Origin of the sequence: Pseudomonas atagonensis, from assembly GCF_011369485.1 — a bacterium.
GTDB lineage: Bacteria > Pseudomonadota > Gammaproteobacteria > Pseudomonadales > Pseudomonadaceae > Aquipseudomonas > Aquipseudomonas atagonensis.
Window position 1 is genome coordinate 57,672 of the sequence record NZ_VXCA01000040.1, and the last position, 42,625, is coordinate 100,296.

Annotated in this window: 39 protein-coding genes (1 of these 39 running past the window's edge); 25 read left to right on the forward strand and 14 right to left on the reverse strand. The window is 59.1% G+C overall.

The genetic code is table 11. The features are described 5' to 3' along the window. Together F2P67_RS25090 and mfd are read right to left on the reverse strand one after the other, a co-directional pair. On the reverse strand, positions 1-361 hold the 5' portion of the coding sequence (locus F2P67_RS25090; protein WP_166225161.1) for a CsiV family protein. Its footprint begins 206 nt before the window's first position; only the first 361 of its 567 coding nucleotides appear in the window; its start codon is at positions 359-361; its stop codon lies off the left edge, out of view. A 10-nt stretch (positions 362-371) separates the two neighbouring features. Continuing rightward, positions 372-3,821, reverse strand: coding sequence for a transcription-repair coupling factor (gene mfd / locus F2P67_RS25095; RefSeq protein ID WP_166225164.1), 3,450 nt, complete (start codon positions 3,819-3,821; stop codon positions 372-374). A 354-nt stretch (positions 3,822-4,175) separates the two neighbouring features. Between mfd and F2P67_RS25100 the strand changes: the two genes are divergently transcribed. Beyond that, complete coding sequence (locus F2P67_RS25100; protein WP_166225167.1) at positions 4,176-5,639, forward strand: glyceraldehyde-3-phosphate dehydrogenase; 1,464 nt, start codon at positions 4,176-4,178, stop codon at positions 5,637-5,639. A gap of 184 nt (positions 5,640-5,823) precedes the next feature. Here the strand turns inward: F2P67_RS25100 and tcuC are convergent, their stop codons facing one another. Beyond that, the gene (gene tcuC / locus F2P67_RS25105; RefSeq protein WP_166225170.1) at positions 5,824-7,125 is read right to left on the reverse strand and encodes an MFS transporter; all 1,302 of its coding nucleotides are present in this window, start codon (positions 7,123-7,125) and stop codon (positions 5,824-5,826) included. 135 nt (positions 7,126-7,260) lie between these two features. Here tcuC and F2P67_RS25110 point away from each other — a divergent pair, with 135 nt between their 5' ends. Both F2P67_RS25110 and sthA read left to right on the forward strand, forming a co-directional pair. Continuing rightward, positions 7,261-8,247: an FAD:protein FMN transferase gene (locus F2P67_RS25110; protein ID WP_178120957.1), complete on the forward strand. Its 987-nt coding sequence runs from the start codon at positions 7,261-7,263 to the stop codon at positions 8,245-8,247. Positions 8,248-8,444: 197 nt separating this feature from the next. Further along, the gene (gene sthA, locus F2P67_RS25115) at positions 8,445-9,839 is read left to right on the forward strand and encodes a Si-specific NAD(P)(+) transhydrogenase (RefSeq protein WP_127929145.1); all 1,395 of its coding nucleotides are present in this window, start codon (positions 8,445-8,447) and stop codon (positions 9,837-9,839) included. Between the two features lie 42 nt (positions 9,840-9,881). Here the strand turns inward: sthA and F2P67_RS25120 are convergent, their stop codons facing one another. Together F2P67_RS25120 and F2P67_RS25125 are read right to left on the reverse strand one after the other, a co-directional pair. Next, positions 9,882-10,604, reverse strand: coding sequence for a glycerophosphodiester phosphodiesterase family protein (locus F2P67_RS25120; protein ID WP_166225176.1), 723 nt, complete (start codon positions 10,602-10,604; stop codon positions 9,882-9,884). 13 nt (positions 10,605-10,617) lie between these two features. Beyond that, positions 10,618-11,199, reverse strand: a complete 582-nt coding sequence (locus tag F2P67_RS25125) for a PilZ domain-containing protein (RefSeq protein ID WP_166225179.1) — start codon at positions 11,197-11,199, stop codon at positions 10,618-10,620. A 94-nt stretch (positions 11,200-11,293) separates the two neighbouring features. Here F2P67_RS25125 and F2P67_RS25130 point away from each other — a divergent pair, with 94 nt between their 5' ends. The 3 genes from F2P67_RS25130 to F2P67_RS25140 all read left to right on the forward strand — a co-directional run bounded on the left by F2P67_RS25130 (position 11,294) and on the right by F2P67_RS25140 (position 14,543). Continuing rightward, positions 11,294-12,544 (forward strand): lipoprotein-releasing ABC transporter permease subunit, encoded by a 1,251-nt coding sequence (locus F2P67_RS25130; RefSeq protein WP_166225182.1) that lies wholly within the window; start codon positions 11,294-11,296, stop codon positions 12,542-12,544. Beyond that, positions 12,537-13,235 (forward strand): lipoprotein-releasing ABC transporter ATP-binding protein LolD, encoded by a 699-nt coding sequence (gene lolD / locus F2P67_RS25135; RefSeq protein ID WP_093099885.1) that lies wholly within the window; start codon positions 12,537-12,539, stop codon positions 13,233-13,235. Before F2P67_RS25130 ends, lolD begins: the two co-directional genes overlap by 8 nt. 63 nt (positions 13,236-13,298) lie before the next feature. Next, entirely contained in the window at positions 13,299-14,543 is a 1,245-nt protein-coding gene (locus F2P67_RS25140) for a lipoprotein-releasing ABC transporter permease subunit (RefSeq protein WP_166225188.1), read from the forward strand. 119 nt (positions 14,544-14,662) lie between these two features. Here F2P67_RS25140 and F2P67_RS25145 read toward each other — a convergent pair whose 3' ends face one another. Continuing rightward, a complete protein-coding gene (locus tag F2P67_RS25145) occupies positions 14,663-16,000 on the reverse strand; it encodes a heavy metal sensor histidine kinase (protein WP_166225191.1) in 1,338 nt (445 codons plus the stop codon). Beyond that, positions 16,000-16,680 (reverse strand): heavy metal response regulator transcription factor, encoded by a 681-nt coding sequence (locus F2P67_RS25150; RefSeq protein WP_166225194.1) that lies wholly within the window; start codon positions 16,678-16,680, stop codon positions 16,000-16,002. The genes F2P67_RS25145 and F2P67_RS25150 overlap by 1 nt, the downstream gene beginning before the upstream one ends. A gap of 159 nt (positions 16,681-16,839) precedes the next feature. Between F2P67_RS25150 and copI the strand changes: the two genes are divergently transcribed. Beyond that, entirely contained in the window at positions 16,840-17,373 is a 534-nt protein-coding gene (gene copI, locus F2P67_RS25155; protein ID WP_166225197.1) for a copper-resistant cuproprotein CopI, read from the forward strand. Between the two features lie 61 nt (positions 17,374-17,434). Continuing rightward, positions 17,435-18,265 carry an NADPH-dependent 7-cyano-7-deazaguanine reductase QueF gene (gene queF, locus F2P67_RS25160; RefSeq protein ID WP_166225200.1) on the forward strand — a complete coding sequence of 277 codons (831 nt, stop codon included), beginning with the start codon at positions 17,435-17,437 and terminating at the stop codon, positions 18,263-18,265. A 173-nt stretch (positions 18,266-18,438) separates the two neighbouring features. On the opposite strand, the gene F2P67_RS25165 is transcribed toward queF, so the two are convergent. After that, positions 18,439-18,702, reverse strand: a complete 264-nt coding sequence (locus tag F2P67_RS25165) for a DUF4404 family protein (RefSeq protein ID WP_166225203.1) — start codon at positions 18,700-18,702, stop codon at positions 18,439-18,441. A gap of 109 nt (positions 18,703-18,811) precedes the next feature. Then, positions 18,812-19,432, reverse strand: a complete 621-nt coding sequence (pcrP, locus tag F2P67_RS25170; RefSeq protein WP_166225206.1) for an HAD superfamily inactivated hydrolase PcrP — start codon at positions 19,430-19,432, stop codon at positions 18,812-18,814. Positions 19,433-19,629: 197 nt separating this feature from the next. On the opposite strand from pcrP, the gene F2P67_RS25175 reads away from it, so the two are divergent. Next, positions 19,630-20,319 carry an MlaA family lipoprotein gene (locus F2P67_RS25175; RefSeq protein ID WP_166225209.1) on the forward strand — a complete coding sequence of 230 codons (690 nt, stop codon included), beginning with the start codon at positions 19,630-19,632 and terminating at the stop codon, positions 20,317-20,319. Positions 20,320-20,372: 53 nt separating this feature from the next. Here the strand turns inward: F2P67_RS25175 and F2P67_RS25180 are convergent, their stop codons facing one another. Continuing rightward, positions 20,373-20,672: a PilZ domain-containing protein gene (locus tag F2P67_RS25180; RefSeq protein WP_166225212.1), complete on the reverse strand. Its 300-nt coding sequence runs from the start codon at positions 20,670-20,672 to the stop codon at positions 20,373-20,375. 275 nt (positions 20,673-20,947) lie between these two features. On the opposite strand from F2P67_RS25180, the gene rssB reads away from it, so the two are divergent. Then, entirely contained in the window at positions 20,948-22,129 is a 1,182-nt protein-coding gene (gene rssB, locus F2P67_RS25185; protein ID WP_166225269.1) for a two-component system response regulator RssB, read from the forward strand. Then, positions 22,129-22,611 carry an anti-sigma factor antagonist RssC gene (rssC, locus tag F2P67_RS25190; protein WP_042560140.1) on the forward strand — a complete coding sequence of 161 codons (483 nt, stop codon included), beginning with the start codon at positions 22,129-22,131 and terminating at the stop codon, positions 22,609-22,611. The genes rssB and rssC overlap by 1 nt, the downstream gene beginning before the upstream one ends. A gap of 72 nt (positions 22,612-22,683) precedes the next feature. Here rssC and tal read toward each other — a convergent pair whose 3' ends face one another. Then, entirely contained in the window at positions 22,684-23,610 is a 927-nt protein-coding gene (tal, locus tag F2P67_RS25195; protein WP_166225215.1) for a transaldolase, read from the reverse strand. A 202-nt stretch (positions 23,611-23,812) separates the two neighbouring features. Then, positions 23,813-24,766, reverse strand: coding sequence for a cellulase family glycosylhydrolase (locus tag F2P67_RS25200; protein WP_166225218.1), 954 nt, complete (start codon positions 24,764-24,766; stop codon positions 23,813-23,815). Positions 24,767-25,057: 291 nt separating this feature from the next. On the opposite strand from F2P67_RS25200, the gene F2P67_RS25205 reads away from it, so the two are divergent. The 8 genes from F2P67_RS25205 (at position 25,058) to F2P67_RS25240 (ending at position 34,632) form a co-directional block, all read left to right on the forward strand. Next, positions 25,058-25,498: a low molecular weight protein-tyrosine-phosphatase gene (locus F2P67_RS25205; protein WP_166225221.1), complete on the forward strand. Its 441-nt coding sequence runs from the start codon at positions 25,058-25,060 to the stop codon at positions 25,496-25,498. Positions 25,499-25,537: 39 nt separating this feature from the next. Beyond that, positions 25,538-27,766, forward strand: a complete 2,229-nt coding sequence (locus tag F2P67_RS25210; protein ID WP_166225224.1) for a polysaccharide biosynthesis tyrosine autokinase — start codon at positions 25,538-25,540, stop codon at positions 27,764-27,766. A gap of 40 nt (positions 27,767-27,806) precedes the next feature. Beyond that, positions 27,807-28,889, forward strand: coding sequence for a glycosyltransferase (locus tag F2P67_RS25215; protein ID WP_166225227.1), 1,083 nt, complete (start codon positions 27,807-27,809; stop codon positions 28,887-28,889). A 15-nt stretch (positions 28,890-28,904) separates the two neighbouring features. Continuing rightward, complete coding sequence (locus F2P67_RS25220) at positions 28,905-30,017, forward strand: polysaccharide pyruvyl transferase family protein (RefSeq protein ID WP_166225231.1); 1,113 nt, start codon at positions 28,905-28,907, stop codon at positions 30,015-30,017. Continuing rightward, complete coding sequence (locus F2P67_RS25225; protein WP_166225234.1) at positions 30,014-31,246, forward strand: oligosaccharide flippase family protein; 1,233 nt, start codon at positions 30,014-30,016, stop codon at positions 31,244-31,246. The genes F2P67_RS25220 and F2P67_RS25225 overlap by 4 nt, the downstream gene beginning before the upstream one ends. Then, on the forward strand, positions 31,237-32,340 hold the full coding sequence (locus F2P67_RS25230; protein ID WP_166225237.1) for a hypothetical protein: 1,104 nt from the start codon (positions 31,237-31,239) through the stop codon (positions 32,338-32,340). Before F2P67_RS25225 ends, F2P67_RS25230 begins: the two co-directional genes overlap by 10 nt. A 12-nt stretch (positions 32,341-32,352) precedes the next feature. Then, the gene (locus F2P67_RS25235; RefSeq protein WP_166225242.1) at positions 32,353-33,396 is read left to right on the forward strand and encodes an acyltransferase family protein; all 1,044 of its coding nucleotides are present in this window, start codon (positions 32,353-32,355) and stop codon (positions 33,394-33,396) included. Between the two features lie 108 nt (positions 33,397-33,504). Further along, entirely contained in the window at positions 33,505-34,632 is a 1,128-nt protein-coding gene (locus F2P67_RS25240) for an SGNH/GDSL hydrolase family protein (protein WP_166225245.1), read from the forward strand. Between the two features lie 3 nt (positions 34,633-34,635). Here F2P67_RS25240 and F2P67_RS25245 read toward each other — a convergent pair whose 3' ends face one another. Together F2P67_RS25245 and galU are read right to left on the reverse strand one after the other, a co-directional pair. Then, positions 34,636-35,049: a phosphohexomutase domain-containing protein gene (locus F2P67_RS25245; protein WP_166225248.1), complete on the reverse strand. Its 414-nt coding sequence runs from the start codon at positions 35,047-35,049 to the stop codon at positions 34,636-34,638. Positions 35,050-35,078: 29 nt separating this feature from the next. Beyond that, on the reverse strand, positions 35,079-35,912 hold the full coding sequence (gene galU, locus F2P67_RS25250; RefSeq protein WP_007910549.1) for a UTP--glucose-1-phosphate uridylyltransferase GalU: 834 nt from the start codon (positions 35,910-35,912) through the stop codon (positions 35,079-35,081). Between the two features lie 388 nt (positions 35,913-36,300). On the opposite strand from galU, the gene galE reads away from it, so the two are divergent. From galE to F2P67_RS25280, 6 genes are all read left to right on the forward strand, one after another. Then, positions 36,301-37,317: a UDP-glucose 4-epimerase GalE gene (gene galE, locus F2P67_RS25255; RefSeq protein WP_166225251.1), complete on the forward strand. Its 1,017-nt coding sequence runs from the start codon at positions 36,301-36,303 to the stop codon at positions 37,315-37,317. A gap of 229 nt (positions 37,318-37,546) precedes the next feature. Further along, a complete protein-coding gene (locus tag F2P67_RS25260; protein WP_007910552.1) occupies positions 37,547-37,783 on the forward strand; it encodes a hypothetical protein in 237 nt (78 codons plus the stop codon). Between the two features lie 92 nt (positions 37,784-37,875). After that, entirely contained in the window at positions 37,876-38,991 is a 1,116-nt protein-coding gene (locus F2P67_RS25265; RefSeq protein ID WP_178120958.1) for a polysaccharide biosynthesis/export family protein, read from the forward strand. 11 nt (positions 38,992-39,002) lie between these two features. Continuing rightward, positions 39,003-39,668, forward strand: coding sequence for a YjbF family lipoprotein (locus F2P67_RS25270; RefSeq protein WP_166225257.1), 666 nt, complete (start codon positions 39,003-39,005; stop codon positions 39,666-39,668). Next, the gene (locus F2P67_RS25275; protein WP_166225260.1) at positions 39,665-40,426 is read left to right on the forward strand and encodes a capsule biosynthesis GfcC family protein; all 762 of its coding nucleotides are present in this window, start codon (positions 39,665-39,667) and stop codon (positions 40,424-40,426) included. The genes F2P67_RS25270 and F2P67_RS25275 overlap by 4 nt, the downstream gene beginning before the upstream one ends. Continuing rightward, positions 40,423-42,501, forward strand: coding sequence for a YjbH domain-containing protein (locus F2P67_RS25280; RefSeq protein ID WP_166225263.1), 2,079 nt, complete (start codon positions 40,423-40,425; stop codon positions 42,499-42,501). The genes F2P67_RS25275 and F2P67_RS25280 overlap by 4 nt, the downstream gene beginning before the upstream one ends. The last annotated feature ends 124 nt before the right edge of the window (positions 42,502-42,625 follow it).

Below are 42,625 nucleotides of genomic sequence, written 5' to 3' on the forward strand. Positions count from 1 at the left end.
GCCCGAGTTTCATTTCCACGGTGCCCTCGATCGGGAACTGGCCGAACTGTTCCTTGCCATCGCTGACGGCAACCTTGGTCGGCGCCTCGCCAAGGGTCTGTTGCCAGGCCTTGTGCAGCAACACGCTGTACTCGCCGCTGGCGGTGAGTTTGGTGGCAACGTCGTTCAGGGCCGGGGTGCGCTGACTGTCATCGGCCAGGCGCTGGGCGCCGGCGGCCCAGTCTTCCGGCGCAGCGCGGCTGACAATGGCCGGCACCGCGTTCTGGCGTACCAGAATCATTTCGACCTGATACAGGTCATCGGCAAACGCCATCGGTGCTACGAAAGTGAGTAGCAAAGTCAGTGAACGAAACAGGCGCATGCGGCGTCCTTCAAGCAGTTTTCGGGATGAGGCGCTCGAACAGCGCCTCCACAGTATTAAAGCGCTCTTCCGGGCGCTCCATCGGCACCTGGAACTTGAACATCGTGGCGCCTTCGAATTTGTAGCGTTTTGGCTGGCTCTGAATCAGTTTGATCAGGGTCATCGGATCGACCGGCGTCTGCGCGGCGAACTCGATACGGCCACCTTGCGGGCCGCCATCAACCTTTTTGATGCCCAACTGTTCAGCCTGCAACTTCAAGGCCGTGATGCGCACCAGATTCTTGGTCGGCTCGGGGAGCAGGCCGAAGCGGTCGATCATCTCCACTTGCAGATCCTTCAACCCTTCCTCGTCGGTGGCCGAAGCGATGCGCTTGTACAGGATCAGGCGCGCGTGGACGTCCGGCAGATAATCTTCCGGAATCAGCGCCGGCACCCGCAGGTTGACCTCCGGGCCGCCGCCGAGGGGTTGATCGAGGTTTGGCTGTTCGCCCTTGCGGATCGATTTCACCGCGCGCTCGAGCATTTCCATGTACAGCGTGAAACCCACGGCTTGAATCTGCCCGCTCTGACCGTCACCCAGCAGTTCGCCCGCGCCACGGATTTCCAGGTCGTTGGTGGCCAATACGAAGCCCGCGCCCAGATCCTGAGTATTGGCAATCGCTTCCAGACGTTTTTCCGCGTCCGACGTGATTTGCTGGCGCGGCGGAGTCAGCAGGTAGGCGTAAGCCTGGTGGTGACTGCGACCGACACGGCCACGCAACTGGTGCAACTGCGCCAGACCGAACTTGTCGGCGCGCTCGATGATGATGGTGTTGGCGCTCGGCACGTCGATGCCGGTCTCGATGATGGTCGAGGCAATCAGCACGTTGAAGCGCTTGTGGTAGAAGTCGCTCATCACCTGTTCAAGTTCGCGCTCGCGCATCTGCCCGTGGCCGATGCCGATTCGCGCTTCCGGCACCAGTTCGGCGAGGTCGGCGGCGCATTTCTCGATGGTCTTCACGTCGTTGTGCAGGTAATAAACCTGACCGCCACGCAGCAATTCACGCAGCAACGCCTCTTTAACTGTGCTCTTGTTCTGCTCCATGACGAAGGTGCGCACCGACAAGCGACGTGCCGGTGGCGTGGCGATGATCGACAGATCGCGCATGCCCGAAACCGCCATGTTCAGCGTGCGCGGAATCGGCGTGGCGGTCAGCGTAAGAATGTCGACTTCGCTGCGCAGGGCCTTGAGCTGTTCCTTCTGACGGACACCGAAACGGTGCTCTTCGTCGATGATCACTAGCCCGAGGTTTTTGATCTTCACGTCGTCAGACAGCAGCTTGTGCGTGCCAATGACGATGTCGATCTTGCCTTCCGCCAGATCGGCGATTGCCGCATTCACTTCCTTGGCCGACTTGAAGCGGCTCATCACTTCCACGGTCACCGGCCAGTCGGCGAAGCGGTCGCGGAAGCTGTTGTAATGCTGCTGGGCGAGCAGGGTGGTTGGCACCAGAATCGCCACCTGACGGCCACCGTGCACGGCAATGAACGCCGCGCGCATGGCCACTTCGGTCTTGCCGAAACCGACGTCGCCGCAGACCAGGCGATCCATCGGTTTCGGCGCGAGCATGTCTTCGCGCACGGCTTCGATGGTTGATTGTTGATCCGGAGTTTCTTCGAACGGGAAGCCGGCGCTGAAGGTCGCGTAATCGGCTTTCGGGTCGGCGAACGCGTAGCCTTCGCGCGCCGCACGACGGGCATAGATGTCGAGGAGTTCGGCGGCGACATCGCGTACTTGTTCAGCGGCTTTGCGCTTGGCTTTCTGCCAGGTCTCGGAGCCGAGACGGTGCAACGGGGCCAGCGCATCGTCGCTGCCGGTGTAGCGCGCGATCAAATGCAGGTTGGCGACGGGCACGTAGAGCTTGGCGTTCTCGGCGTATTCGAGGGTGAGGAATTCGGCAGCCTGATTGTCGATTTCCAGAATCGTCAGACCAAGGTAGCGACCGACACCGTGGTCGATGTGCACTACCGGCGCGCCTTCGCGCAGCTCGGTAAGGTTCTTGATCACCGCATCGTTGTTGGCGTCGGCGCGTTTTTCGCGACGGCGACGCTGCATCACGCGCTGACCGAACAGCGGGCTCTCGGCGACCAGCGCCAACGCCGGGTCGTCGAGCATCAGGCCTTCGTCGAGCGGGGCGATGGTGATCGCCAGGCGATCCTTGCTCGCGACGAAGTCCGGCCAACTGTCGACGGTTTTCGGTCGCAGCTTCAGGCGTTCGAGCAGTTCCAGCAGCACTTCGCGACGGCCCGCGGATTCGGCGGTGAACAGCACGCGGCCGGGGAACTCGTCGAGGAATGTCGATAGCGCGGCCAGCGGCTGGGTAGCCTTGGCTTCGATCGCCAGATTCGGCAGCGCCTGTGCCGGGAAGCGTTCGCGACCGACGCCGGTTTCCACGTCCTGCTGGCTGGCAACCACGCGCGGCCAGCTCTTGAGGCGGGCGAAACAGTCTTCGACCGGCAAGAACAGTTCGGCGGGCGGCAATAAAGGACGCGATGGATCGACGCGGCGCTCTTCATAACGATTGCGCACATCGTTCCAGAAGTTTTCCGCCGCTTGCTCGATGCCCGGCAGCGAGAACACTTGCGTGTCCTGGGGCAGGTAATCGAACAGGGTCGAGGTTTCGTCGAAGAACAATGGCAGGTAGTACTCGATACCGGCCGGCGTGATGCCGCTGCTCAGATCCTGAAAGATCGGGCACCGACGGAAGTCGACGTCGAAACGCTCGCGGAAACGCGCCTTGAAGCGGGTGACCGCATCTTTCTGCAGCGGGAACTCACGGGCCGGCAGCAGCTTGACCGATTCGACCTTGTCGATGGAACGCTGGTTTTCCGGGTCGAAGGTGCGCAATGTTTCGATTTCGTCATCGAACAGGTCGATGCGATACGGCAATTTGCTGCCCATCGGGAACAGGTCGATCAGCGCGCCACGCACGGTGAATTCGCCGTGTTCGTACACCGTGTCGACGTAGCGATAACCGCTGGCTTCGAGCCGCGTGCGCATCTGTTCGACGTCGAGCTTCTGCCCGACATCTAGCACCAGGCTGCTGCCGAGGAGGAATTTGGTCGGCGCCAGGCGATGCAGGGCTGTGGTGATCGGCACGACCAGCACGCCATGTTCCAGCTCCGGCAGTCTATAAAGGCTGGCGATGCGCTGGGAAATGATGTCCTGGTGCGGCGAAAACAGGTCGTAGGGCAGGGTTTCCCAGTCCGGGAAATGCAGCACCGGCAAATCCGGGGCGAAGAAACTCAGCTCCTGCTCCAGCCGTTCGGCACTCTGGCTGTCGGCGGTCAGTAGCAATGTGAAGCGCTTGGCAGCGCTGGCAGCCTCGGCAATGGCCAGGCTCAGGGCAGCACCGGGCAGATTGCCCCAATGCTGTTTACCTGCCGCGGCAGGGAGAAGCGGTAGACGCAGAACAGGCACGGAAGGTTGAGCTCCAGGCGTTGCGACAAAGTCGGTAATTGTAGCGGCGTCCGGTGCCGCCTGTCAGTTGCAGACTGCGTCTATCTGCGCTGTTTCGGTGAAATGTAGTGGTAACCATAAAAACGGGCGCTTTTTTAACGATTATGTAGTGCCGAAATGTAAGAGTGTTACGGAGGGTTACAGACATCGTCTAACAGTCGTCGAAAAACTGACTGCGCTGGAAGCCGCGATTTTACTGGGCTGGCGGAGGGCGTTATTTTTTTGAACGGAATTTTGTTACCGTTTGCGCGACAAGCGCGCATTGCTACGAGATGTTCTCGGCGGCATAATGTAGCCCCTTTTTTCTGCCCCTACATGTGGAAGGTTCCCGTGACTCAGAAGCCCGACCAGTGTCTTGGTGAATGGATCGACCGTGAAGCACTCGCAGAAGCGATGATTCCGCTTATCGGTCAGCTCTACCGCAATAACAACGTGGTGAGTTCGATCTATGGCCGCAGCCTGATCAACCAGTCTGTCATCGCGATTCTCAAAGCTCATCGCTTTGCTCGCCATCGTTCTTCCGACGATAGCGAACTCTCCGTCCACGAAACATTCCCACTGCTCAAAGCCATGAGCGAGCTCAAGCTCGGCGCGGCGTCGGTGGATCTGGGCAAGTTGGCGTTCAAATTCCGCAACGAAGGCAACGGCCGCACCGCCGAGCAGTTCGTTCGTGAAGAAATGGCTGACGTGGTTGGCCAGCAGAACGCTTCGGCCCGCAAAGGCACTGACGTTGTGCTGTACGGCTTCGGTCGTATCGGCCGTCTGCTGGCGCGCATCCTGATCGAAAAAACAGGTGGCGGCGACGGCCTGCGTCTGCGTGCCATCGTCGTGCGTAAAGGCGCCGAAAACGACCTGACCAAACGCGCCAGCCTGCTGCGTCGCGATTCGGTACACGGTTCGTTCAACGGTACCATCACCATCGACGAAGAAAACAACACCATCACCGCCAACGGCAACCTGATCCAGGTTATCTACGCGAAGAACCCTACCGAAGTGGATTACACCCAGTACGGCATCAAAGATGCGCTGCTGGTGGACAACACCGGTGTATGGCGTGATGCCGATGGCCTGGGCCAGCACTTGCAGTGCCCGGGTATCGACCGCGTTGTTCTGACCGCGCCTGGCAAGGGCAAGCTGAAGAACATCGTTCACGGTATCAACCACAACGAAATCACCGCTGACGACAAGATCGTGTCCGCTGCTTCCTGCACCACCAACGCCATCGTGCCGGTGCTGAAAGCGGTGAATGACAAGTTCGGCATCATCAACGGTCACGTCGAAACCGTTCACTCGTACACCAACGACCAGAACCTGATCGACAACTTCCACAAGGGTGATCGCCGTGGCCGTAGCGCTGCGCTGAACATGGTGATCACCGAGACCGGTGCTGCCACCGCTGCTGCCAAGGCCCTGCCTGAGCTGGCCGGCAAGCTGACCGGTAACGCGATCCGTGTTCCGACGCCGAACGTGTCGATGGCCATTCTCAACCTCAACCTTGAGAAAGCCGCTACCCGTGAAGAGATGAACGAGTACCTGCGCTACATGGCGCTGCACTCCGATCTGCACAAGCAAATCGACTTCGTCAATTCGCAGGAAGTGGTTTCGACTGACTTCGTTGGCTCGCGTCACGCCGGTGTGGTCGACGCTGAAGCGACCATCGTTCAGGACAACCGCGTTGTACTGTACGTCTGGTACGACAACGAGTTCGGTTACAGCTGCCAGGTGATCCGCGTAATGGAAGACATGGCTGATGTGAATCCGCCAGCGTTCCCGCGCTAAGCGTTAGCAGCACATGAAAACGCCCCGACTTTGGTCGGGGCGTTTTTGTTTGTGTGGCTGGTAAGTCTTTGTTGCCTTTACTGGCCTCTTCGGGAGCAAGCCCCTCCCACAGTTCCCAGAGTGTTCACAGATTTTCTGTTCGACACAAAACCCTGTGGGAGGGGGGCTTGCTCCCGAAGACGCCCTAGCGGGCGCCGCCGGGCACTGCTGCTTGCGCCGTGCGCAGCTCATGTTTATTGCCACGGAACAGCACCAGCGTCGCGATCAAGCCCAGCACCGCCGCGCCACTGAGCCAGATCCCCGGCGCAGCTTTGTTGTCCAGCACATGAATCAGATACGTACATGCCGCCGGCGTAAAGCCGCCGAAGGTCGCCGTCGCCAGGCTGTAGGCCAGCGAGAAGCCGGTCGTACGCACCTCCACTGGCATGATTTCGGTCAGCGCCACCACCATCGCGCCGTTGTACGAGCCGTACAGGAACGATAGCCACAGTTCGACGATCAGCAGATGGCTGAAGCTCGGATTCGCCACCAGCCACGACAGTGCCGGATACGCCGTCAGAATCGCGAGAATCGTCGCCGCCAGCAGTAGGGGTTTGCGACCGATCTTGTCGGATACCGAGCCCATCACCGGCAGCCAGAAGAAGTTCGACAGGCCAATACACACCGTCACCAGCAACGCATCGAAGTCCGAAAGGTGCAGTTCCGCCTTGCCGAAGGTCGGGGTGTACGCGGTGATCAGATAGAAGGACACCGTGGTCATCACCACTAGCGCCATGCCGGCGATGACGATGCCAAAGTTCTGACCGATCGAGCGGACAATTTCCCGCAGGGTAGGGCGATGCTTGCGTGCCTGGAATTCCGGGGTTTCTTCCAGCGAGCGGCGGATGACGAAAATCACTGGAACGATCATGCAGCCGATCAGGAATGGCACGCGCCAGCCCCAATCACCCATCTGTTCCGGGCTCAGCCAATGGTTGAGGCCAACGCCGAGCAGGCCGGCGAAGACCACCGCAGCTTGCTGGCTCGCAGACTGCCAGCTGACGAAGAAGCCTTTGCGCCCGGGTGTGGCGATTTCTGCCAGATACACCGACACGCCGCCCAGTTCGACCCCGGCCGAGAATCCTTGCAGCAATCGGCCGAACAGCACGATCAGTGGTGCGGCGACGCCGAGCGTGGCATATCCCGGAACGCAGGCGATCAGCACGGTGCCGGCAGCCATCAGGGCCAACGTGATAATCAGGCCCTGACGACGACCATGCCGGTCAATGTAGGCACCGAGAAAAATAGCCCCCAGCGGGCGCATCAGGAACCCGGCGCCAAAGGTCGCCAGTGAGAGCATCAGGGAAGCGAAGGCGCTGTCGGTCGGGAAGAAAGTCTTGGCGATGGCCGTGGCGTAAAAGCCGTAGACCATGAAGTCGAACATTTCGAGGAAGTTGCCGCTGACAACGCGAAAGATCGCTTTGCCTTTGCCCGTGGTGGTGGACATGTTCTGTTACTCATTATTGGATTTTATTAACGCGTAGCATCCGTTGGGAGCAAGCGGGCTCTTTAATCCATAATGGCCGCCGTGGTTTTGCAGGGAGATGAATAATTGTTCACTGGACGCTGGTTTGGACTTGTGATGTTGGCTGGCGTATTGGCCGGCTGCGGCAGTGGCGATTCCATGGAAAGCTTTGGCGGGCCGACGATGGGCAGCACGTATTCGATAAAGTACGTGCGTCACGCAGGCCTTGCCGACGCCGCGCAAGTTCGCAGCGAAGTGGAAGGGATCCTCGGTGAAATCGATCGGCAGATGTCCACCTATCGCAGTGATTCGGACATCGAGCGCTTCAACGACTTGCCGGCCGATAGCTGTCAGAAAATGCCCGCATCTGTGTTCGAGTTGGTCCGTGTTGGCGAAGAGCTGTCAGTACAAAGCGAAGGCTCCTACGACCTGACCGTCGAACCGCTGATGAATCTCTGGGGCTTCGGCCCGCAAGGTCGTGAGGAAAAAATCCCTGATCCTGCTGCACTGGCCGAGGTGATGCGGCGTGTCGGTCATCAGCATCTGCGCATCGAAGGCGATCAGTTGTGCAAGGACGCCGCCGTCGAAGTCGACTTCAACAGCATTGCCGCCGGGTATGCAGTCGATACGATTGCCGCGCGGCTTGAAGCATTGGGTATCCATGATTACCTGGCCGAGGTCACGGGTGAGCTGAAAGCCAAGGGCAAGAAGCTCGATGGCTCAGCCTGGCGCATTGCGCTGGAAGAGCCTCGCGATGACCGGCAAGTCGCCGAGCGCGTCATTAAAGTCGACGGCTACGGCGTGTCGACGTCCGGCGACTACCGCAACTATTTCCTGCAGGGCGGCCGGCGCTATTCCCACACCTTCGATGCGCGTAGTGGCGCACCTGTCCTACATGACCTGGCGTCAGTCACGGTGATTAATCCTTCAGCGTTGATGGCAGATGGACTATCGACGCTGTTGCTTATTCTCGGGCCAGAAAAGGCTTGGGACTATGTCGAGAAACACAACATTGCTGCATTCTTTGTGATTCGTGCCGATACAGGTTTCGTCATTCGCACCAGTCATGCGTTCGAACGGCTCAGTGGCGCAAAAATTGACTGAGAACAGTACGAAAGCTGGCGTTGTAGTGCAGGCAAAAGTAGCCTACGACGCGACCAAGGGTTAATGTGCGCGGCGTTGACGCTTCTATAGACTGTGTCCGGGTTCATTACTGGCCCCCAATTGTTCCTTCGCGCCGCCGTTCGGCGTGATTTAGCCGCCGGTGCTGCTGGCACCGCGGCCTGTTCTGAGGAGTACGCATGGCTGTCTACAACTACGACGTGGTGGTGCTGGGTTCCGGCCCGGCGGGAGAAGGCGCGGCAATGAACGCCGCCAAAGCAGGGCGCAAGGTCGCGATGGTCGACAGCCGTCGCCAGGTCGGCGGCAACTGCACCCACCTCGGCACCATCCCGTCCAAGGCACTGCGTCACTCGGTGCGGCAGATCATGCAGTTCAACACCAACCCGATGTTCCGGGCGATCGGCGAGCCACGCTGGTTCTCCTTCCCGGACGTGTTGAAAAGCGCCGAGAAAGTCATTTCCAAACAAGTCGCCTCGCGCACCGGCTACTACGCCCGTAACCGCGTCGATGTGTTCTTCGGCACCGGCAGCTTCGCCGACGAGCAAACCATCGAAGTGGTCTGCGCCAATGGCGTGGTCGAAAAACTGGTGGCCAAGCACATCATCATCGCCACCGGCTCGCGCCCGTATCGTCCGGCGGACATCGATTTCCACCACCCGCGTATCTACGATAGCGACACCATCCTCAGCCTCAATCACACCCCGCGCAAACTGATCGTTTACGGCGCCGGCGTGATCGGTTGCGAATACGCTTCGATCTTCAGTGGTCTGGGCGTGCTGGTTGAACTGGTCGATAACCGCGGTCAGTTGCTGAGCTTCCTCGACTCGGAAATTTCCCAGGCGTTGAGCTACCACTTCAGCAACAACAACATCACCGTGCGCCACAACGAAGACTACGATCGTGTGGAAGGCGTCGACAACGGCGTGATCCTGCACCTCAAGTCCGGCAAGAAGATCAAGGCTGACGCCTTGCTCTGGTGCAACGGCCGTACTGGCAACACCGATCAACTGGGTCTGGAAAACATCGGCGTCAAGGTCAACAGCCGTGGCCAGATCGAAGTGGACGAGGCGTATCGCACCTGCGTGCCGAACATCTACGGCGCTGGCGACGTGATTGGCTGGCCGAGCCTGGCCAGTGCCGCCCACGACCAGGGTCGCTCGGCGGCTGGCAGCATTGTTGATAACGGTAGCTGGCGCTTTGTGAATGACGTGCCGACCGGCATTTACACCATTCCGGAGATCAGCTCGATCGGCAAGAACGAGCAGGAACTGACCCAGGCCAAAGTGCCGTACGAAGTGGGCAAGGCGTTCTTCAAGAGCATGGCGCGTGCGCAGATCGCCGGCGAGCCGCAAGGCATGCTGAAGATTCTGTTCCACCGTGAAACCCTGGAAGTGCTGGGCGTTCACTGCTTCGGTTATCAGGCGTCGGAGATCGTCCACATCGGTCAGGCGATCATGAACCAGCCGGGCGAACTGAACACCCTGAAGTACTTCGTCAACACGACGTTCAACTACCCGACCATGGCTGAAGCCTATCGGGTAGCGGCGTACGACGGCCTCAACCGGCTTTTTTGACGGGCTCCGGCCGGTGGCCTGAGCCGGCCGGGGAGACCGATTTCAGCAATTCTCGAGAGTGGCAGTGGCCAAACCGGGAAAGTCTGTAATCAGGCTGTCAACGCCGAAGTCGGCGAGTCTGCGCATCAGCGCAGGCTCGTTGACGGTCCACACCGAGACATGCAGCCCCTGACGCTGCGCCTTCTGCAGGCGTTCCGGCGTACACAGCGTCCAGTTCAGCGCAAGAATTTCACAGCCATAGCTTGCCGCGACCTTCAACGGGTCGAGCCAGGCGTACTCGGCGACAAGTCCGCGAGACACATCCGGCACCAGATCCAGCGCCGCTTTCAAGACTTCCCGTGAGCTCGAGGTGATCGTCACCTTGTCGAGCAGGCCATGGCGCTGCGCCATTTCACGAATTGCCAGCACGGTGGTGGCGGCGCGAGTGCGTGAGGCGCTTTTTACTTCCAGCTGCCAATGCTCGAAATCACACTTTTCGAACAACTCTTCCAGCGTGGGGATCGGGCATGGCTTGATCCAGCCCGGGCCGCCCTTGCGCGCGTCATAGGTCACCAGTTCGGCGGCGGTGTGCTCGACGACTTTGCCACGGCGTTCGGTGGTGCGCTTGAGGGTCGGGTCGTGAATGACCATCAGCTCGCCGTCCCTGGACAGGTGCAGGTCCAGTTCACAGCGGCGTACGCCGTGCTTGAGACATTCCTGAAAACTGGTCAGGGTGTTTTCCGGTGCTTCGCCCTTGGCGCCGCGGTGGCCGTAGATGAGGGTCACGGTGCTTCCTTATTTAAATGCCAGATTCATTCTGTTCGCGGGCCAGACGTCGTTCCTGGGCCTGCTTTTGCAAGATGTAGCGGGCGAGCAATTGCCGTTGGGCATCGGTCAGGTGTTCGAACTCGGTGCCGATGTCGTAGCCGTCGCCCTTGCGGTCGCAATGAGTGACCCGGGCACGCAGCAACAGGCCGAGGGCTTGGGGCATCAGCACCAGTTTGACTGACAGGTGTGCGCCGGCGGCAATCGGCGTCGGGTATTGAAAGTCGATCCCGCCCTCGGAAATGATCACCGGTTGCGGCTCGCCGATATGGCCGAGCACGGTCAGGGCGACCACCTGACTGAGCAGGTCGATGCGCTTGTTCTGGGATTTCAGGAACGCAGCGATGGCCCGATCGCGTTCGCTGATCTGGCGCAACAGGTGCTGCGACTCGAATTCGCTCAGGTGCAGTTCACTGAGCAGGTTGAAGAGTGGGGAAGCATCCTGCAACACTTCCTGGCCTGCGGCTTCGGGAGCAGACAGGGGCCGAATTTCCAGTGCGATCGTGTCCTCGATACGGTAGTATTCGCGGCGATCTTCTTCATCTAATGTCGACATGGCGAACCCATGGTAGCGGCGGTGGTCTGAGTGTAAAGCTGGTTATCGACCCCCGCCACAAGGACGTTCCTTTTCCCTCCGAACAAGCCCCGACATGTTCAGACCTCTCTTCGTATTTATCGGCACGCGTTATACCCGTGCAAAGCGTCGCAATCATTTTGTGTCATTCATTTCCCTGACTTCGATGATCGGGCTCGCCCTTGGCGTGGTCGTGATGATCGTGGTGTTGTCAGTGATGAACGGCTTCGATCATGAGATGCGCACCCGCGTGCTGGGCATGGTGCCCCACGCAACCATTGAATCGGGCGATCCGATCAACGATTGGCAAAGCCTGGCCAACAAGGTCAAACAGAACCCGCAGGTGACAGCCGTCGCGCCGTTCACCCAGATGCAGGGGCTGCTGACCAATAACGGTCAGGTGTCCAAGGTGTTGCTCAACGCCATCGACCCGGCGTTGGAGCGCAACGTCTCGATCATCGACAACTTCATGAAACAGGGCAAACTCGACGATTTGACGCCAGGCAGCTTCGGCATCGTCATCGGCGACAAGGCCGCGACCAAGCTCGGCGTGGGCATCGGCGACAAAGTCACCTTCGTCGCGCCGGAGGTCAGCGTGACCCCGGCCGGGATGTTCCCGCGCATGAAGCGCTTCACCGTGGTCGGCATTTTCCATGTCGGCGCCGGTGAACTCGACGGGTATCTGGGCGTCACCAACCTGCAGGACCTGGCGAAAATGCATCGCTGGAAGCCTGATCAGGTGCAGGGTATCCGCCTGAAGTTTGACGACCTGTTCCAGGCGCCCCGTGTGGCGTGGAACATCGCCCAGCAGCTCGGCGAAGACCATTACTACGCCCGCGACTGGACCCGTACCCACGGCAACCTGTATCAGGCGATCCGCATGGAAAAAGCCATGATCGGCCTGTTGTTGCTGCTTATTGTTGCGGTGGCGGCGTTCAACATCATTTCCACGCTGGTGATGGTGGTGAATGACAAGAAGGGCGACATCGCCATTCTGCGCACATTGGGCGCGACGCCGGGCACGATCATGCGTACGTTCATGGTGCAGGGCACCGTGATCGGCGTGGTCGGCACCGCCATTGGTGCGGTGGTCGGGATTTTCGCGGCGCTCAACGTCAGCGCGGCGATTGCGGCCCTCGAAGGCATCATCGGCCACAAATTCCTGAATGCCGACGTGTATTTCATTGATTACCTGCCGTCGCAGGTGCAGAGCCAGGACGTTGTCATGGTCTGCGCCGCTGCGTTGGTCCTGAGTTTCCTCGCCACCCTGTATCCAGCCTGGCGTGCCGCGCGCACCCAGCCGGCGGAGGCGCTACGTTATGAGTGAGTCGGGCATGAGTGAACAAGCAATCTTGAGCTGCCGTAACCTGGGCAAATCCTACGAGGAGGGCCCGGAGTCGGTGCAAGTGCTGGCCGGTCTGCAACTGGAGTTGCACCCGGGCGAGCGGGTGGCGATTGTCGGCAAGTCCGGTTCGGGCAAAAGTACCTTGCTCAACCTGCTGGGTGGCCTCGATACGCCGACCCAGGGCAGTGTCTGGCTCGATGGCGAAGAACTCTCGGCGTTGAGCGAGAAGAAACGTGGCCTGCTACGTAACCGTGCCCTTGGGTTCGTGTACCAGTTCCACCACTTGCTGCCGGAATTCACCGCACTGGAAAACGTCTGCATGCCGCTGCTGATCGGCAAGACCGCCATCCCCGAGGCGCGTCAGCGTGCCACGGCGCTGCTGGAGCGGGTCGGCCTCGGTCATCGTCTGGAGCACAAACCTTCGGAGCTGTCCGGTGGTGAGCGCCAGCGTGTGGCGATTGCCCGTGCGCTGGTGAACAATCCGGGGCTGGTGATGCTCGACGAGCCGACCGGCAACCTTGATCTGCACACCGCCGAAGGCATTCAGGATCTGATGCTTGAGCTGAGCACTTCGATGCGCACGGCGTTTCTGGTGGTGACTCACGACATGAACCTGGCTCGTCAGATGGACCGCGTCCTGCAGTTGCAGGAAGGTTGCCTGACGCCCATCTGACGGCTTGAAACCCGATGCCTGAAAAGGCATCGGGTCTTTTATTTTTATACGGTGCCCCAGCGAATGTTCAGACCGTTATCGATCTTTATCGGCACGCGCTATACCCGCGCCAAGCGCCGCAATCGCTTTGTTTCGTTCATTTCGATGACCTCGATGATCGGCCTCGCCCTCGGCGTGCTGGCGATGATCGTGGTGTTGTCGGTAATGAACGGCTTCCAGCGTGAAATGAGCTCGCGCATTCTCGGCATGGTGCCCCACGCGACCATCGTCGGCGTGAAGCCGATTGATGACTGGCAGCCCGTCGCCGCCGCCGCGCTGAAAAATCCCGAAGTGACCGCCGCCGTGCCGTTCACCGAGATGGAAGGCATGCTGTCCTATAAGGGCTTGATGCAGCCGATCCAGATCAGCGGCGTCGATCCGGCCCAAGAAGGCAAGGTCTCGATTGTTGCCCAGCACATCGTCCAGGGTCGCCTCGACGACTTGAAGCCCGGCGAGTTCGGCGTGGTGCTCGGTGAAATCACCGCGCGCCGTTTTCGTCTGAATGTCGGCGACAAGATCACCCTGATCGTGCCGGAAGTCAGCACCGCACCGGGTGGCATCACCCCGCGGATGCAGCGCTTGAACGTGGTCGGTATTTTCAAGGTGGGCGCTGAACTGGATGGTTCGATGGGCCTCATCCATGTCGCCGATGCCGCCACCATGCAGCACTGGGAGCCAAATCAGGTACAGAGCGTGCGTCTGGCGGTGAAAGATCTGTATGCCGCGCCCAAAGTCTCCTCGGACATCGCCGCCGGCCTCGGTGCCGACTTCAAGGCTGACGACTGGACCCACACCCAGGGCAGTCTGTTCAGCGCGATGAAAATGGAAAAAACCATGATCGGCCTGCTGTTGCTGATGATTGTCGCGGTGGCGGCGTTCAACATCATTGCGACGCTGATCATGGTGGTGAACGACAAGGGCGCGGACATTGCGATCCTGCGCACCATCGGCGCCACGCCACGGCAGATCATGGCGATCTTCATGGTGCAGGGCACGGTGATCGGCATTGTCGGTACGCTGATTGGCGGTGTGCTGGGCGTGATCGCGGCGTTGAACGTCAGTGAAATGGTCGGCTGGGTCGAACGCGTGACCGGGCAACACATCTTCAGTTCGGACGTGTATTTCGTCAGCAATCTGCCGTCGGAACTGCAGGGCGGGGACGTGCTGTTGATCTGTTCGGCCGGGTTTATCCTGAGCTTCCTGGCGACGGTGTATCCGGCGTGGCGGGCGGCGAAGATCGAGCCGGCTCATGCGCTGAGATATTCGTAAGTTCCCGCGATGCTCGTTCCTACGCTCCGCGTGGGAATGCATCAACGGACGCTCCGCGTTCGGCTCTTAAGGGGCGCAGAGCGCCCCGGGCTGCGTTCCCACGCAGAGCGTGGGAACGATCAGCTTCGAGGCAACTCAATCACAAACCGCGTCCATCCAGCTGCTGATTCGCAATGAATCTGCCCGCCATGGGCCCGGACGATGGACTGCGTAATCGCCAGCCCCAATCCCGCATGCTCACTGCTGCCTTCCTGACGCGCCGGGTCCGCCCGGTAAAAGCGGTCGAACAAACGCGGTAACAACTCAGCAGAAATCCCTTCGCCACTGTTCTCCACGATCACCCTCAAGGATTTCGCCTGATCGGCAACCCGCACCCGTACTTCGCCGGCCGCCGGCGTGAAGCGCAACGCGTTATCCAGCAGATTCGATAGCGCTCGGCGCAACATCGCACGATCACCCGAAAACTGTCCCGCACCGTCACGGCTCAGGCTGACCTGAGCGTCCTCAGCCAGTGGCGCAAAAAACTCCAGCAACGCATCGGCTTCTTCCGCCAGATCCAGTGGTGCACGCTTGGGCACCAGCAATCCATGGTCAGCCTTGGCCAGATAAAGCATGTCGTTGACCAGTTGTGCCATCCATTGCAGCTCCTCAAGGTTGCTGTGCAGGGCTTCGCGATAATCCTCAAGGGGGCGAGGGCGGGTGAGAGTCACCTGCGTATGGGTCAGCAGGTTCGACAGCGGGGTGCGCAGTTCATGGGCGATGTCAGCAGAAAAAGCCGAGAGACGCTGAAAAGAGTCGTCCAGGCGTCCGAGCATGGCGTTGAAGCTGTGGGCCAGTTCCGTAAGTTCCGCAGGCATCTGCGCTTCAGGCAGTCGGGCATTGAGCGATTGCGCTGAAATCCCGCGAGCGACTGCGCTCATCCGTCGCAACGGGCGCAAACCGCTGCGTGCCGCCCAGGCGCCCAATAGCGCGGTCGCCAGCGCTGAAAGACCGACAGTCAGCCAGATCAGATGCTGCATGCGTTGCAGGAAGTGCTGGTGATGAGTGATGTCCAGCAGCAAGGTCAATTGCGCAGAATCAGGTTTTTCCGGCTGGAGCGGGGCATTGAGCAGGCGATAGTCCGTGCCGTTGTCGTTGATGGTGGCCAGGCCGGGCTGTTGCGGCAGGTTCGCCGGCTTTTGCAAGGATCGGCCGAACCAGCGCTGCCCCTCGGGGCCGCTGATGCGTAGGGTGACATCGCCCTGTTGGCTCAATTCAGCGGTGATATGCGCATCGTCGCCATCCCCTAGCAGGGTCTGACGGACATTGCCCAACTTGCTTTCGAGCAATTGCTGATCGAGTTCAATGAAGTGTGCCTCACTGGCGCGATTGAACACCACGCCGGCCACCAGCGAAACCGTCGCGGTACACGCCGCAAACAGCAATGCCAGCCGACTGCCGAGTGACAGACGGCGCATCAGACGGAGCGCTCTTCAAGCACGTAACCCATGCCGCGTACGGTGTGGATCAATTTGTCGGGAAACTCGTCGTCGATTTTGAGGCGCAGGCGGCGGATCGCCACTTCGATCACGTTAGTGTCGCTGTCGAAGTTCATGTCCCAGACCTGGGAGGCGATCAGGGATTTGGGCAGTACTTCGCCCTGGCGGCGCAGGAGCATTTCCAGTAGCGCGAACTCTTTTGCCGTGAGGTCGATGCGCTGGCCACTGCGTTCGACGCGGCGACGAATCAGATCCAGACGCAGGTCGGCCAGTTGCAGACAGGTTTCCTGCGGTGTGGCGCTGCCGCGACGCAGCAGGCTGCGCACTCGGGCGAGCAGTTCGGAGAAAGCGAAAGGCTTGACCAGATAATCGTCGGCACCGAGTTCGAGGCCGTGAACCCGGTCTTCTACGGTGTCCTTGGCGGTCAGAAACAGGATCGGCGTTTCCAGCCCTGCACTGCGCACCGCTTGCAGAATCTGCCAGCCATTGCGCCCGGGCAGCATCACGTCGAGGATCAACAACGCATAGTCACCGCTCAAGGCCAGTTGCTGGCCGGTGGTGCCGTCGGCCACCAGCTCAGTGTTGAAGCCGGCCTCGGTCAGGCCCTGACGCAGGTAGTGGCCGGTTTTCGGTTGGTCTTCGACGATCAGCAGTTTCATGAGGCGCGGAGCTCAAGTAGACAGAACAAGGGCGTTATACCGTGGGCGGTGGTTATGCAGGCCAACCTGACAAAGTTGTAATCTGCCTGTCAGGTTGATGCCAGCGCAGGCCGGCTAAAGTTTCCCACAGGCTGAACCTTATCTTGTTGGAGTACGACTATGTTTTTGCGCAATCCTTTGGCCGTCGCGGCATGTTTGCTGGCGCTGAGCTCGCCGGTCTGGGCCGCACCTGCGCACACTTACGATTTTGGCCAGGCGGCGCCTGCCGCGAAGGCTACACGTAGCGTTGAGGTGGTATTGAACGACATGTCGTTCGATCCGAAGGCGATTGATGTCAAAGCGGGTGAGACCGTTCGCTTTGTACTGGTGAATAAAGGCCAGTTGCTGCACGAATTCAACCTCGGCGACGCAGCAATGCACGCCGCACATCAGCAGGAAATGTTGCAGATGCAGCAAAGCGGCATGCTCACGCCTACCGGCATGAAAGAAATGTCCCACGACATGGCGGGCATGGATCACGCTGCGATGGGCCATGGCATGAAGCATGACGATCCCAACAGTGTGCTGGTCGAGCCGGGCAAAACCGCCGAGCTGACCTGGACCTTCAGCAAGGCCACCAGTCTGGAGTTTGCCTGCAATATTCCCGGGCATTATCAGGCCGGTATGGTCGGCAAACTGACTGTCAGTCAGTAAGCACTCAAAGGCGCGGGCAAAGGCTGGTAGAATCCGCTGATTCTTCAGTCAGGTTTCCGCCATGCATCCCGCAGCCGAACATTCGCCGCTGGGCAAATCCAGCGAATACATCGCCACGTACACGCCGTCCCTGCTATTCCCGATTCCGCGCACCGCGAAATGGGCCGAGCTGGGCCTGACCGCCGAAACCCTGCCGTATAAAGGTGTGGATTTCTGGAACTGCTTCGAGTTGTCGTGGCTGTTGCCGTCGGGCAAACCGGTCGTGGCGATCGGTGAGTTCAGCATCCCGGCGGATTCGCCGAACATCATCGAGTCGAAGTCGTTCAAGCTGTACCTGAACTCGCTGAACCAGACACCGTTTGCCGATATCGCCAGTCTGGAGGCGACGCTGGTCAAGGATCTGTCAGCCGCTGCGGGTAAACCGGTGGGTGTGCGGGTACGCAGCCTGAAGGATGTTGAGGCGGAAGGTGTTGTGGCGTTGCCGGGTGTGTGCATCGATGATCTGGACATCAGCGTCAGCAACTACGAGCATCCGCGCCCGGAACTGCTGCGTTGCGATGATTCGCGCATCGTCGAAGAGAGCGTGCACAGTCATCTGCTCAAATCCAACTGCCCGGTGACCAGTCAGCCGGACTGGGGCAGTGTCGTGGTGGAGTATCGTGGTTCGGCGCTGGATCACGCGAGTTTGCTGGAATACATCGTCAGCTTCCGCCAGCATTCGGACTTTCACGAGCAGTGCGTGGAACGGATCTTCCTCGACCTGCAACGCTTGCTGAAACCAGAGAAACTGACGGTGTTTGCGCGGTATGTGCGTCGTGGCGGGCTGGACATCAACCCATATCGCAGTACCGAAAGCGTTCAACTACCGAACCACCGGCTGGTGCGTCAATAAAGATCTGAACTGTGGGAGCGGGCTTGCTCGCGAAGGCGTCGTTTCAGTCGATGAAGATGTCGTCTGATCCATTGCATTCGCGAGCAAGCCCGCTCCCACATTGACCGCATGTCAAGCCGCGCAAATGAAAAAGCCCTGCCAGTGATGGCAGGGCTTTTTTGTCTGTGCGGGATTCAGATCCCCATGCTGCCCAGCGCATTGACGATGTTGCGCAGGGTGCCGGCAATGGCCGGGTGTTCAAGTTCGAAGCGATCCACTGCCAGATTCACGCCATCGGCAATGCTGGCGTCTTGAGTCGCGCTCTCCAGTTTGATTTCCGATTCAATCTGCGCCATCAACTCATGCAGATCTTCACGTTCGGCTTCCGACAGCGGCGGATTCTGCTCCAGCTGCTCGCGCAGGGTATCGAGCTGTTTTTGCAGTTCTTGGGCGGGCATGATGGTTTTCCTTTTATCGATAGGCACTGGCATTGACCGCAGCCGCGCGCCAAAGGTCTATGGCTGACCTTTAGATTAATCCACTCTTGCCCAACCTGCATGATCCCGGTCAGGGCTTTTCGCCTTTGAGGCGGCGCAGGCTGATGTCCGCCAGGCAGGTGTCGAGCTCGCCCAGATGGTCGATCACAGAGTGCACGCCGAGGCCGAATAACTTCATCGTGGCTTTGCCGCGCAGTTGCTCGCGTTCTTTCTGGCTCAGGGCCTGCCACTCGCTCGGTGGCAAGCCACAGAGCGAACCGCAGGACGCCAGTCCGATTGTCCACAACCCGGCATTCAAGCCGGATTGCAGCAGTCGTGGCTCGCCGCTGACCAGTACGCAACCGTCCAGGCTGCCGACGTTCAAGTCCATCAGCGCCTGCCAGCATGCGTTGGGAGCGGGCCACGGATTAGTTGTTGCCGAATATTGCACAGGTTTGATCCAGGTCGGCAAAGTCGCCGACAGCGGCAGTGCAAGGGCAGGTGGCAACTCATCAATCCATGCGCAAGGGATTTGCTGGCGCTGCAGACTGAGCAGGCTGTCGAGCGCACCCGGTGTCGCGTCGGCATGCTCGGGCAGGGCGGTGCTCTGTTGGCGGGCGCGGGCGCCGAAATCCACCAGGCAGCCACTGAGGCCGAACAACACTGCAGTCAGACCGGGGGCGGCGAGGGGCAAGGTTTCGGCGTGTGACATGGCAACGTCCCTGAAATAATCACAAGGCTAGGGCTTGCCGGTGACAGTTGGATGACAGCTATGTGAAGGGCCGCGCGGGAATAGTCCTACAGGTCACTTCATTCCCGGACTGCCCAAACGGCCTTTTGCGCTTATACTAGCGCTCTTACCGCCCAGGCCCTGATGCCCGCGCCAGTACAAATCCAAGGAGTTTTTCTATGCGCTGGAGCAATCCGCTCGCTCAGCTAAGTGTATGTGCCGGCCTCTTGCTGGCTCCGTTCGTCACTCAGGCCGCAACGGAAGAAGACCCTTGGGAAAGCGTCAACCGGCCGATTTTCCAGTTCAACGATTTCGTCGATACCTACGCACTGAAGCCGCTGGCGCAGGGTTATGAGTTCGTGACTCCGCAGTTCCTCGAAGACGGCATTCACAATATGTTCCGTAACGTCGGTGATGTCACCAACCTTGCGAACAACGTTCTGCAGGGCAAACCGGCGGCTGCCGGTGTCGACACGGCGCGCCTGATCTTCAACACTACGTTCGGCCTGCTCGGCTTCTTCGACGTCGGCACCAAAATGGGCCTGACCCGCAGCGACGAAGATTTCGGCCAGACCCTCGGCTACTGGGGCGTCAGCAGTGGCCCGTACGTGATGCTGCCGTTGCTTGGCCCAAGCACGCTGCGTGATGCGCCGTCGAAATACGTCGACAGCTACACCGGCCCTTACCGCTACATCAACGACGTGCCGGTGCGTAACTCGATTTTCGGCTTGAACATCGTCGACACCCGCGCCAGCCTGCTGTCGAGCGAGAAGCTGATCAGCGGCGACAAGTACACCTTCATCCGCAACGCTTACCTGCAGAACCGCGAGTTCAAGGTGAAAGACGGCCAGGTCGAAGACGATTTTTAATCTCGACCGGTAAAACAGAAAGGCGACCTCGGGGTCGCCTTTTTTGTGAGTAGCTATTTCATCTTCAAAATGGTCAGGCCGAGCTTCTGGCTGTCGCCGTCCTGAGCCCTGACCCAGACCACTTCGGTCTCGGCTTCCAGGCCACTGAGGGCTGCATGGTCGGAATCGATGCGTACGCTCAAACAGTCGCCAACCTTGAACTGGCGCGGCGCTTCGACCTGCATGCCACTGCTGGAGAGGTCGATACACACCGCTGAAACCTCATCACCTTCATGAATCAACACGACATCGGCATCGACCCGCATGCGGATGAAATCGCGCTTTTCGCTGTAGTCCCGACCGGTTTGACTCATGGTTGCGTCCTTCCATTGGGTTACGGTTTGAGCTGTTCTTATAACTCTCGGTGATTTGACAAGTAAAGTCGTCAAGCGACCATCGGCGCATGCTTGAAACGCTCGAAGGATGGGAGTACCGTCTGCGCCTTAGAAGGGCACCTCTGGTGCAACCGTGTACGGAGCTAACGCTCGAAAGCGGTGCAGCAGAGAGGCTAGAAAGCGAATCCAGTAGTCAGTGCAGGGCCGAATGCCCCGCCAACTACGCCAACCTAATTCTGGCGCCGTTTGCCCACATGCCAAAAACCAGTGCCACGCTGCTGATAATCGATGATGACGAGGTAGTGCGCGCGAGCCTCGCGGCCTATTTGGAAGACAGTGGTTTCAGCGTCCTGCAGGCCAGCAACGGCCAACAGGGTCTTCAGGTATTCGAGCAAGACAAGCCCGACTTGGTCATCTGCGATCTGCGCATGCCGCAGATGGGCGGTCTCGAGCTCATCCGCCAGGTCACCGAGCGCTCACCGCAGACACCGGTGATCGTGGTCTCGGGTGCCGGCGTGATGAACGACGCGGTCGAGGCCTTGCGCCTGGGCGCGGCGGATTACCTGATCAAGCCTCTCGAAGATCTGGCGGTGCTCGAGCATTCCGTGCGCCGGGCCCTGGATCGTGCGCGGCTGCTGCTGGAGAACCAGCGCTACCGCGAGAAGCTGGAAAAGGCCAACCGTGAGCTGGAAGCCAGCCTGAACCTGCTCCAGGAAGACCAGAACGCCGGTCGCCAGGTGCAGATGAACATGCTGCCGGAAAGCCCGTGGAGCATTGACGCGTTTCGTTTCGAGCACCAGATCATCCCGTCGTTGTACCTGTCGGGTGATTTTGTCGACTATTTCCGTGTCGACGAGCGCCGGGTTGCGTTCTATCTGGCGGATGTTTCCGGTCATGGCGCCTCTTCAGCCTTCGTCACCGTACTGTTGAAGTTCATGACCACGCGCTTGCTGTTCGAGTCCAAGCGCAACGGCACATTGCCGGAATTCAAGCCTTCGGAAGTGTTAGGTCATATCAACCGGGGGCTGATCAGTTGTAAGCTGGGTAAACACGTCACAATGGTCGGTGGAGTCATCGACGAGGAGACCGGTTTGTTGACCTATAGCATCGGCGGCCATCTGCCGTTGCCTGTGTTGTACACGCCTGACAGTGTTCGATATCTCGAAGGCCGTGGTCTGCCGGTGGGGCTTTTTAATGAAGCCACCTACGAAGATCACGTGCTTGAGCTGCCGCCGACATTCAGCCTGACGCTGATGTCCGATGGCATTCTGGATCTTTTGCCAGAACCGACGCTCAAAGAAAAAGAAGCTGCTTTGCCCCAGCGGGTGAAGTCAGCGGGCGGCAGCCTGGATGGTCTGCGGCAAGTGTTTGGATTGGCCACGCTAGGGGAGATGCCGGATGATATCGCCCTGTTGGTGTTGAGCAGGAATCTTTAATGAGTACCGGTAGAATCCAGTTCGCCGAGCAGGATGGCACCTTCGTCCTGAAGTTCGTCGGTGAAGTTCGCCTGACCCTGTGTTCGGCGTTGGATGCGACTATTGAGAAAATCTTCACCGCGCTGAATTTCAACGCGATCGTGATCGATTTGACCGAAACCCGCAGCATCGACAGCACCACACTCGGCCTTCTGGCCAAGTTGTCGATCCTGTCGCGGCAGAAGGTCGGCCTGCTGCCGACCGTCGTCACCACCCACGATGACATCACCCGACTGCTGCAATCGATGGGCTTCGAGCAGGTGTTCAATATCGTCAACCATCCGGTGCCATGCCCGGAGTGCCTGGACGACCTGCCGGATCAGGATCAGTCGGAAGAAGTGGTGCGGATCAAGGTGCTGGAAGCGCACAAAATCCTCATGGGCCTGAACGACTCCAATCGTGAAGCCTTCCATGATCTGGTGAATGCCCTCGAAAGGCATTGATCCACCCGCCATCAGGCACAAAAAAGGGCGAACCTGTGAAGGTTCGCCCTTTTTGCGTTTGCCGTCAGGCCATCACAGCTTGGCTTGCAGCAATGCCTCGAGTTTTTCCTGGTCGCGGGCAAACTGACGAATGCCTTCAGCCAGTTTCTCGGTGGCCATCGCGTCTTCGTTGGACAACCAGCGGAATTGCGCTTCGTTGAGGCTCAGGCGTGCTTCACCGGCATGGCCTGGCGCCAGTTTGCGCTCCAGTTTGCCGGTGTCGGCGGCCAGTTTGTCGATCAGGTCCGGACTGATGGTCAGGCGATCGCAGCCAGCCAGTTGCTCGATCTGGTTGAGGTTGCGGAAGCTTGCACCCATGACCACGGTCTTGTAGTCATTGGCCTTGTAGTAGTTGTAGATGCGCGTTACGGACTGTACGCCCGGATCGTCGGCGCCGGTGTAGTCGTTGCCGTTGGCCTTCTTGTACCAGTCGTAGATGCGACCCACGAACGGCGAAATCAGGAACACACCGGCATCGGCGCATGCGGCAGCCTGGGCGAAGGAGAACAGCAGGGTCAGGTTGGTCTGGATGCCTTCCTTTTCCAGCACTTCGGCGGCGCGGATGCCTTCCCAGGTCGAAGCGATCTTGATCAGTACGCGGTCGCGGCCAATGCCGGCCTTGTCGTACAGCTCGATCAGGCGATGGGCGCGCTTGAGCACCGCATCTTTGTCGAACGACAGACGCGCGTCCACTTCAGTGGAAATACGGCCCGGGATCACTTTGAGAATTTCCTGGCCTACCGCGACGCCGAAACGGTCGCTGGCCAGGCCGACATCGCCCTTGCAGTCGCTGACGCACGCGTTCAGCAATTCGGCATAGGCGGGAATGGCCGCGGCTTTGAGCAGCAGCGAAGGGTTGGTGGTGGCGTCGACCGGTTTAACCCGGGCGATCGCTTCGAAGTCGCCGGTGTCGGCAACCACGGTGGTGAACTGTTTGAGTTGTTCCAGCTTGGAAGTCATGGGCGTGCTCTGTCCTATGGGTCTGATGACATTACCCGAGCGCTGACAGCCACTCAAGGGTGTGTATGTGTATCGACGGCCCCCGTGGCAACAACCTGAAAACGATTGTTTGAAAGGAGGGGCGCGGTATCGATCAATACGATGCCAAAACGGCTCACAGGTTCAACGCAACTGACCTGCGTACAGGTCAGTTGTGCACGCACTATTGGGCGTTCAACAGGGCTTCGACCGACAGGCGTGCCGGTTTTGGTTGCCCGTCGGACGTCAGCAGGCCGAAGTTCTTCTCGCGTTCATTGCTGCCGGTATCGCTGTTCTTCCATTCATAGATAGAGGTCAGCGGGATGTTGAGCTTTTTAACATCGCCGATAAACGCGTTTATCTTGCTCGCTTGTCCTTCAGGCCCGCCATTGGAAGCGAGCGCCGAGATTCCCCACTCACTGATGACCCCCGGCAGATGGAAGTTCTGCTGGATGAAGTTTTGCGCGTTGCTGATCTGCGTGGCCGTCATGCCATAAGGGTGATAGGACACGGCGCTCAGGCATTTCGGGTGTTCGCTGACGATACGATTGAGCGCCACGGTCGCGGCTGAACCCGCGCTGGGTGGCCGGGCGAAGCCGTAACCGATCACTGGCGTCGATGGCGGTTGAGCTTGCAGCGTCTTGCACACAGCGCTCATGAACGGCACAAAGGTGCTGTCGAACTTGCCCGTCGGCCAATAGGTTTCCAGATCCGGCTCGTTCCACAATTCAATCGCGATCAGTTGCGATCCATAGGACTGTTCCAGCCCGCTCACCGCTTTGGCGAAGCCTTCACCGGCACTGGCCAGTTCGGCGTTTGATGTCGCGGGCAACGGCTTGATCGCGCGCACCGTCAACAGCACCTCCAGCCCTGCGGAGCCGGCCGCCGCAAAAGCGTCGCTGACTTGTTGCTGATAAGCCTTGGCCGGCAGGCTCTCGCTCCACACACCGAAGCGGACAAAGCCGAAACCTGCCGATTTGATCTGCGCGGCGTCGGCCGCCGTGAAGTTCTGGATCTTCACCTGAACGCCGATGTTCCTGGCTGGAAGGTTAGGGAACAGTTCGCTGGCATGCACCTGAGTCTCAGCCAGCACCATCAGCGCCACGGCGCCAAGTCGTTTGAGATGTGTTGGTTTCATGTCTGCTCTCCCGAAGAGAAGTGACAACTACGAATATTTATCTCATTACTTCTGTTTCGATAGAGATGATGGCACTTAGTGCGCGAATGTTATTTTTTGTCAGGAAACAATTACCCGAAAATCACAGTTATTTTTAGTCCGCTAATTGTGGTTGGGGGACTTTTAAACGCTGTGGTACTTAATGCTCCGTTACTAACGGGTGAATCTATTTCCGAGTGCAGGAAGAACCCGAGGGTTCATTAAAACTCTCTGGCATGTTGGCCGTTTGACATTACACGGGAAAGTAAAACCTTGTTCAAAAAGATTCTTGTCGTTTGCGTGGGCAATATATGCCGAAGTCCGACAGCAGAGCTTTTGCTGCGTAACGCGCTGGCGCCTTCAACCATCACCGTCTCCTCCGCAGGCCTGTCGGCACGGGTGGGCGAAGCCATGGAAGCCTCGGCCCGGCAAATCATCGAAGAGCGCGGGCACTGCGCCGAGGCGTTCAAGGCACGGCAACTGACCTCCGATATCGTCAATGAATCAGACCTGATTCTGGTCATGGAAAAACAACACGTTAATCAAGTATTGAAGATTGCTGCTCATGCGCGGGGCAAAGTGTTTTTGCTCGGCAAATGGCAGAGCGAGCGCGAAATACAAGATCCGTATCGTCAAGGCAAGGCCGCTTTTATTCATGCCCATGCATTGATTGAAGATGCTGTCAGCGCATGGGCGCAACGTCTCGCACGTTGATGAATATTCTTCAGATCAGTGAATGGTAAGAACAGACTTATGCAGTTACCGTCCGTCATCAATACCCGTGACAACGATCAAGACAGTATTGATCTACTCGGCATATTCGGCAGCCTGATCGACCAGAAATGGTTGATCGGCGCGCTCACCGGTGCCTTCATGGCCGCCGGCGTTGCCTATGCGGTTTTGGCCACGCCGGTGTACCTGGCGAACGCACTGGTGCAGGTCGAGCCGAAGAAAAACGACATGCTCGGTTTCTCCGACCTCAACAGCATGCTCGGCGGCCAATCGCCGTCGGTGACCGAAATCGGCATCATCAAGTCCCGCGCGGTGATCGGCAAAACCGTCGATGACCTGCACCTGGACATCGATGTCACCCCCAACACGTTTCCGCTGATCGGCGGTTTTCTCGCCCGGCGTTATCGCGGCGAAACCGAACTCAGCGTCGCTTCGCCGCGTTTCGGCCTGAGCAGCTACGCCTGGGGCGGCGAGCGACTGGACATTGCGCGGCTCAATTTGCCGAAAGAACTGCTGGGTAAAAAACTCACCCTGATCGCCGGCGATCAGCAACGCTTCCAGTTGTTCGATGACAACGACAACCTGCTGGTCGAAGGTGTCGCCGGTGAAGCGTTTGCTCAGGACGGCGTCGAAGGCTTGATCGCGCAGTTGTCGGCGAACCCGGGTACCCGTTTCGAAGTGGTGCGCAACCCGCGGATCGTGACCATTCAGGGGTATCAGGACGCGCTGGACATCTCTGAGCAAGGCAAGGAGTCGGGGATCATTCGTCTGGCGCTGGCCAGTAGCGACGCCGCTGAAGCGGTGAAGATTCTCAACAAGATTGCGGCGTTGTACGTTGAACAGAACGTGCGCCGCACCTCGGCCGAAGCCGCGCAGAGCCTGGCGTTCCTGCAAAGCCAGTTGCCGCAGGTCAAACGTGATCTGGCCAAGGCCAGCGATGCGCTCAACGCCTATCAGATCCGCGGCAAGACCGTGAATATTTCCCTCGAAACCCAATCGGTGCTCGGCCAGTCGGTGGCCCTCGAAACGCGGATTTCCGAGTTGAAAATGCAGCAGGCGGAACTTGATCGCAAGTTCACCAAACAGCATCCGGCCTATCGCGCGTTGATGTCGCAGATCGGAGAATTGACTCAGCAGCAGAAATCGCTGGAAGGCAAAGTCCAGGACCTGCCAGCTACTCAGCAGGAACTGCTCAACCTGACCCGCGACGTTGAAGTGGCGTCGCAGATCTACACGCAATTGCTCAACAAGTCCCAGGAACTCGACATCGTCCGCGCCGGCGCCGTCGGCAACGTGCGTTTGATCGACACGGCGGACGTCGACCTGACCAGTCCGGTCAAACCGAAAAAAGCCCTGATCGTGTTGATTGCAACGTTCCTCGGTGCGTTTGTCGGCGTGGCCCTGGTGTTGCTGCGTAAATCCCTGAGTCGCGGTCTGGAAGGGCCGGAAGCCATCGAGCAGCTCGGCCTGCCGGTGTACGCGTCGATTCCTTACAGCGCATTGCAGCAGGAAGAGGACAGCAAAAAGGGCCGCGCCCGCGATGGCGTGGACAAACCGGCGTACCTGCTGGCGGTGCGCAATCCGACTGACCTGTCGATCGAGTCGATCCGCAGTCTGCGCACTTGCCTGCACTTTGCCGGGCTCGATTCGACCAACAATCGCATCATGATTTCCGGGCCGAGTCCCCAGGTGGGCAAGACCTTCGTGTCCTCCAACCTCGCTGCCGTCATGGCGCAGAGCGGTCAGCGCGTGGTACTGATCGACGCCGACATGCGCAAGGGCCACCTGCACAAAACCCTCAACACGCCAATCAGTAACGGTCTGTCGGACTTGCTGGTCAAGCGCTGCACCCTCGATCAAGCGATCAATCAAGTCGAAATCGACAACCTGCATTTCATCAGTCGCGGTCAGGTGCCGCCCAATCCATCCGAGCTGCTGATGCACGCCAACTTCCGTGAATTGCTCGCGCAGCTCAGCGAGCGTTACGACCTGGTGATCATCGACACGCCGCCGCTGCTGGCGGTGACCGATGCGGCGATTGTCGGCCGTGAGGCGGGCATCAGCCTGATCGTCACGCGCTTCGGCGTGAACCCGGCCAAAGAGATCGAACTGACCATTCGCCGCTTTGCGCAGAACGGCATCGAGCTCAAGGGCGCGGTGTTCAACGGCGTCGAGAAGCGCGCGGCCAGCTACTACGGCAATGGCGGCTACGGCTATTACAACTACGAATACGCGTCCGACAAATCCTGAGTCCCGGGGCGAGTTCTTTTCTGTTTGAAGTGGGTGAGTTGTGAAAAAAATACTGCACGTGGCAGAGACGATCAAAGGTGGCGTGGCGACGGTGATCCGCACGATTTCCGCGTCGCCCGAAGGCGATGCGGCGGACTACGAGCTGGTCTATCTGGTACCGCAGGATCAGGAAAAGGAACTGCACGGTATCGCGGCGCAGCAGATCCGCACTTTCGCCCGAACCGGGCGCAATGTGCCGTCGCTGCTGCGTTTTGCCTGGCGACTGACTCAGGTCATGCTCAAGGAAAAACCCGATGTGGTGCATTTGCACAGCACCTTTTCCGGGGTGATCGGTCGGTGCGTGTGCGTGCTGCTGCGGCCGTGGCGCAAGCCGAAAATCGTCTACTGCCCGCATGCCTTTTCGTTCCTGATGGAAAGCTCGCCGATCAAGCAGAAGGCCTATGCGTGGATCGAGCGGGTCTTGCAGAAAGTCACCGACGTGATCATTTGCGTCAGCCAGTACGAGCTCGACAAAGCCGCCCGATTCGGCATCGAGCGCAAGCGCATGAAGCTGATCTACAACGGCATCCATCGCAAGGACGATGCGCCGAAAAACAGCGCTGCCGAGCCGATTCATCTGTTGTTCGTCGGCCGTCTCGATTACCAGAAAGGCTTCGACGTGCTGCTCAAGGCGTTCGCCAAAGTGCAGCGCAACGACTTGAAACTGACGGTGGTCGGCAGTGCGGTCAACGAGGATGCGGTCGAGTGCCCGCCGATGGACGCCGTTGAATACCTGCCGTGGGTCACGCCAACCGAAGTGCAGGCGCTGTACCAGAAAGCCGATGCGCTGATTGTTCCGAGTCGCTGGGAAGGCTTTGCGATGGTACCGCTGGAAGGCATGGCGATGGGTTTGCCGGTGATCGCCAGTAACTGCACCTCGCTGCCCGAACTGGTCACTGACGAAGTGTCCGGCTATGTCTTTCCCAGCGGCGACGATCAGGCGCTGGCCGATGTGTTGAGGAAAATCCAGAAGCCGCGCCTGCTCGACCTCGGCAACGAAGGCCGCAGCATTGTCCGCGAGCGTTTCAGCGCCGCGTTGATGATTCGCCAGACCTACGACTTGTATCGCGCTCCCACTTATTAAGTAGAACTCAAGCTTATGAACGTAACGATTTTGCATGGCTACAGTGCGTCCAACTCCGGTGACGGTCTGCTGGTCGATCTGGCGATTGCGCTGGTGCAGCGCAACTTTGGTGAAGACACTTCGATCAGCGTCGTGGCGTCCGACCCCGAATCCTTCAACTATCTGCCGCACCCGCGTTTTGATGCGCCGGTGATGGCGGCCAAGGGTCTGGGCCGGGTCAAGCAAGCGGTGTTCCTCAATCAGTCCTACGCCGGGCTCGCTGATTTATTGAAGAAAACCGACTTGATCGTCGGTGTCGGCGGCGGCTACATGCGCTCGAAGAGTGCCTTCGAACACATCAAGCTGAAACTCGGCCACGCCAAGCAACTGGAAACCGCGATTCTCAGCAAGGTGCCGTCGGTGTACCTGCCGCAAAGCATCGGCCCGTTTCACGGCGAGAGCAGCAAGATCGTTGAGCATTACGCCAGCGCCGACGCGGTGTTCGTGCGTGACAATCGCTCCTCGGCCATCTTCGATGCCTGCGAAAACGTCTATCGCGCGCCGGATCTGGCGGTGCAGTCGCTGGCCGGCAAGATCCTTCTGCAACCCAAGTTCACCCGTTGCGCTGCGTCGCCGGCGACTGTCTGCGTGGTGCTGCGCAAGCCGCCGGAGTGGAGCAAGGACAAGAAGCTCGCCTACGTCGCCAATCTGAAACTGCTTCTGCAGCGTCTGAAGAACAAAAGCAAAGTGGTGTGCGCGGTGCAAAGCGCGGTGCGCGGCAACGATGACGGCGCGTTTTATCGCGAACTGGGCATCAGCGAAGACCTGTTGTCGTTGAAGGCGACGATTGCCAAATACCAACCGGATCTGGTGATTTCCGTGCGCCTGCACGGCGCTATCGAGTCGCTGCTTTCCGGCGTGCCTGCGTACCACATCAGCTATGAGCGCAAAGGTTTCGGCGCCTATCAGGACATGGGCGTCGAGGACTGGGTGATCAATGGCGGCGACATCGATGTCGACACCATCATCAACACGGTTTACGCGCCCAATGCCCTGGCGGATTTCGGCAAGCGCCTGACGGACACCTGTCGCGAAATCGAGGCGAAAACCGTGGCCATGGACGAGATCATCAAAGGGATCGTTCGATGATATTTCGGCTGTTGCTTCGCGGCGGAGCCTTGGGCGCGAAGTTTTTGCTGGTGCTGGCGATCACCCATTACCTCGGTTATGAGGCGCTGGGTTTTTACGGTGTGGTGGTTGCCGCATCGTTGATCGCTTCGAAGTTTTACAGCGTCGGTTTCAGTTCCGAAATCAACCGCTTGATCAGTGTCGGTGGCAGTTCGCGCCGCGTCGTCGACAAGGTTTTGCTGCTGTATCTGGCGGTGGGGCTGCTGCTGTCGCTGGTGACCGTGGGGATTTATTCACTGTTCCAGACGGTTGAGGCGACAACCGCACTGATCCTCTGCGTGACGCTGGTGTTGCTCACCGAACACCTGTCGTTCGAAATCAATTCCTTCGTGTTCTCCGCACAGAAAGCCACGGCGGGCGCCTTGTTGTTTTTCATCAAGACCGGCCTGTGGGCGGTGTTGGCCGTTGGTGGAATGATGCTCGGCTGGGTGTCGGGAATCGCCAGTGTGTTGTGGCTGTGGGTGGTCGCCAACGTGCTGGTGATCATTGCCGGTTACTGGATCGTGATGAACGTTCATCGCGGGCGGGAAACCGGGACACTGGCCACGGCCACCGTGTGGAAGGCCGGACTGCCGTTCTATTTCGGCACCGGTTTGATCGCGCTGAGTCAGTACGCCGAACGCTTTCTGATCGCTGACCTCGAACCTTACGCCAGGCTCGGTCAATACGTGTACGCGTGGTCGGCGGCCAACACCTTGCAGGCGTTGTCGTATGCGGTGGTGGCGGTGGTCGGGATTCCGGTATTGGCCAAGCGCTTTCAGGCCGATCAACAAGCGTTCACGGTCAAGCAACTGTTCGTGAACAAATGGGTCATGCGCTCGCTGGTGGTTTCGGCGGCGGTGGCGGTGGCGATTTATCTGTTCTTCAACGTGGTGCTCGACTACGTCGCCACCAGCGTGCCGCGTCCGGACAACGCGATTCTCGGCGTGCTGATCTTTTCCTTCGCCTTGCGTGCCATCGGCGACATCGTCTGGGGCGGCCTGATCGCTTCGAAAAACAGTCGGGTGTCGCTCGCCAGCGCCGCGATCTGTTTGCTGGTTTCGGTGCCTGTCAGCTACCTGCTGATCAAGCATTACTCGATCTACGGCGCGGCGTGGGGCAACGTCTTCGCGATCATTGTGCAGCTTGGCGTGATTGCCGTGCTGACCCGCGTGACGCGCACGAAAAAGGCTGCGTTGTCATGGGCCTGAAGTTGCCGCGAATCGAGTTTCGCGGCAAGAAACTCGACTCGTACGTCTCGTTCCTGATCCTCTTTACCGGGCTGTTTCTGTCGGTGGCGATGCCGCTGCTGATCCCCCGCGATCCCGGCCCCGATGCAATGACCTTGTGGTCGTCCTACGCGCGCGCCGACAACTGCAATTTCTGGAACCCGTTCTCGCCGGATCGCTCGTCCTACGAGTGTTCGGCGTTCCTCCTGCGGCCGACAGGGATCAACCTGACCAATGCCTGGGCCTACGGCATGTTCTGCAATTTTTTCCTCACGGCGATTCCGGTGGTGGTGTTCCGCCGCATGCCGCTGGCGATCTTCGGCACCTTGTGTCTGTGGGGCATTGTTCGTTCGTTCTTCCTGGAAAACCTGACCAAGGAAATCATCGTGTCGGTTGCGGTGCTGAGCATTTTGCTCAGCTCGTTGACGCGTAAATATCGCGGCGGCTTCTTCCTATCGGCGGTGATCTACGGCGTGCTGATCCGGCCCTACTGGATTCTGTTTTCGCTGTCGTGGGTCGGCGTCTGCGTGATGAAAAAGTACGTGTCGCGCACGACGTTCTTTCTGATGCTGTTCCTGTTCTACCTGGCGGTGGCCATGTCGATCCAGGTCGCGCTCGGGTTTCCGGTGTCGTCGATCCGCGCGAGCAACAACGAGTTGCGCACGGCGGGCGAGGAGGGTTCCAAATCGCTGATCGTCTCGTGGCTCAGCGGCAGTGATTTCGTCTCGCAGGCGCTGGACTCAATGATCATTTTCTTCCGGCTGTCGTTCCCCGTGGAGCTGATTCTGCTGTCCGGGCCGGGGCAGGTGATCTTCGTCGCGTTGATGATCATGACCGCGTTGCTGCTGTTCAAAGTCATCACCTCGACCGACTACAAGGGCGCACCGATCCAGACCAAACCGAAGGAGCTGATCGCGATTCCGCTGGCGTTTTTGCTGGTTCAAGGTTTGTTCGAACCGGACTTTGGCTCCTTCGCCCGACACTTTTCCATGGTGGTGCCGGTGCTGTTCGTGGGGCTGGGTTTAATGCTGCGGGCGAACAAACCGGTGCAGGTTGAATCAAGAATTCTCAATTGAGGCAGGTGCTTTATGTCGAGCAAGAAAAAGTCCCTGGAGATCGAAACCCTGCGCGGCCTGGCGTGCCTGCTGCTGGTGCTCTATCACGTCATCGGCCCGTTGGGCGGAGGTTTGAAGATCGACGTCGGCTCGCCGTTCCGGGTGATCGCCGATTCGATGGTGTACGTGCGCATGCCGCTGTTCACCTTTATTTCCGGCTACATCTATTCGATCTACAAAATCCGCGGCAATGACTTTTCGGCGTTCTTCAGCGGCAAGGTGCGACGGTTGATCGTGCCGCTGTTTTGCGTCGGTGTGCCGTTCTCGGTGCTGCAAGCGGTGGGGCCGGGGGTGAACAAGGATGTCGGCGTGATCGACGCGTTGCTGTCGTTCTGGGTGCCGATCAACCACTTCTGGTTCCTGCAGGCGGTGTTCATCATTTTCATGTTCGTCGGCTTGCTGGAGTGGCGAGGTTTGCTGCGTTCGCCGGTGCGCTTGTTCGGACTGTTCGCGTTTGCGGCGGTATTGTTTCTGTTGCCGCCGTTCAAGCTTGATGCGTTCGGCATCAATGGTGCGATTTACCTGCTACCGTTTTTCGTCGCGGGGATGATCGGCCAGGAAAATGTCGAGCGGTTGAAGCAGACGTTCAAGGTGATCGGCCCGTTGGTGTTCGTGGTGATTTCGCTGACGCTGCTGTATGTGGCGGCGATTGATCGCGAGTTGATTGTCGATCGCCGCAGCCTGATCGGTTTGACCGTGGGGTGTGTGTCCTGCATCGCATTGTTGTCCAGTGACATGCGCTCAAAGGCGCTGACCTGGCTCGGCGGGTATTCCTACGCGATCTTCCTGTTCCACGTGCTGTTCGCGGCGACATCGCGATTTGTGCTGGGGCGGTTGGGCGTGAAGGATGAAAGCTTGCTGGTACTGGGGGGGCTGACCTTTGGTTTGCTCGGGCCAGTGGTGTTGTCGATGATTTTCAGCCGGTTCAATTTCACCTCGGTGCTGCTGCTCGGCGAGCGCGCCACCTCTAAAAAGCCTGCCCCGATCATGACGCCGGCGGCACCGATCAATAGCTAAAAGCTTCGCGAGCAAGCCCGCTCCCACATTGGAACTGCGCAAATCGCACAATCAGTGTGGGAGCGGGCTTGCTCGCGAAGGGGCTATTACAGACTGAGGAAGTATTGAATGTTCGCAGTTGATGACGCGCAGCCCGTTGCCGCCTCGGTGGTTGAAGTGGGCGATGCGCGCGAGCGTTTTGCGCAGTGGCGTGAAGGCAAGGCCGGCAAGGTGCTGGCGGTTTCGGTGATCGGCGACAGCTACAGCGCCGGCCAGGATTTCTATCTGAACAAACTGGTGCAGCGCGTGGCCGGGGAGGTCGGTTTTGCCGGGCCGGGTTATGTCGGTTTCAACCACGGCGCGGCGCTGGGAGGGACGCATTTCAAGTACACCCGCAGCAGTGAAAAATACTTTGGCGGTGGCTGGCAGGTTTCCGCATTGGGTCAGGCCAGCCCGGACAGTCGCACCATCACTGGCCGCCCCGGCGCGTGGCTGCAGATTGACGCAAATCCGTCGCCGGCAATCGATACCGCCGTCACGCAGGCGAAATTGCTGTATCTGGGTAACGGTGAGCCCAGCGAAGTGCGTTATCGCTGGACGCCGACGCAAGACTGGCAACCGTTGAAACTTGAAGGTTCGGGCGTTCAGGAACTCGCGCTGACAGGTCTCTCGGCAGCGAAAGACTGGTCATTCAAACTGGAGGTGGTCAAGGGCGCGCCTACGTTGTTCGGCGCGTGGATGCGCAATGATCAGGACGGCGTGCGAGTGTCGAAAATGGCGGCATCCGGCGCGGCCTCGGCGGATTTCTATCACCACGATGCGCAGTGGCAGACCCAGTGGAAAGCAGCCGTGGCGAAGATTCCGGCCGACGTTTACCTGATCATGCTCGGTGGCAACGACCAGGGTTTTGGCGTGAAACCTGAAGCGTATCTGCACAACGTTCAGGGATTGGTCGGGATGCTGCGCGAGATTCAACCGCAGGCGAGCATCAACCTGATCATGCGTCAGGACACCACGCGCTCCAGTGCCTACCCGATGTCGGCGTACGCGCAAGTGTTGCAGCCGTGGGCGCACGAGCAGCATCTGGGCTACGCCAACCTGCAATGCGCCTTCGGCCCCGACGTCAAGCGTTACGCCGCCGCGATGATCGGCCCGGACAGGATTCATCCGGTGCCGGCCACGGGCGGGAAGGTGATTGCCGATTACTTTTACGGCTGGATTACCGGCGCCAGGGATCGTTGCGACGTCGCCCGGTAACGATCAGATTCGCTGCTCGAAAGCGTCGACCTGATCGAGCAATTCCGCGATCTTCTGCGGCATCAGTCGTGCATCGCATCGGGTCTCAACATTGATGATGATCGCCGGGTCGTTACAGCACAGACGCACGCGGAATCGCCAGTCGCCGAAGATCACTTTCAGACCGTCGCGGTCGTCCATCTCCAGTGCCTGTTCGCCATAGATTCGTTTCAGATGAGCGAGCAGGGGATATGGATCGTTGATCGGCCGGCGAATATCGCCGGACGAAGGAAACATGCCGATGCGTTCCACCAGCAAAATCGTGCCCAGCCAGGATTCGTTGGCGCTGGGCAGCGGCTGATGGCGGGACAACCAGCTCATCACCCCGAGGTTGCCCACCTCGCGTTCAATCTCTACGGAATGTTGTGCAATGTACATGGTGGCCTCGTTGGGTGAAGGGAGCCGTCTCAGCGGCCCTTGAGATAAACGTTTTCGTAGCAGAAATTGGTCGCCTGCAAGTAACCCTCGGCGTCGCCACAGTCGAAGCGCAAACCCTTGAATTTGTAAGCCAGCACGCAGCCGTTTTGCGCTTGTTTCATCAAGGCGTCGGTGATCTGGATTTCGCCGCCCTTGCCCGGTTGGGTGTCGGCGATCAGGTCGAAAATGTCCGGAGTGAGGATGTAGCGACCGATGATCGCCAGGTTCGACGGCGCGTCTTGCGGTGCCGGTTTCTCGACCATGTTGTTGACCCGATAGATGCCGTCGGACATCAGCTCACCGGCAATCACGCCGTACTTGTGGGTCTGGTCGGCCGGGACTTCCTGGATGGCGACAATCGAGCAGCGGAATTTCTTGTACAGCTCGATCATCTGCGTGAGTACGCCATCGCCTTCCAGGTTCAGGCACAGGTCATCGGCCAGCACCACCGCGAACGGCTCATCGCCGATCAACGGGCGACCGCTGAGAATCGCGTGGCCCAGGCCCTTCATTTCCACCTGACGGGTGTAGGAAAAGGTGCAGGTGTCGATCAGTTCGCGGGTGCCGGCGAGGAATTTCTCTTTCTCGGTGCCGCGAATCTGGTGTTCGAGTTCGTAGCTGATGTCGAAATGGTCTTCCAGCGCGCGCTTGCCTCGGCCAGTGACGATTGCCATGTGCTGCAGACCGGCGTCCCGGGCTTCTTCAACGGCGTACTCGATCAACGGCTTGTTGACGATCGGCAGCATTTCCTTGGGCATCGCTTTAGTTGCCGGCAAGAAACGCGTGCCATAACCGGCAGCGGGGAACAAACATTTACGAATCATAAAAGTATCCTGGACAGTCATGGAACACAGGCGACGATTGCAAGCCATGATAAATGGCGGCAAGTTTCAATCATTATTGAAGGCTTACTTTAATACCTGAGTCAGGTTATTAATGGCAATTGGTAGTTGCGGCAAAACATGACAATGTTATGAGAAGTCGGTTAGTCGCGGATTCGTTATTTTTAGTCGGTATCCGTTGATAGTGATAAGTGCGCGGGCAGTGCTAATAAGTAGCGGGCAATAGAGTTTGACTTGTAAAAATATTTATTGCCAGTCATTGAACTAGTTTTGTCTTCGGTTGTTGTCGCCTTATTTGTGTGGAGTGCAGCACAAAACCACTAAGTGAGGCTTGACATGCTGCGGGCACTTATCAAATACGGACCGCGCTATGAAGATACTTGTCACCGGTGGCGCCGGCTATATCGGCTCGCACACCACACTTGCTTTGCTTGAAGCAGGTTATGAAGTTGTCGTGCTGGATAATCTTTGCAACAGCAGCGATGCGGCATTGCACGCGGTGGAAGCCATTTGTGGCAAAAGTGCGCTGATGATTCGCGGCGACGTCTGCGACCGGGCGTTGCTTGACCGGATCTTCCGCGAGCATGCCATCGACGCCGTGCTGCATTTTGCCGGGCTGAAAGCCGTGGGCGAGAGCGTGCGCAAGCCGCTCGAGTACTACCAGACCAACGTCAGCGGCAGTGTCACGCTGTGCCAGGCGATGGCGGCGGCGGGGGTGTTCCGGCTGGTGTTCAGCTCGTCGGCCACGGTCTACGGCGAGCCGGAGCAGATGCCGATTCGCGAGGACTTTCCCACTGGCAATCCGACCAATCCTTATGGCCAGTCCAAGCTGATCGTCGAGAACGTGCTGCGTGACCTGAGTCAGGCCGAGCCGCGCTGGAGCATCGCGCTGTTGCGTTATTTCAACCCGATCGGCGCCCACGACAGCGGCCACATGGGCGAAGACCCCAACGGCATCCCGAACAATCTGCTGCCTTATATCAGCCAGGTCGCGGTGGGCAGCCTGCAGGAGTTGTCGATCTTTGGCGACGATTACCCCACCGTCGATGGCACCGGGGTGCGCGATTACATCCACGTTGTCGATCTGGCGGACGGCCATTTGAAAGCCTTGCAGTCGATCAGTGGGCGCAGTGGCATTCACACCTGGAACCTCGGCACCGGCGACGGCTACAGCGTGTTGCAAGTGTTGCGTGCGTTTGAGCAGGCATGCGGGCAACCGGTGCCGTACCGGGTGATGCCACGCCGCTCGGGAGACATCGCCGAGAGTTGGGCCGACGCTTCCAAAGCGGCGAAAGAGTTGGGCTGGAAGGCTACGCGCAACTTGCAGGACATGGTCACCGACACGTGGCGCTGGCAATCGAATCATCCCAACGGCTACTTGCGATGATGGCCATTTAGTCCAATGTTATTTTCAGTCAGGTTGTTAGATAACGTCGGGAAATTACACTGGCAATGCCTTTTGCAAGTCCGTAGATATAAACCTGCCGTTCGACTTTTATCAGTTGCGTAAGACTGTGAAAGAACGACGGATCTTGTTCGCGCTTTTTGCGGACTTGAACGCTACCACCTCTAACACAGACTGTTTTTTAACAGTCGAATGTTAGAAAGGAGTTGTTATGAAAAAAGTGATGGCAGTTGCCCTGTTGACGATGTTGAGCAACTGGGCTGCCGCAGCTGAAGCGCCGCTGACAGCGGTGACCAATGTAGGTGGCAATGTAGCGGCTTCCCAAGCGCCTGCAGCCAGTACTGCAATGGTCGCCAGTGCTGTGGCGGCGTCCAACAGCGGTGGCAGTGCCAATGGCGGTACCACCGGTACGACGGGTACCACCGGTACAACCGGCACGCATAACTAACAGGAACAGTTGTTAGTGCAGTACAAAGTCGCCCGACGAAAGTCGGGTGACTTTGTTTTTGGATTCGCCCTTGAATAGCGTAGTGCCATTATATGACTCGTAGTTTTTCTCTTTTAATGTTGGCAAGTCTCGCTTTACAAGGTTGCATGTTTTCCCCCGGCCAGTACCTGAGCACCGGTGGCATCACCCGCCAGGGCGCCAGTGAAAGCAGTCGGGTCGAGCTGATTCCGATCACGCCCAAGCTGATTTCGATGAACCGCGCGACGCAAAAGCGCGAGACCGTGCCGACGGAACTGCTCAGTGCGCCGACCGAGTACCGCATCGGCAATAACGATGTGTTGTACATCACGGTCTGGGATCACCCGGAGCTGACGGCCCCGTCCGGCGCGCAGCAACAGATCGACGCCAACGGCCGGCTGGTACGCTCTGACGGCACGCTTTATTACCCGTACATCAAGGAAGTCCAGGCCGCCGGCCGGACCATCCAGCAACTGCGCTCGGACATCGAACAGCGGCTGTCGGCGTTCATCGCCGAGCCGCAAGTGGATGTCGCGGTGTTGCGTTTCGCCAGCCAGAAAGTCGTGGTCACCGGCGCGGTGGCCAAGGCCGGGCCACAGGCGATTTCGACCAATCCACTGAGCGTGGTCGAAGCCCTCGGTTCAGCCGGCATCGACACCAACAATGCCGACTTGTCCGGCCTGTTGCTGACGCGCAACGGTCGGGTCTACCCGCTGAATCTCGACTCGCTCAATCGCCCGGATTCCGAGTTGCAGAACGTCTACCTCAAGGGCGGCGATCAGCTCTATCTGCCGTACAACGACAACAAGCGCATCTATGTCATGGGCGAAGTCAATCAGCCGCGTGCCCTGAGCTTCAAGACGGCAACGATGAACCTCTCCGATGTACTGGGTTCGGTCGGCGGCCTGAGTCAGACCACTTCCAACGGCAACGCGGTTTACGTGATTCGCGGCGTCGAAAACCTCGATGTCGAGCCAGCGAAAATCTATCAGCTGGAAGCGGAATCGCCGACGGCCATGGCGCTCGCCTCGCACTTCGAAGTACGCCCGCAGGATGTCGTCTACGTCGGGCCGGCCAATGTGACTCGCTGGAACCGCTTTATCAGCCAGTTGGTGCCGTCGGCATCGATTGTCGGTACGGGCGCTTCCGCTGCGAAGAACTGGAGCGAATTCAGTAACAACAGCAAATAAGGTCGCCGACTGTGAAAACGTTGAACGTTGGCGTCTGCCTGATGGCGGCCCTGTTGTTGTGCGGCTGTAACCCGCTGATGAGTGCGTCGCTGAACAACCTCAAAGCAGCGGTAGTCGGCCCGGATGAACTGGACGTGACACCGGCCCAGGTGGCCGGGGTCAATTACCCGCAGATCAAACTGACCACGCCGTCCGGCTCCGGCGTGCTGGCGCTGGTGCGCGAGCGCGACGACCTGCAGTTCTGGGTCGCCTCCGGCAAACAAGTCCTGTTGCTGCGCAATGGTCTCGCCGTGCGCACTGTTGGCCTGGGCCTTGAAGGCGATCTGGACGGCACGCGGCTCGCCGATGATGCGCCGTTCAAGACAGGCTTGCATCAAGTGCCCGATGGCTACACCACGCGGCGCTGGATCGATCTTTACAAGGGCCAGGAAGTCGGAGTGATCGTTAACAGTCGCTTCACCCGTCGCGGCACCGAAACCCTCGACATTCTTGACAAGGAATACACCGTGCTACGTGTCGATGAGCAGATTGACGCGCCGGCCATCGGCCTGCGCGCGACCAATCGTTACTGGGTCGATCCGCGCGACGGTTTCATCGTCCAGAGCGAGCAGCAACTGACCTCGCATTTGCGCGTCAAGGTTGTGCAACTGACCCCTGATCGCAGGCGTGTGCCGTGAAGCGCCTGCGGGTGTTATCGGCGTGTCTGTGGTTGCTCAGCGGCGCAAGTCACGCGGCCGTCACCGTCACAGGCGATGTCGCTAATCCCGGGCCGGTCGAACTGCCGCCGGGCGGGCGCCTGCTCGATGTGATCAACGTGGCGGTTCCCAATGCCGAAGGTTATTGGCTGGCCGGCGGGTTGTTGCGCCAATCCTTGCTTGAGGAGCAGGCGCGCCTGAAGGCTGGTGTGCTGTTCGATCTTGACGTGTTGCAACGCATGGCTTCGCTGTTCGACAGACCGGACCGGGTCGCGCTGGCGCTGCGGGTTGCCGAGCAAGTGCGAGAGATGCCGGTGACCGGACGCCAGGTCGCCGATCTGGATCCGGTGGCGCTGGAAGTGGGCTTCGCCCGCAACATCCGCCTCGACGACGGTGATCGGTTGATCTACCCCAAACGCGTCGATGAAGTGCAAGTGCTCGGTGCTGTCGCCGAAACCTGCCACCTGCCGTATCAGCCGTTGCAGGAGGCGCGCGAGTACCTGCAGGGCTGCACGATTCTGAGCGATGCCGAAGCCGATTATCTGTGGCTGATCCAGCCCAACGGCGTTGCGCGGCGCGTCGGTATTGCGCACTGGAATCGCGAGAGCGGGCACTTCCCCGTGGCCGGCAGCAAGATTCTGGTGCCGTTGAAAAATGATGATCTTGATCCGCCTGTTCCTGAGCTGAATCAGCAGTTGGCCGACTTTATTGCCACGCAGCTGGCCGAGGTGGTTCGTTGAAGTTACGTTTTGCAGCTGTGCTGTTATTACCCTGTGGCCTGGCGCATGCAGAGCCACGCATTACCCAGAATGACTTCGGTGGCACCGGTCTGTTGCAGACGCCGACAGCGCGCATGGCCCCGGCCGGCGAGTTGAGTGTCAACGCCAACCGCACTGAACCGTACAGCCGTTACAGCGTGTCGTTGCAGCCGCTGGACTGGCTCGAAGGTTCATTCCGTTACACCGCGATCACTAACCGGCCCTACGGCTCGGAGGCTCTGAGCGGCAGCCAGAGCTATAAGGACAAGGCGGTCGACGTCAAAGTCCGGCTGTGGGAAGAAACCCACTGGGCGCCTGATGTGGCGCTGGGTTTCCGAGACGTCGGCGGTACGGGTTTGTTCGCCAGTGAGTTTTTCGTCGCCAACAAGCGCTACGACAATTTCGATTTCAGCGCCGGCATTGCCTGGGGTTACCTGGGCAATCGCGGCGACGTCGACAACCCCTTGGGTTATCTCGATGATCGCTTCAAGACCCGGCCGGCGCTCGAAGGCACCGGTGACGTCAACGCGGGCTCGTACTTTCGCGGCAAGCCGTCATTCTTCGGTGGTGTGAGCTATCAGACGCCATGGGATCGGCTCAGCCTGAAACTCGAATACGAAGGCAACGATTACAAGCACGAGCCGAAGGACAACGAGATCAAGCAGGACTCGCCGATCAACCTGGGCGCGGTGTTCAAGGTGACGGATTCGGTTGATGTGAGTGCGGCGTGGGAGCGCGGCAACACGGCGATGTTCGGTGTGACATTCCACACCAATTTTGTCAGTCGCAAGGCTCCTGCGAAAACCTACGATCCTACCCCGGAACCGTTGCCGGCGAAGGCGCCGACCACGGCGCCGGATCAGGTCAACTGGGCCGACGTGTCGCAACGCTTGCAACAGAATGCCGGTTACAAGGTCGAGCGCATTACTCAGCGCGATTCCGAGCTGATTGTGTATGGCGAGCAGCAGCGTTATTTCCATTCGTCCAAGGCTGTCGGTCGGGCGAGCCGGATTCTCGACAACAGCGTCAACGACGACATCGACTGGTTCACCGTGGTCAACAAGCGCTACGACTTGCCGCTGGAAGAAACCAGCGTGCCGCGTCAGACCTTCCGCGAAGTAATCAACAACGAAGAGCCGTTGTTGTCGCTGCACCGCACCACGGAGATCAATCCGGCGATGCCGCACAACGAGAAAACCCTATACAGCGAAGCGCCGCAGCACTTCAGTTATGGCGTCGGCCTGGGCTTCAAGCAGAACGTCGGTGGCCCGGATGGCTTGCTCTATCAGTTCAGCGCCGATGCCGACGCTGAATACCGCTTCAACCGCAACACCTGGTGGAGCGGCTTGCTCAGCGCCAACCTGGCGAACAACTTCGACAAGTTCACCTACGACGCGCCGAGCGGTTTGCCGCGCGTGCGCACGGACTTGCGTCAGTACCTGACCACGTCCAACACCACCATGCCGTTGTTCCAGCTCAGCCACGCCGAGCAACTGGATAAAGACCTGTACGGCATGGTTTACGGCGGATATCTGGAGTCGATGTTTGCCGGCGTGGGCGGTGAAGTGCTGTTCCGGCCGACGGGCGAACGCTGGTCAGTGGGCGCGGATCTGAACTGGGTGCGTCAGCGTGATTTCGATCAGGGGTTTGCGTTGCGCGATTATTCGGTGGTGACCGGGCACATTACCGGCTACACCGATCTGCCGTTCGACACCTTGGCAGCCGTCAGTGTCGGTCGCTATCTGGCCGGCGATTGGGGCGGCACGCTGGACATCTCGCGAGAGTTTTTCAACGGCGTGCGCTTTGGTGCCTGGGCGACGATCACCACCGCCGGCAGTGCCGAGTATGGCGAAGGTAGTTTCGACAAAGGCATCTACCTGTCGATTCCGTTCGACGAAATGATGAGCATGTCGACCATGCGCCGCGCCAACCTGGTCTGGGCACCGCTGACCCGTGACGGCGGCGCGCGACTCAACCGAAGCTTCCAGCTGCACTCGATGACCGATAGCCGCGAAGGCGATATGTTCTATCGCAACTTCGAGAAGATCACGGAGTAACTCAGCATCAACTCCAATCACTGTGGGAGCGGGCTTGCTTGCGAAGACGACGGCACATTCAACATCGATGTTGCCTGGCCTGACGCATTCGTGAGCAAGCCCATTCCCACAGGAGTTCTGTGTC

What these genes read in the sequence shown, in the direction of transcription:
- rssC (WP_042560140.1), top strand. Translation starts at nt 22,129, where the DNA reads ATGAGTACCGGTAGAATCCAGTTCGCCGAGCAGGATGGCACCTTCGTC.
- F2P67_RS25245 (WP_166225248.1), bottom strand. Translation starts at nt 35,049, where the DNA reads ATGTACATTGCACAACATTCCGTAGAGATTGAACGCGAGGTGGGCAAC.
- lolD (WP_093099885.1), top strand. Translation starts at nt 12,537, where the DNA reads ATGAGTGAGTCGGGCATGAGTGAACAAGCAATCTTGAGCTGCCGTAAC.
- F2P67_RS25130 (WP_166225182.1), top strand. Translation starts at nt 11,294, where the DNA reads ATGTTCAGACCTCTCTTCGTATTTATCGGCACGCGTTATACCCGTGCA.
- F2P67_RS25150 (WP_166225194.1), bottom strand. Translation starts at nt 16,680, where the DNA reads ATGAAACTGCTGATCGTCGAAGACCAACCGAAAACCGGCCACTACCTG.
- F2P67_RS25110 (WP_178120957.1), top strand. Translation starts at nt 7,261, where the DNA reads ATGTTGGCTGGCGTATTGGCCGGCTGCGGCAGTGGCGATTCCATGGAA.
- tcuC (WP_166225170.1), bottom strand. Translation starts at nt 7,125, where the DNA reads ATGTCCACCACCACGGGCAAAGGCAAAGCGATCTTTCGCGTTGTCAGC.
- F2P67_RS25175 (WP_166225209.1), top strand. Translation starts at nt 19,630, where the DNA reads ATGCGCTGGAGCAATCCGCTCGCTCAGCTAAGTGTATGTGCCGGCCTC.
- sthA (WP_127929145.1), top strand. Translation starts at nt 8,445, where the DNA reads ATGGCTGTCTACAACTACGACGTGGTGGTGCTGGGTTCCGGCCCGGCG.
- F2P67_RS25260 (WP_007910552.1), top strand. Translation starts at nt 37,547, where the DNA reads ATGAAAAAAGTGATGGCAGTTGCCCTGTTGACGATGTTGAGCAACTGG.
- F2P67_RS25235 (WP_166225242.1), top strand. Translation starts at nt 32,353, where the DNA reads ATGTCGAGCAAGAAAAAGTCCCTGGAGATCGAAACCCTGCGCGGCCTG.
- F2P67_RS25125 (WP_166225179.1), bottom strand. Translation starts at nt 11,199, where the DNA reads ATGTCGACATTAGATGAAGAAGATCGCCGCGAATACTACCGTATCGAG.
- F2P67_RS25225 (WP_166225234.1), top strand. Translation starts at nt 30,014, where the DNA reads ATGATATTTCGGCTGTTGCTTCGCGGCGGAGCCTTGGGCGCGAAGTTT.
- F2P67_RS25230 (WP_166225237.1), top strand. Translation starts at nt 31,237, where the DNA reads ATGGGCCTGAAGTTGCCGCGAATCGAGTTTCGCGGCAAGAAACTCGAC.
- pcrP (WP_166225206.1), bottom strand. Translation starts at nt 19,432, where the DNA reads ATGTCACACGCCGAAACCTTGCCCCTCGCCGCCCCCGGTCTGACTGCA.
- F2P67_RS25265 (WP_178120958.1), top strand. Translation starts at nt 37,876, where the DNA reads ATGACTCGTAGTTTTTCTCTTTTAATGTTGGCAAGTCTCGCTTTACAA.
- F2P67_RS25210 (WP_166225224.1), top strand. Translation starts at nt 25,538, where the DNA reads ATGCAGTTACCGTCCGTCATCAATACCCGTGACAACGATCAAGACAGT.
- queF (WP_166225200.1), top strand. Translation starts at nt 17,435, where the DNA reads ATGCATCCCGCAGCCGAACATTCGCCGCTGGGCAAATCCAGCGAATAC.
- rssB (WP_166225269.1), top strand. Translation starts at nt 20,948, where the DNA reads ATGCCAAAAACCAGTGCCACGCTGCTGATAATCGATGATGACGAGGTA.
- F2P67_RS25240 (WP_166225245.1), top strand. Translation starts at nt 33,505, where the DNA reads ATGTTCGCAGTTGATGACGCGCAGCCCGTTGCCGCCTCGGTGGTTGAA.
- F2P67_RS25165 (WP_166225203.1), bottom strand. Translation starts at nt 18,702, where the DNA reads ATGCCCGCCCAAGAACTGCAAAAACAGCTCGATACCCTGCGCGAGCAG.
- F2P67_RS25140 (WP_166225188.1), top strand. Translation starts at nt 13,299, where the DNA reads ATGTTCAGACCGTTATCGATCTTTATCGGCACGCGCTATACCCGCGCC.
- tal (WP_166225215.1), bottom strand. Translation starts at nt 23,610, where the DNA reads ATGACTTCCAAGCTGGAACAACTCAAACAGTTCACCACCGTGGTTGCC.
- galE (WP_166225251.1), top strand. Translation starts at nt 36,301, where the DNA reads ATGAAGATACTTGTCACCGGTGGCGCCGGCTATATCGGCTCGCACACC.
- F2P67_RS25145 (WP_166225191.1), bottom strand. Translation starts at nt 16,000, where the DNA reads ATGCGCCGTCTGTCACTCGGCAGTCGGCTGGCATTGCTGTTTGCGGCG.
- F2P67_RS25220 (WP_166225231.1), top strand. Translation starts at nt 28,905, where the DNA reads ATGAACGTAACGATTTTGCATGGCTACAGTGCGTCCAACTCCGGTGAC.
- galU (WP_007910549.1), bottom strand. Translation starts at nt 35,912, where the DNA reads ATGATTCGTAAATGTTTGTTCCCCGCTGCCGGTTATGGCACGCGTTTC.
- F2P67_RS25200 (WP_166225218.1), bottom strand. Translation starts at nt 24,766, where the DNA reads ATGAAACCAACACATCTCAAACGACTTGGCGCCGTGGCGCTGATGGTG.
- F2P67_RS25180 (WP_166225212.1), bottom strand. Translation starts at nt 20,672, where the DNA reads ATGAGTCAAACCGGTCGGGACTACAGCGAAAAGCGCGATTTCATCCGC.
- copI (WP_166225197.1), top strand. Translation starts at nt 16,840, where the DNA reads ATGTTTTTGCGCAATCCTTTGGCCGTCGCGGCATGTTTGCTGGCGCTG.
- F2P67_RS25100 (WP_166225167.1), top strand. Translation starts at nt 4,176, where the DNA reads ATGTGGAAGGTTCCCGTGACTCAGAAGCCCGACCAGTGTCTTGGTGAA.